The following is a 56,484-nucleotide window of genomic DNA, read 5'->3' as shown; positions in this document are numbered from 1 at the left end:
CCGACTTTGAGGTCTGCGAAATCCTCGACGTCAAAATCATCAAATTCCGGATAGTGCTGCACGGGCAGCAGCACGCCACTGCCATCAATGAAACTGACCGCCAGACAAGGCTCCACAAACCTCACCGAAGTCGCCTGCAATCCGCTCTTCTGGCGCACTTGCCCGCGCTGGATGGCTTCATCCAGCACGACCTCGGTGACAGGCCGATCGACCAGCATGCCTGCCTGTATCGTTTTCATAGTTGGATCTCCACACCCTCAGGAGCGCCGATCAGCGCCAACAGGGTCTTGTTCGTCTCGGGTTCATAGCAAGCCGAGCCAATCATCCAGGCCGTACTCGCAATCCTTTTTATCACCACGACTTCGCTGGCCTGCCAGTCCCAAATCTGATGATCAAGACAGACCGTGTGCAACTCGCCCCACCAGATGGCACGGGCGCGGCGCAAGTGGGCGGGTTGGCCGAGTGCGTGACGCAATCCTTCCAGCACGGCCACTGGCGGCCGATTTGAATGAGGAACCACATCCCACAGCTCGACGCTGTTGTGCCAAAAGCAGAATTTGAAGCGTGCGCTCCAGCTTCCGGCGTCCACATGTGCGTGAGGCGGACAGTGCTCATCACGCAAAATGATCACCATTGAAAACCCTTTGTAGCTGAATAACCGCATACCAACCCATCCGTTAGGTTAAGGAATCCGAAGACCCGACACTCCCTGGAAAACCGACGATTGGCGCGACGCCAAATCGCCTTTACGCCTCTGAGACTAGCGCCAAGCCTCGCCTTGGACCGGTGGATAACGGCGCAAAATAGTAAGCAATCCTTTCGCCGCGCCCACAAAAAAGCCGTCACGAGGACGGCTCTGCGGGCGTGTAACACCCTCATCCCGGCAGGTTTTTTCGATACTCGGTGGTGGTCATGCCGGCATAACCCCAGTTATCGGTGTCGACTTCTTCGATCACGATGTGGGTCAATTTCGGATCCTTGCCGAGGACTCGCTCCAAGGTGTCGGTAATCTCGGCGATGACTTGGGCTTTCTGCTCCCGGGTGACGCCGTCACGGGTAATACGCACGCTGACGAAAGGCATGATGCTGCTCCTGGCCGGTTATCAAAGAAGACGCCGGTCAAGTAAAGCACCGCCGGGCCGATTTCATCTACAGTGGCGAAATCCAGTCCCTCATTGACCCCCGGTGTCATCCATCATGCAGCGAGTATTCGACGATCTTCAGCTGGGCAGCATCGAACTGTTTTGCCTCGCCGCCGAGGCCGGCAGCTTTACGGCGGCCGCGTTGGTGGCGGGTGTCACACCGGCCGCCGTGAGTCGATCGGTGTCGCGCATGGAAGAACGTCTGGGCGTGCGGCTGTTTGCGCGTACCACCCGCAGCGTCAAGCTGACCGACAGCGGTCGGCGCTATTACGAAGAATGTCGTCAGGCCCTGGCGCAGTTGGTGGAGGCTCAGCGCGAGGTCATGGGCCAGCAACAGCAACCGTCCGGGACACTGCGCATCAGTATTCCCACGACGTATGCGCACCATCGGATCTTGCCGTTGTTGCCGGCATTCCGGGCGCGTTTTCCAGACGTGAAAGTCGAATCGCACATCAGCAATCGCAACATCGATTTTGTCGGCGAAGGCTATGACATGGCGATCCGCGTGCGGGCGATTCCGGATTCCGGCCTCATCGCCCGGCACCTTGAGGACGCCGCCCTGGTGATGATTGCCAGCCCCGATTACCTGAAGCGCGCGGGCACCCCGCAAAGCCTGGACGACCTTGCGCAGCACGAATGCATTCAATACGAATTGCCCAGCAGCGGTCGGCGCATTGCCTGGCTGTTCAACGACGACGGCGTCCCGCGGGAGATTCTTGCCGAGGGCAGCCTCAGTTGTTCTGACGACGTACTCGGCGGCGTGACCCTGGCCAAACACGGGGCGGGGCTTTTTCAAACCTACCGCTTCATCGTTGAAAACGAACTGGCCGATGGCTCATTGGTGGAAGTGCTCAAGCCGTATGGCGGACGCTCGCGCCCCTTCACCCTGCTCTATCCACAGACCCGTCACATGCCGCTTAGACTGCGGGCATTTATCGATTTCCTGGTCGAGCATCTGCCGCGATAAGTCGTGCGACTGTCCGATCACCGCACACAAAACCTCAATGAAACCGCTCTTCAATTGACCGAACTAACCAGCTAGTACAATTTATCTCCACAGGCTGATCACCCCAGCCCATTCCAAAAATAATATGTGGAGAGACTTCGATGTCCCCTATCGTTCTGGTGCTCAACGGCCCGAATCTGAACCTGCTTGGCACCCGCGAACCGGCGACTTATGGTCACGAAACCCTGGCCGATATCTCTGCCCTGTGCGGACGCGCCGCCGAAGAGTTCGGCCTGGCAGTGGAGTTTCGCCAAACCAACCATGAAGGCGAATTGCTCGACTGGATTCACGCGGCCCGTGGCCGTTGCGCCGGGATTGTCATCAACCCGGCGGCCTGGACGCACACGTCAGTCGCGATCCGCGATGCCTTGGTCGCCAGCGAATTGCCGGTGGTCGAAGTTCACCTGTCCAACGTTCACGCCCGCGAACCCTTCCGGCATCACTCCTTCGTTTCCGCCATTGCCACAGCGGTGATGGCCGGATTCGGCAGCCATGGTTATCGCCTGGCGCTGGATTACTTCAGCCAACGTTTGAAGGGGAAAGCGCCGTGACTCAGAACAACGCGGTACTGGCCGGGCTGATCGGCGCCGGCATCCAGGCTTCCCGTACTCCGGCACTGCACGAGCATGAAGGTGATGCCCAGGGTTTGCGTTATCTGTATCGCTTGATCGACCTCGATCAGTTGAAACTCGACAGCAGCGCCCTGCCCGATCTGTTGATGGCCGCCGAACGCATGAACTTCACCGGCCTGAATATCACCTTCCCGTGCAAGCAGGCGATCATCCCGTTGCTCGACGAATTGTCGCCGGAAGCTCGCGGCATCGGGGCGGTGAACACGGTCGTGCTGAAAGACGGCAAGCGCATCGGCCACAACACCGATTGCCTCGGTTTTGCCGAGGGTTTTCGCCGGGGCTTGAAGGACGTTGCCCGCGAGCGTGTGGTCCAGATGGGCGCTGGCGGGGCCGGGGCGGCAGTGGCCCATGCGCTGTTGAGCGAAGGCGTACAGCTGCTGAGTATTTTCGATGTGGAGATCAGCCGTGCGCAGTCCTTGGCGGACAATCTCAATCAACACTTCGGCGCTGGCCGGGCCGTGGCGGGGCATGATTTGCCGAGCACGTTGGGCCAGGCGAATGGGTTAGTGAACACCACGCCCATGGGCATGAAAAAACTGCCGGGCATGCCGGTTCCGGTGGAGTTGCTTCGGGCTGAGTTGTGGGTGGCGGAGATTGTTTATTTTCCGCTGGAAACCGAGTTGCTACGCAATGCCCGCGCCTTGGGTTGCCGAACGCTGGATGGCGGCAACATGGCGGTGTTTCAGGCGGTGAAGGCGTTTGAGTTGTTCAGTGGCGTGGTGCCGGATGCGCAGCGGATGTTGGCGCATTTTCAGAGCATGAATGGCTAAGGTTGAAAGTATGAGGGCTGCATCGCAGCCCAACGGGGCGATGCGGCGTGCCGACGCCCCCTCGCCACAGGTCAGGCCTGCAGGTATCGCAAAACCGACTCGCAAATCATTTCCCGATGACGCTGCTTGATGCTTTCGTCCGGCAAGTCGATCTGAAAAATCTCACCGAAGGTATGGCGGTTGGACACGCGATAAAAGCAAAACGAGCTGATCAGCAGATGCACATCCAGCGGCTCAAGCCCTGAACGGAACACGCCCTCTTCAGCCCCGCGACGCAAAATCACGCCCAGGGAATCGAGGATGGTGTTGTTCATCGCCTTGATCGCATCGGAACGCTTCACGTACTCCGCGTTGTGAATGTTCTCGATGCTGACGATGCGCACGAAATCGACGTTGCGGTCATGGTGGTCGAAGGTGAATTCCACCAGTCGCCGAATCGCCTCCACCGGCGCCAGTTCGGCCAGGTGCAGATGGTTTTCCGTGTTGCGGATGTCGCCGTAGAGTTTCTCCAGCACCTCGACGTACAGCTGTTCCTTACTGCCGAAGTAGTAATAAATCATGCGTTTGGAAGTGTGGATGCGCTCGGCGATGGCATCGACGCGAGCACCGGAAAGCCCTTGCTGGACGAATTCGACAATCGCCTCTTGAAGGATGTTCTCGCGGGTCTTTTCCGGGTTGTTCTTGCGACTCTTGCGCGGCCCGGCAATCGGTTCGGCGGGCACTACGGAGAGTTCTGAAGTTATCGTCATTGCGGGCTCACGGCCATCACTGCACAGGCTGGCGATTATGGGCCGCACCGCCCAGTGAAGGAAGCCGCGCGGCAGCGGTTTGTCGCCGTGTTTACGATTTTCCTACAACTTTGCCAGACGTACCGCACCACTTCGGGATTTGGCCATGGCCGCCAGGCGTACCGCCACATTGGCCGCACCGTAACCGGCGTAGTCATTTTTGCGCTGGATGATTTCAAAGAAGAACCGCCCTTCGAACGGCTCCGTGTACACATGGAACAGCTCGCCGCCCTGGGCATCGCGGTCATAAAGAACGTTGAAATACGCCAGTTCACTGAGGAATTCGTCGTCGAAATCGAACCGTGCAGCGAGGTCATCGTAATAGTTGAGCGGAATATCCAGCAGCGGCACGCCCGCCTCTTTGGCACGACTGACTTCGGCAAAGATGTCATCGCAATCAAACGCGATGTGATGCACGCCGGAGCCGCGATAACTCGACAGCGCGTGTGAGATCGCGGTGTTGCGGTTTTCGGAAATGTTCAGCGGCAGGCGAATCGAACTGTCACGACTGCGCAACGCTCGACTTTTCACCAAACCGTAAGGATCGGGCAGCACCACTTCGTCATCGGCTTCGAAATCCAGCAGGCTCTTATAGAACAGCACCCAACTGTCGAGGCTGTCGGCCGGCAATGCCATCGCCATGTGGTCGATGCGTTTGAGGCCACCACCGGCCACGGCAGCCGGTTGCAGATGGAAATCAGTGCCGTAGACATCGGCGTCCTGATCCACCAGATAAATCAGGCTGCCATCCGGTGCGCGCACGGCAGCGAGCTCAAGTTCATTGGGACCGACCAGTCCGCGATACGGTTGCCCCTTGTAGGCCACGGCCCGAGCGAGCGCACTGGCGCTGTCCTTGACCCGCACGGCGGTGGCGCACAGCGACGGACCGTGCGCTTCGAAAAAACTGTGGGCAAACGAGTAAGGCTCGGAATTGAGGATCAGGTTGATGTCACCTTGACGCAGCAGGCTCACGCTCTTGGAGCGATGTTGCCCGGCCTTGACGAAACCCAGTCGCTCCAGCCAATGGGAAAGCTTGGCGCCAAGGCTTTCGTCCACAGCGAATTCGAGAAACTCGATGCCGTTGTATTCGCTGGCCTTGGGCGTTTCGAACAGTATGTCGAGGCTGACCGCCGGTGTCGTTTCCTGTGCCAGACGCTGACGGGTTTTCTCCTCCAGATACAGCAACGAACGCAAACCGTCGGCGGCATTGGCCCGAGGCGGCGCGGCACGGAAACCGTCGTTGAAGATTTCCAGCGACAGCGGCCCGGTGTACCCACTCTTGATGATCGGAGCCAGGAAGCCCGGCAAATCGAATTCGCCCTGACCCGGGAAGCAGCGGAAATGCCGGCTCCACTCGAGCACGTCCATCGCCAGAATCGGTGCGTCGGCCATTTGTACGAAGAAGATTTTATCGCCAGGGATCTCGGCGATCGCACTCGGATCACCCTTGAGCGACAGCGTGTGAAAGCTGTCCAGCAGCACACCGAGGCTTGGGTGATCGGCCTGACGGACGATGTTCCACACCTGTTGCCAGGTGTTCACATGCCGGCCCCAGGCCAGCGCTTCGTAGCCGATCCGCAACCCGCGTGCGCCGGCGCGTTCGGCCAGCAGGCGCAAGTCGTCGATGAGGATATTTTCATCACCGATGGAATCGGCGGACGCGTTGCTGCACACCAGCACCAGGTCGGTGCCCAGTTCCTGCATCAGGTCGAACTTGCGCTCGGCCCGTTCCAGATTGCGATGCAAACGGTCGCGGCGGCAGCCTTCAAAGTCCCGAAAGGGTTGAAACAGTGTGATCGCGATCCCGAGATCGGCGCACATCTGCTTGATTTCCCGCGGGCTGCCGTCGTAATAGAGAAGGTCGTTTTCGAAGATCTCCACCCCGTCGAACCCGGCGGCGGCAATGGCTTCGAGTTTTTCCGGCAGGGTACCGCTCAAGGAAACGGTGGCAATGGAACGCTGCATATTTCGGCTCCCGGTGGTGGAGACAATCTTGTTAAAGGCGTCGCACCCTTTTTGCAGGAGCGAAGCTTGCTCGCGAAGGCGATCTTGAGGACGCCATCGCCGGCAAGCCTGGCTCCTGCAGGGATCGCGTTTCTCTCGGGGGAATTATTGGCTTGGCAGTCGAACACAGCAATTTAAAGTGTACTACCCAGTTAGTTTTGCGTGCGATTATCGAACACAATGGCCTTTGGCGAATTGACGATTTTTCGTCCACTGCCCAACATCGACGACACATTGAGCCCGGTCACACACATCGGTCTCGATGACCAAAGACTCAGAACACCACATAAAAATAATCGGTGGCCTACATGACTCCTTCTCAAAGCTCTCCCGTGGAGCGTTCCTCCATGACTCCTGCCAGCGGCGGTATCGGCGACAAGATTCGCGGCGCCATGGCGGTCGGCAAGACCCGTTGGGGCATGCTGGCACTGGTGTTTTTTGCCACCACGCTCAACTACATCGACCGCGCGGCACTGGGCGTCATGCAGCCTATCCTCGCCAAGGAAATGAGCTGGACGGCGATGGACTACGCCAACATCAACTTCTGGTTCCAGGTCGGCTACGCCATCGGTTTCGTGCTGCAAGGCCGGTTGATTGATCGGGTCGGCGTGAAGCGCGTGTTCTTCTGCGCAGTGTTGCTCTGGAGCCTGGCGACCGGCGCCCACGGCCTGGCCACGTCGGCGGTCGGCTTCATGGTCTGCCGGTTCATCCTCGGTTTGACCGAAGCCGCCAACTACCCGGCTTGCGTGAAAACCACGCGCTTGTGGTTCCCGGCCGGCGAGCGCGCCGTGGCCACCGGCATCTTCAACGCCGGCACCAATGTCGGCGCAATGTTCACGCCGATGCTGCTGCCGCTGATCCTGCACGTGTGGGGCTGGCAAGCCGCGTTCCTGTGCATGGCGTCACTGGGCGGGATCTGGTTGCTGTTCTGGGGTTTGAAGTACTTCAACCCGGAAGACCATCCGAGCGTCAAACAATCGGAACTGGACTACATCCAGAAGGAAGTCGAGCCGGAGCAGACCCGTGTACCGTTCTCGAAAATCCTGCGCATGCGTGGCACCTGGGCCTTCGCCCTCGCCTACTCCATCACCGCACCGGTGTTCTGGTTCTACCTGTACTGGCTGCCGCCGTTTCTCAATCAGCAATACAACCTGGGGATCAACGTGACCCAGATGGGTATCCCGCTGATCATCATCTACCTGACTGCAGACTTCGGCAGCGTCGGCGGCGGGATCCTGTCCTCGCTCCTGATCGGCCGCGGCATGAATCCGATCAAGGCGCGCCTGTTGTCCATGTTCCTGTTCGCCTGCTGCATCGTCGGCGTAATCATGGCGGCGGGTTCGAGCAGTCTGTGGGTCGCGGTGTTCGCCATCTCCCTGGCCATCGGTGCGCACCAGGCGTGGACCGCCAACATCTGGAGCCTGGTGATGGACTACACGCCTAAACACATGATGAGTACGGTATTTGGCTTCGGCGGCATGTGCGCAGCCATCGGCGGTATGTTCATGACTCAGTTGGTCGGCCACATCCTGACGGTCACCAACAACAACTACACCGTGCTGTTCACCCTGATTCCGGCGATGTACTTCATTGCCCTGACCTGGATGTACTTCATGGCACCGCGCAAGATTCCTACTGTCACCGAGTAAAGTCCCCTCCCTTGGCAGGCCTGGTTCCAGGCCTGCCTGTTTGATTTTCCTACCGACGACTCTGTTGCCACGCCGCCGCCAACCCGCTGCAGCAAATCACCGCGATCCCGATCACTGTGGTCAGGGTCGGTGTGTGGGAGAACAGCAGCCAGCCCAGCAAACCGGCAAAGACGATCTGGCAGTAACCGAACGGCGCCAACAACGCGGGCGCGGCGTGGCGGAAGGCCTGAGTCAGAAACAAATGCGCGGTCATCCCGCAGGTCCCCAGCGCCACCATCATGAAACCATGCCCCAGTGTCGGCACTTGCCAGAAGAACGGCACCAGCGCGCTCATCACCAGGGTGTTGCACAAGCCGGCGAAGAAGTTGCTGGTGGTCGGGCTGTCGATGTTGCTGAGCTTGCGAGTGAGCAACTGATAAAAGCAGAAAAACAGCGCTGAACAGAGCGGCAGCAACACCGCCGGCGTGAACAGATCGCCACCGGGGTGGACGATGATCAATACGCCGACAAACCCGCAAATCACCGCGATCCATTGGCCACGTGTCACGCGCTCCCCCAGCAGCGGCACCGAGAGCGCAGTCACCAGAACCGGCGCAAGAAAGTTGACCGCCGTCGCTTCAGCCAACGGGATGTACTGCAGGCCGGTGGTAAAAAACAAACTGGTGCCCAACAGGCACAACGCCCTCACCAACTGCAGCATCGGTCGTTTGGTCCGTAGGACGCGCAACCCGGACTGCGGCAGAAAAATCCCGGCCATCAACAAGGTGTGCACCACATAACGAGCCCAGACCACCATCACGATCGGATAGAAGCCCGAGAGGTATTTCGAAAAGGCGTCATGGCTGGAAAACAGGAAAGTGGCGACGACAATCAGCAAAATCCCTTTGAAGGGCTGGTTAACGCCGGAGAGCGGAGTGCTGGCGGTCATGGGTTTCCCTTGAGAAGTGAAACGTGTCTCGGGCGGCGAGTTCCAATAATTTAGAACCTGGTTCCAGATTCCAACACAAGCTTCAGCCGAAAGTGTTCGAATACCGCACAGTTTCACGATCAATAAAAATCAACCGTGGGAGTGAGCCTGCTCGCGATGGCGGACTGACATTCAACATTTGAGCTATTTGAAAGTTCACTTTCGCGAGCAGGCTCGCTCCCCGTAAATTAGCTGAACAACTCCGACGCCAGACTCGCCGCCGCCAATTCCTCGGTATACCTCAACAACAGCGGCGCCAATTCATGCAACCGCGCCCCCGGCATCCGCGCACTCGGTCCGGCGATGCTCAGCACACCGATCACACGACCCTCGCTCGGATGCCGCACCACCGCCGCGATCGCCGAGGTGCCCACCGCCGAGCTTTCCTCGACCCAGGCATAGCCCTGCTCCCGTGCCAAACGCAGACGTTCGAGCAGTTCAATGTTGGAACGCGGAGCATTCGGCCCGAGGTCTTTTGGCTGCTCGCCGCCCTGGCGCTCAACCAGCGATAACGCTTCGGCATCGCTCATGCACGCCAGCCACGCATGGCCCGATGCGGTATAGAACAACGGCGCATCGCGGCCCATTTCCGGGTCGTAGCGCAGGCCGGAACGGGCCCCCTGGGACTTGGCAATCCAGATCTGCCGCTCGCCTTCAATCACCCCCAGACGCACCAACTCCCCGGTGTCCTGGGCCAGGCGATCCAGCACTGGCTGAACGATATCGGCGCCGCTGCCCGACAAATAACGAAACCCCATCGCCACCAGTTTGGTGGACAAGTGATACCGCAGGTTCTCCGGATTCTGCCGCACATAACCCAACCTGATCAGCTCCGCGAGCAGGCGGTGAGTTGCGCTTTTCGGGATATCCAGTTGCTCCGCGAGCATCTGCATCGGCAAACCGCGAGGGTCACTGGTGAGGCTTTCGAGCACATTGAAGACACGTTCGATCTGACTGCCGGCCATGGGAGGTTCCACCTACAATTTGCCTGATTCTAGAAGATGAACCCTGTAATGCGAAATCTGGAACCCGATGCTCGACAGACCCGCGGGTCGCCCGTTCGATAAAAATCCGCGCCCTGACGGAATTCAATGGGTGATCCATGTTCCTACAGTCAGCGATTCTTCCGGCCAGTGAACGAAATGCCGGACAGCCGGACTGGCGCCGCCCCCCCACACCAGCAACACTCATCACCACGGACAATCAGAGGATTCCCACATGCTATGGAAAAAAGGCCGACGCAGCGACAACGTGGTCGACGCCCGTGGTGATGATGTCGGCAGCGGTGGCGGTGGGATGCGTTTTGGTGGCGGCAAAGGCCTGAGCCTGACCGCGATCATCCTGATTGTGGGGATCGGCTGGCTCACCGGCCAGGACCCGATGCAAATCCTCGGGCAACTGACCGGACAAATGACCGAGCAATCGGCACCGGCCACCAACCAGAGCCGCAAGGCGCCGCCGGCCAACGATGAAGGGGCCGAATTCGTGCGCTCGATCCTCGGCGATACCGAAGACACCTGGGGCCAGATTTTCCAGCAGGCCGGTCGGCAGTATAAAAACCCGACGCTGGTGCTGTTCAGCAACCGGGTTAATTCGGCCTGTGGTCTGGCGACATCGGCGACCGGACCGTTCTATTGCCCGGCCGACCAGAAGGTCTACCTGGACATGGCTTTTTTCCAGGAAATGTCGCAACGCTTTTCCGCGGCCGGTGACTTCGCCCAGGCCTACGTGATCGCTCATGAAGTCGGACACCACGTTCAGACATTGCTCGGCGTTTCCGCGAAAATTCAGACAGCTCGCCAGCAAGGCCGGCAGATGGAAGGTGATGGCGGCTTGTTGGTGCGTCAGGAGTTGCAGGCCGATTGCCTGGCCGGCGTCTGGGCCAACAATGCGCAGCAGCGTCTGAACTGGCTGGAACCGGGTGACATCGAAGAAGCCTTGAACGCGGCCAACGCCATCGGCGATGACCGTTTGCAACAACAAGGGCAGGGTCGGGTGGTACCTGACTCGTTTACCCATGGCACATCGGCGCAAAGGGTGCGCTGGTTCAAAACCGGATTTGCGCAAGGCCAGGTGGGCCAGTGCGATACCTTTGCGGCGAAAAACCTTTAAATGAATAAGTGGTTGTTGATGTTGTTGTTCACCTGCGCGAGCACCCAGGCTGCGGAGCATGGCGCCAAAGAGCTCAGCCCCGGGCGGTTGTTGTTGAAAGAAGGTGAGATGGCGGTGAGCCTCGGCCCGGCGCCCGCGAAAATCGAACGCGTGCTGATCATCATCCATGGTCGTCTGCGCAACGCTGAAACCTATCGCCAGAGCGCCGAGCGCGCAGCGGAACTGGCTGGGCAAAGTGCAAGCACCCTGGTGATCGCGCCGCAATTCCTCAACGAAACCGACATCGCACTTCATCCTGTGGCAGACACGGTGTTGCGCTGGCAGGGCAATGACTGGATGGCAGGAGGTTTATCCACCGCTCCTTTTGCGCTGAGTTCCTTTGCAGCCCTCGATCAAATCATCGAGCGAGTCGGCGACCATCGACAGTTTCCGGACGTGAAGGAAATCATCCTCGCAGGCCACTCCGGTGGCGCTCAGGTGGTGCAGCGATATGCGTTGCTGGCCCGCGAGCAACCGGCCTTGACGGCCGCCGGCGTGAAGCTTCGCTACGTGGTCGCCAACCCTTCGTCCTATGCGTATTTCAATGAGCAGCGGCCAGTGGCGTTCAACCATGCGGCGTGCCCCGGTTTCAATCGCTGGAAATACGGGCTGACGGATTTACCGGTGTATGCCAGTGGGCAAACGGCGCCACAGATTGAAGGAAATTACGTCAAACGGGACGTGACTTATCTGCTCGGGCAGCAAGACACCGACCCGCAGCATCCGGCGCTGGACAAAGGTTGCGAGGCCGAAGCCCAAGGAGCCTATCGTCTGGTTCGCGGGAAGAATTTTTTCAATTACCTGCTGCGTCGTAATCCGAAAGGGGTGAATCAGCGGCTGGTTGAAGTGCCGGGGGTCGGGCATAACGGGGATGGGATGCTGACGTCACCGGAGGGGCAGAAGGTATTGATTGGTCAGTGAGTTTGTATGGCCTGATCTGACATCTTCGCGGGCAAGCCTCGCTCCTACAAAGGCAGCGCGCCCCACTGTAGGAGCGAGGCTTGCCAGCGAAGGGGCCCTCAAGCCGAAAGCATCTCCCGCAACACCGCACAATCCGCCGCATGCCAATCCGTCAGCTCCGGCCAAGGGTTATCCGGCAGATTCACCAACACCGTCCGCGCCCCCGCCGCTCGGCCGCAATCCAGATCAAAGCGGTAATCACCGACCATCACCATCTCGCTCGCCGGCACGTGCCAGGCCTCGGCCAGTTTCAATAAACCGCCGGGATGCGGTTTAGGCGGTGCTTCATCACGCCCCAGCACATCCTCCACGGCAAAACAGTCAGCCAGGCCGATCGCTTCCAGGGTTACGTGCGCCAGCTCCCGGGCATTGCGCGTGAGAATGCCAAGACGATAACCGCGCCCGGCCAACTCTCGCACCAGCTCCACCGCACCCGGCGCCGGTTTCGAACCCAGCGCCAAGTCCCGTTCGTGCTCCAGCAGCCAAGCATGCTTGGCGGCCGCTTCATCGGCCGGCAGCGCCGCGAGGTGGGTCAGGATGTCGTCTTCAGCGGGAATCGCCAACGCCACGCGGATCGCCGCGAAGTCATGCACGGCCACCGTCAGGGTGCCGTCCATGTCGAACACCCAGTGCCGCACCTCGGCCAGGCTCATGCCCAATCCTTGCGATGACGGATCAAGCCTTCCTGAGTCACCGAAGCCACCAGTTGCCCGGCACGATTGAACACGCTGCCTCGGGTGAACCCGCGCGAGTTGCCGGCCCATGGGCTGTCCATTGCGTACAGCAACCAGTCATCGGCGCGCAGGTCCGCATGGAACCACAGCGCGTGATCGAGGCTGGCGACTTGCATGTCTTTCTGCCAGACCGATTTGCCATGGGGCTGCATCGAGGTGGTCAGCAGACCGAAGTCCGAGGCGTAGGCCAGCAGGTATTTGTGCAACGCCGGAGAGTCGGCCAAAGCACCGTCGGCGCGAAACCAGACGTACTTGACCGGATCGGACGGTTGCGGGTTGTAGGGATCTTTCTCGGTGATCGGTCGGAATTCGATCGGCTTGGGGCACAGAAATTTCTCGCGCATGTGCTCAGGGATCAGGTGCGCACGCTGCTGGGTGAGTTCCAGTTCCGAGGGCAGGTTTTCCGGGCCGACCACGGTCGGCATCTCGGCCTGATGCTCGAAGCCTTTTTCGTCGTACTGGAACGAGGCGCTGCAGGTAAAGATCGGGTTGCCTTTCTGGATCGCCGTCACCCGGCGGGTGCTGAAACTGCCGCCATCACGCACCCGGTCAACCTGATACACCACAGGCAACGCGGAATCGCCCGGGCGCAGGAAATAACCGTGCATCGAATGCACATGGCGCGCTTCTTCGACTGTCTGACTGGCCGCCGACAACGACTGACCGATCACCTGACCGCCGAACAACTGACGAAAACCCAGGTCCTGACTGCGGCCACGAAACAGGTTTTCTTCGATCGGTTCCAGGGTCAGCAAATCGACCAGATCATCCAACACTTGGCTCATTCAGACTCTCCTCACACAAAGCTTGCCGCGCAGTCTTGGCTGCGGCGGTCGATTCAGTTTATGGCCAGGGCCCATGGCAGCCATTGTAAACGTCCGTGACTGCTTATCCATGCAAGGTTTGCAGCCATTGTTCACGGGAGATGCGATACAGCACATGGTGACGCAGGGGATGATCAGCCGCGAGCTTGGGATGGTCAAAGTCATCGGCTGAATCATGGTGCATGCCGATCGCCTGCATGACTTTTTCCGAAGGCAGGTTGTCTTTGGCGGTAAACGACACGACTTCTTGCAGCGCCAACCGATCAAAGCCGCAGCGCAGAGCGGTCCACGCCGCCTCACTGGCATAACCCAAGCCCCAATGCTCGCGCGCCAGGCGCCAGCCGATTTCGGTCGCCGGGGTGAACGGCGCATCGAAACCAACCACACCGAGGCCGGTGAAACCGATGAATGCCCCGGTGTCCTTGCGCTCCAGCGCCCAGAGACCAAAGCCATGTTCGGCAAAATGCCCGCGAATCCGTCCGATCAGCGACGCACTTTCCAGACGACTTAAAGGCGCCGGAAAATATCGCATCACCTGTGGATCGGCGCACATCGCCGCAAACTCCGGCAAATCCTCATCGCGCCACTGCCGCAACAGCAGTCGTGCGCTCTCGAGTTCCAGTATCGGCTCCATCTTTCCTCCCCTTTCCATGCCGCAAGTCTACAACGCTGGTAGGATCCTTCACTCATTCCTACCTGAATTCGTTATGCCGCTGCCGCTGATCTACCACGAAGACTACAGCCCCGAATTCCCGGCGGATCACCGCTTCCCCATGGATAAATTTCGCCTGCTGCGCGATCACTTGGTGGACAGCGGCCTGACCCGGGACGCCGACCTGCTGCGCCCGGAGCTCTGCCCCCCGGAGATTCTCGCCCTCGCCCATGACGCTGCCTATATCGAACGCTACATGAGCGGCGAGTTGTCCCGCGAAGACCAGCGGCGCCTCGGCCTGCCCTGGAGCGAAGCGCTGGCCCGACGCACCGTGCGGGCGGTCGGCGGATCGTTGCTTGCGGCAGAACAGGCGCTGGAACATGGGCTGGCCTGTCATTTGGCCGGAGGCACCCATCACGCGCATTACGACTATCCGGCGGGTTTCTGCATCTTCAATGACCTGGCGGTGATCAGCCATTTCCTGCTGGAAAGCGGCCGTGTGAATCGGGTGCTGATCTTCGATTGCGACGTGCACCAGGGCGACGGGACTGCACGGATTCTGCACAACACCCCGGAGGCGGTGACTGTTTCCCTGCACTGCGAAAAGAATTTTCCTGCACGCAAGGCTGAAAGCGACTGGGACATCCCGCTGCCAAAAGGCATGGGCGATGCCGATTACCTGAAGGTGGTGGATGACGCGCTGAATTATTTGCTACCGCTCTACCAACCGGATCTGGTGTTGTATGACGCCGGCGTCGACGTGCACAAGGACGACGCCCTCGGTTACCTGAAGCTGACCGACGAAGGCGTGGCCGCTCGCGATGAAAGCGTGATGCGCCACTGCCTGGGTCGGGATATTCCTGTGGTAGGAGTGATTGGCGGCGGCTACAGCAAGGACCGCCAGGCCCTGGCGCGCCGCCACGGCATCCTGCATCACAGCGCGCAACGGGTCTGGCAGTCATCAGGGTGTCATTGAGGTGTGAGTCTTTACCCACAATGCCTGTGGAACTGCCTGTGGATAACCTGAGTGAAAGGGTCTGCAGGCCATGCTTCATATAGCATGCAGAGCACCGGTTGTTTTTTGATCACTATTTTATGAACACCCCGGAACCAATGTGGGAGCGAGCCTGCTCGCGATGAGTCCATCACATCCAACATCGATTTTGACTGACCCACGGCCATCGCGAGCAGGCTCACTCCCACAGGGATCTGTGCTGATAGAATGCCCGGCTTATTCCGCCGAACCGCAGCGCACTCCATGACCCAGCCCTCGACCTCCTCCCCTTCTCACGTCGCCATCATCGGCGGCGGCCCCGCCGGTCTGATGGCGGCCGAAGTGCTGAGCCAGGCCGGGATCAAGGTCGACCTGTACGACGGCATGCCGTCGGTGGGGCGAAAATTCCTGCTGGCCGGTGTCGGCGGCATGAACATCACCCATTCCGAAGCCTACCCGGCGTTTCTCTCGCGCTATGCCGAACGCGCGCCGCAGATTGCCCCGCTGCTTCGCTCATTCGGCGCTGATGCGTTGTGCCAGTGGATTCAAGACCTGGGCATCGAAACCTTCGTCGGCAGCTCCGGCCGGGTGTTTCCGACCGACATGAAAGCGGCCCCCCTGTTGCGCGCCTGGCTCAAGCGTCTGCGCGAGGCCGGCGTCGTTATCCACACCCGCCACCGCTGGCTCGGCTGGGATGACCACGGTGGGTTACGCATCGACAGCCCCGACGGCGAAACCATCATCAAGCCCGACGCCACCTTGCTGGCCCTCGGCGGAGGCAGCTGGTCACGCCTCGGTTCGGACGGCGCGTGGATGCTGCCATTGGAGCAGCGAAGCGTAGGACTGATGCCGTTGCAACCGAGCAATTGCGGCTTCGAGGTGCAGGCCTGGAGCGAGTTGATGGTCAGCAAATTTGCTGGCGCGCCGCTGAAGAACATCGCCATCGGTCTCAATGACGACGTGCCGCGCTTGGGCGAATGCGTGATCACCGCGACCGGGATCGAAGGCAGCTTGATCTACGCCCTCTCGGCACCGATTCGCGAGGCCATCAATCAGCACGGCTCCGCCACCGTTCATCTTGACCTGTTGCCGGGCCGGCCTGTGGATAAAGTTCAGGCGGCGCTGAGCAAACCCCGTGGCTCCCGCTCCATGTCCAAACACCTGCACAGCCAGCTCGGGATCGATGGGGTGAAAGCGGCGTTACTACGCGAACTCACACCGGCCGAAAGCTTTGCTGATCCGGCGTTGCTGGCCAGGGCGATCAAGGCGTTGCCCCTGATGCTGGTTAAAACCCGTCCACTGGACGAGGCCATCAGCAGCGCCGGAGGCGTGATGTTCGAGTCGATGGATGAACGGCTGATGCTCAAGCAATTGCCTGGGGTGTTCTGCGCGGGGGAAATGCTCGATTGGGAAGCGCCGACCGGTGGCTATCTGCTGACCGCGTGTTTCGCCAGTGGGCGTGCGGCGGGGTTGGGGATGGTGGAGTGGTTGAAGCGCAAGGCTTGAAGACCGAGTCGTGCCCATCGCGAGCAGGCTCACTCCCACACTGGATCTGTGTCGTTCACAAATCCCCTATGGGAGCGAGCCTGCTCGCGAAGGCGTCCTGACAGACGCCGAAGCTTTTTAAGGCTTACGCTTACGCGGCCCAGTGTTAAACACCGGCACTTTGCGCACAGGCTTGATCGAAGGCTCCGGCGCCGAAGCATCCCCACTCTCGACCCACTTACCCAGATTGCGTTTACCGCCACCGGAGGTCTTCGGTTTCTTCGGTTTTTTCGGCTTCTTGACGACCTGACCGCTGGCGTCGGTATCCGGCACCCGGTGCTCAGGTTCGAAGTCATGTTCCATCTGCCGTGGCAATGTCTGACGGGTCAACGTCTCGATGGCCGACAGCAGATTCACTTCATCGGCACACACCAGCGAAATGGCCTGCCCGCTTGCACCCGCGCGACCGGTACGACCGATCCGGTGAATGTAGTCCTCCGCCACGATCGGCAGGTCGAAGTTGACCACCAATGGCAAATCTTCGATATCCAGACCACGGGCCGCAACGTCGGTGGCCACAAGAATCTGCACTTCACTGGCCTTGAACCGGTCCAGCGCACGCTGACGGGTTGCCTGCGGTTTGTCGCCGTGGATGCCGTCGGCATTGATGCCCAGGCCCTGGAGTTTTTCCACCAGCGCGTCCACACCATTGCGGGTCTTGGCGAACACCAGCACCTGCTTCCACTTGCCCTTGCGCATCAAGTGAACGAACAGTTCAGGCTTGCGCTTCTTGTCCACCACCACGACCCACTGCTTGACGGTGCTGGCAGCGACGTTGCGCGGACTGACTTCGATGCTCAGCGGATCGTTGAGCATTTGTCCAGCCAGCAAGCGGATCGCGTCGGAGAACGTTGCGGAGAACAGCAGCGTCTGACGTTGCTTGGGCAGCACGCGGTAGATATTCCCCAGCTCCTCGGAGAAACCCAGATCAAGCATGCGATCGGCTTCATCCAGAATCAGGGTTTGCAGCTGATTGAACTTGAGGGCCTTCTGGCGATACAGATCGAGCAAACGACCCGGCGTCGCCACCAGCACGTCAACACCCTTGCGCAGCTTCATCATTTGCGGGTTGATGCTGACGCCGCCGTACACGGCATAAGTGCTCAACGGCAGGTTCTCGGCGTACTGGCGCACGGCTTCGTGAACCTGTTCGGCCAGTTCGCGGGTCGGCACCAGGATCAGTGCGCGCACCGAGTTAGACGCCACTTTCGGCCCTTCCATGGCCAACAATTGCAGGAGCGGCAGCGCGAAGCCGGCGGTCTTGCCAGTGCCGGTCTGGGCGGCGGCCATCAGGTCGCGACCGGCCAGCACCGCCGGAATGGCTTGCGCCTGAACCGGCGTCGGGGTCTGGTAGCCGAGCGTCTCGAGAGAGCGCAGCAAGGGTTCGATCAGGCCAAGGGTGGCGAAAGTCATGGGATTACCGTAGGAAAATTCAGCGCAGTTGTGCAAAACGAGTGTGCAATGGCGCGCAGTTTACCCTAATTCACACGGGATTCTGTCGGCACCGCTACGGCAGGTTGAACGGGAGTCCGACGCCACTGCGGCAATCCGATCAACACCACGGCACTGATAATCACCAACATGGCCAGCGCTTCTTCGATGCCAATGGTTTCGCCGGCAAATACGATCCCCAGCAACACCGCGACCGCAGGGTTGACGTAGGCATAACTGGTCGCCGCCGCCGGACGCACGTTTTTCAACAGGTACATGTAAGCGTTGAAGGCGATGATCGAACCGAAGAAGGTCAGGTAGGCCAGGGCTGCCCAGCCTTCGATCGGCGGCATCGCCTGCAGATGCTCGCCGCTCAGCGCGCTGCCGATCAGCAATGCCACGCCGCCCACCAGCATTTCCACGGCACTGGCCATGGCGCCCTGGGGCAATGGCAATTGTTTGCTCCAGACCGAGCCGAAGGCCCAGGACGCGGCCGCGAACACCAGCAACGCCGCACCCAGCGGGCTCGATTGCAGGTTTGAACCGAGGTTGAGCATGGCGATGCCGATCAGCCCGAGCACAATGCCGGCCCATTCGAGACGGGTATTGCGCGCGCCCCAGAAATAGCCGCAGAGCAAGGTAAACAGCGGCACTGTCGCCACCGCCAGTGCCGCAACACCGGAAGCGACACCTGTGTGTTCGGCCACACTGACCGCGCCGTTACCGCACGTCAGCAGCAAAATCCCGATGATCCCGGCGGCTTTCCACTGCGCCCAGGTCGGGGCCGGTGCCCCGCGCCAGCGCAGGAAGGCGTACATCAAACTCCCGGCGATCACGAAACGGATGCCGGCGAGCAGCAACGGCGGCCAGTACTCCACGCCGATGCGGATCACCAGGTAAGTCGAGCCCCAAATCACGTACAACGCGAAAAAAGCGGCGATCAACGGTAAGGGAAAACGACGTAAGCCAGGCATGGGCAGCTCGATGACAGGACAATGTGAACGGCTATTCTAGAAAGGCCAGCGGCTTAAAATAAGTTACAAAACCTGTTTATAGCGCCGGTACACTTTTCAAAACACGGAGATTGACGCTATAAGCCGTGTTTTCGAAAGTCAGTCATTTTTCAGGTATACGACAATGGATAAATACGACCGCATGCTGCTCAGCGCCCTGCTGGAAAACGGCCGTGCGTCCTACGCCGACCTGGCGCGCAAGGTCAACCTGTCCGCCCCGGCCGTGGCCGAGCGCGTGGCCAAACTCGAAGCCAGCGGGGTGATTACCGGTTACCAGGCGAAAGTCGACATGGCCAAGCTTGGGCTGCCGATCCAGTGCGTGATCGAGTTGCGTTTGAACCAGCATGGAAATCAAAAAGCCTACGACGACCTGATCAAAATCCCACAGCTAACTGAATGCCACCGGGTCACGGGTGATCCGTGCGTGATCATGCAGGCTGCGGTGGGTTCGATGCCGGAGCTGGAAGAGCTGATCAACCGGATCGCCAAGTTCGGGTTCAGCAAGACCTCGATTGTGCTGTCGAGCGCGATAGAGAAGCGCGTGCCGCTGGGGCAACTGGAAGGCAACAGCAAAGTCTGAAAACGGCGCAGTCCCTGTAGGACCGAGCCTGCTCGCGATAGCGGAGTATCAGTCGACATCAACGTTGAATGATAAATCGCTATCGCGAGCAGGCTCGCTCCCACAGGGGATTTGCGGTGTCTTCAGAACCCGCGATGGCGCTTGAGGTGTTCGTTGATCTTCGCCGCCGGCACTTTCTGCAAGCTGACCAGCAAATCATGGGACAACTCGCGCAACCCGTGCTTGTGCCGCAGCTCTTGCGCCAAGTGCGCCGTGAGGTTGGCTGCCATTTCGGCATCGGCCATGGCCCGGTGGGCCTTGCCGGTGTTGGGCAGGCTGGCGAAGGTGGTGAGGGTGCCGAGTTTGTGGTTGGGTGCGGCGGGCATCAGGCGGCGGGCCAGTAGCAGCGAGCAGGCGAAGTTCTGCAAGCGGGTGCGCTTGATGCGGCTGAGTTCGAAATCCCAGAACTTCTGGTCGAACGCGGCGTTGTGGGCCAGCAGCGGCGTGATCCCGACGAATTCGTTGACCTCGTTCATCACCTGCTCTGCCGAGGGCGCGGTGCGCAGCATGGCGTTGCTGATGCCGGTCAGTTGCTCGATGAACGCCGGCACGCGCACGCCGGCGTTCATCAGGCTCTGGTAACGCTCGACGATGCGCCCCTGTTCAAGGATCACCACGGCAATTTCCGTGGCCCGGCAGCTGCTGCTCGGGGAGATCCCGGTGGTTTCAAAGTCGATGACTGCTATGCGTTCCAAACCTGTTTCAACTCCGTAAAAATCAATTCTTGAGCAGCAACGCGCCTTCGATCGGCACGTAGCGGCTGGCGGCGCGGATCAGCGAGTTGGCCGTCAGGCCCGGCACGCCGTAAGCCACGGCTTGCACCCCGTGCTTGGTGATGATGCGTTCCAGCAGCATGTCGAAATCACCGTCGCCGGAAGCCAGCACCACTTCGTCGACATGATCGGCGGCGTCCATGATGTCGAGGGTGATGCCCACGTCCCAGTCGCCTTTGGCCGAGCCGTCGCTGCGCTGGATGTAGGGCTTGAGCTTCACGATGAAGCCGAGGTTGCGCAGGATCTGCTGGAATTGCTGCTGTTTGCTGTCGCCGCGATCGATCGCATAGGCATAGGCCTCGACGATCTCGCCCTGTTTGCTGATATCAGCCCACAGCGCGGCGTAGTTGAAGTGGCAACCATAGGCCTGACGCACGGTGTAATAGAGGTTTTGAACGTCGGCGAACACTGCGATTTTTTTCACCGTGCATCCTCTTTGGCGCAGTCGCGCGCAGGCTGGGTCAGGCACCAGGCCCGAAAAGTGGCCCAGTATGCCAGCCTGAAGGATTGTTCCGCGAATAATCGGCCCGAAGCCTCTTGGAGCCTCGGACGAATGGCAACCTGTGGCGAGGGCGCTTGCTCCCGCTGGGTCGCGCAGCGGCCCCAAAGAAGGACTGCTGCGCAGCCCAGCGGGAGCAAGCTCCCTCACCACGGGTTCAGTGTTACACCTGTAACGTTGAATCAGACGAAGGAATCGTCGTCGCCGCCAAAGAACGAAGAGCTGTCATCGCTGTAGTCGGCGTCGGTGAAGCCTCCCTGGTCGTTGGCGTTGTTGTCAGCCACGCGCTCGTCGTTGCCCCAGCCGTTGCCGCTGTCGCTCTGATCATTGACCTGAGCCGGTTCTTCCTTGATGACTTCGACGACTTCCTGCGGTTGCTGATTGCTGTGGAACAGGCTGCTGATGCCTTGCGCCAGCATCACGCCACCGGCCACACCGGCGGCGGTTTTCAGTGCGCCGCCAAGGAAACCACTGCTAATCCCGGGGGCTTGCTGCTGCGGCGCGTAATTCTGCTGTGGCGGTGCAGCACCGAAGTTCTGTTGCTGTGGCGGCTGCGAATTGAACGACGGCCGCCCCTGCTCACGCCATCCACCATTGGAGGACGGCGCGCTTTGCGTCGGTGCAGGCTGCGGATCACGGGAACCGCCACCGAAAATGCTCGACAGGAATCCACCGCTGGCAGGCGCCGACGGCTGCGCCTTGGCCGATTGCAGCTCGGCCTGCAATTGCTGAACTTGCTGAGCGAGTTGCTTGTTCTGCGCGTCGAGGCTTTTGATGGCCGCTTCCTGAACCAGAATCGCCTGGGTCATGAAATAACCTGCCGCCGGTTGGCGAGTCAGGTGCTCCTTGATCCGCGCTTCAGCCTGGGCGTCACGCGGGGCTGAGTCCGTTTCGGCTTGTTGCAACCGGGAAAACAGTCCATCGATCAGGGTTTGTTCTTCGCTGTTCATGGCGACCTCGTAGATTGCCGGAGAAATCGTTGACCTTTACCAAAGAGGATAAGGTGCTCGACCTTAATGGAGGCTGAAACAAGTTGTTTCAATGACCTTTACCGAACGTTTACGTTTGCGCCCCAAAGGGCTTCATCGGTTAAAGTGGGCCACTGCTTTCAACCTGCGATACCGACTGATGAATTCGTTCGATGTACTGCGTGACTCTCTGTATTTCTTCAAGCGCAATCTGGGCCAGATCGTGCGCCTGTGCCTGCCGCTGGTGATTTTCGAGGCGCTGCTGCAACAAGTGGTGGATCGCTCCACCGAGCCGGACAGTTTCCCCGGCATCAGCGTGATGGTCGGCTTGCTGGTCTATCCGCTGTACACCGCCGCACTGATCCTGTTTCTCGATGCCCGCAGCCGTGGCGAATCACCGAGCACCCGCGAGTTGCTGTCGAGGTCGGCCTATCTGTGGCCGCGCTTCGCCCTGCTCACCGCCCTCAACACCTTGCTGATCCTGATCGGCCTGTCGCTGTATTTCCTGCCGGGCATCTGGCTGATGGTGACCCTGGCGTTCGGCGAGTATCTGTTGGTGCTGCGCGGCCTGGCCCCGTTGGCGGCGATGAAGGAAAGCCTGCGTCTGACCCGCGGCCATTTCCTGCGCATCCTGGTGTGCATTCTGTGTGTGATGGGCCCGTTGTGGGTGCTCAAGGGCGCGACCCTTGCGATTTACCCGGATCCGCAGAACCCGGTGATTTCGCTGCTGATCGACAGCGCGCACAGCTTCCTGCAATTGTTCACCAGCGTGGTGCTGTTCCGCCTGTTCATGCTGATTGCCGATGCCCCCGAGAAAATTGACGGGCCGCTATGACCCATGGGCTTAAGCCCTACGCTCGGTTATGCTCGGGCTCATCTTTTGTAACGCTATAAGCCGAGCCATGACCCGTCTACTGCGCTACACCCTGCTGGGCCTGCTGATCACGGCGGGCCTGATTGCCTTGCTGATTTACAACCTGACCTGGCGTCCCGGTGCCAAAGAAGCAGCACCGGTCGGCTGCAACGCTCAGGCGCCCACGCTGGTCCCCGGCCAGGCCCTGAAAGTCATGACCTGGAACGTCCAGTACCTGGCGGGCAAGCGCTACGTGTTCTGGAATGACCTGGCCAAAGGCGACGACGAGAGCCCCACCGCCGAAGACATGGCCTTCAGCCTCGATGAGGTGGCACGGGTCATTCGTGACGAGCAACCGGACATTGTGCTGTTGCAGGAGCTGGATGACGGCGCCAAGGCCAGCGATTATCAAAACCAGTTCAAGTTGCTTCAGGAGCGGGTCGCCGACCTTTATCCGTGCAGCGCTCATGCCTTCGACTGGAAAGCTGACTTTGTGCCGCTGCCGCACATCTTCGGCAGTGTCGGCCGACAACTGGCAACCCTCAGCCGATACCAGATCGAACACGCCGAACGCCTGCAATTGCCGGTCGCGTCGGCCAACTTCATCAGCCGTCAGTTCACACCGAAAAACGCCTTGCTGGCGACTTACCTGCCATTGGGCGGCGGTGGGCAGATTGCGGTGCTCAATACCCATCTGGACCGCGTCATCCAGCCTGATGAAACCCTGCTGACCCAAGTGACCGCCGTGGCCAAGGTGCTCGACAAATATGAAAGCCATGGCACCCCGTGGTTGATCGGTGGCGACTTCAACCTGTTGCCGCTGGGCCAGTATCGACGCCTGCCCGACGAACAACGCACGCCCTACTCCGTCGACAGTGCCTTGCATGTGCTGTGGGACAAATACCCGATGATCCCGACCAACAACGAAGCCAGCGGGATCGACCGGGCGCGGTGGCTGACCCACTACCCGAATGATCCAGGCTTGAATGGCCCGGACCGGACGGTTGATTACCTGTTCTACAGCCCGCGGATCAAACGGGTCGAGGCGATGGTGAGGCAGGACGATACCTTGCGGATCTCCGATCATTTGCCGGTGATTGCGCGGTTCCTCCTGCCTGCGGCCCCATAGAGCCGGATCAACGCTCCCAGAGGGGATTTTGGCATGACGGTAAATCGGCTCAATGAACCTCTTCCAGATCGTCATGCAACAGCCCGAAGATCTTGCGTTTCATGTCGATGAACGAGCGCTCCATGACCATGTCCAGGTTACGCGGGCGTTCGATCGGCACGTCCAGGATCTGCTTGATCCGCCCTGGCCTGGCGCCCATCACGTACACCCGATCCCCCAACAGAATCGCCTCGTCGATGTCATGGGTCACGAACAGCACGGTCTTCTTGCTGTTGCCCCAGACCCGCAATAACAGCTGCTGCATTTGCAGGCGCGTCTGGCTGTCGAGCGCGCCGAAGGGTTCGTCCATCAAGAGGATTTGCGGGTCATTGGCCAAGGCCCGGGCAATCGCCACACGCTGCATCATGCCGCCGGACAACTGCTTGGCGTAGTTATCGGCGAACCCGGTCAGCCCCACTTCATTGACGTAGTAATCGACGATCTCCTTGCGCTGAGCGGCCGCCATGCCGCGCCGCTTGAGGCCGAACTCGACGTTCTGCCGCACGGTCAGCCACGGGAACAGCGTGTAGCTCTGGAACACCATACCCCGATCCGCACCCGGCCCCTGCACTTGCTGGCCGCCGACATAAATCTCGCCTTCCGTGGGCTCGTTCAGGCCGGCCGTGAGGTACAGCAGACTCGACTTGCCACAGCCCGACGGTCCGACCAGCACGGCGAATTGTTGATCCGGCACTTCGAACGACACCTGCTCCAGCGCGGTGAACATGCCGCCGCCAGGTTTCTGATAACGCAGACTGACCTTGTCCACCTGCAGCCGTGGCGCGGCTTGCACCGGGGCGGCCGTGGGTGTGATGAAACGCGGGTTGACGGCGCTTACTGAGCCCATGCGGCAATCCTCAGACGGAGAAAACGGAACAGTTGATCGGTGACCAGGCCCAGCAGGCCGATGATTGCGATGGCGAGGAAAATCACGTCCACTTGAAAACCGCGCATGGCTTTCAGGCTCAAGTAACCCAGGCCACTGGACGCGGCGACCAGCTCGGCGACCACCAGATAGGTCCAGGCCCAGCCCATGGTTACGCGCAACGTGTCGAGCACACCCGGCAACGACGCCGGGGCAATCACATGCAGCACCGCATCGCGGCGGGTCGAACCCAAGGTGTACGACGCGTTGATCAGGTCCTTGGAGATGCCCTTGGACACGTCGGCGATCATCACCAGTTGCTGGAAAAACACGCCAAAGATGATCACCGACACACGCTGTTCCAGACCGATGCCGATCCACAGAATGAACAGCGGCACGAACGAGGTCACCGGCAGGTAGCGGATGAAATTGACCATCGGTTCAAGGAACGCCTGGACGATGCGGAAGCTGCCCATCAGCAACCCCAACGGCACCGCCACCAGCGACGAGACAATGAAGCCGACCATCACCACTTCGAGGCTGGCCCACACATGCAGGCCAAGGGTGCCGTCGCGGCTCAGTCGCACGGCGGCTTCGGCCACCGCCCCCGGTGTCGGCAGGAACATGCCTGGCACCACGCCGCCATAGGACAACCCGGCCCACAGGCCGATCAACAACACCCAGGCCAGGCCGCTCGCGCTCCAGATCACCTGCACCGGCAGGCCGGTCTTGGGCGTGATGCAGCGGCTCAGCCATGAATTGCGCTTGAACATGCGGACCTCCTACAGCGGGCTGACGAAGCGGTTGTCGATCAGGTCGTCATTGCTGACGTTGTAGGGCTTGCCCTGCAATTCGCTGGCGGTTTCGTTGGCCAGTTTGATCAGTGGCTCGCTGTCGCCCGGCTTGCCCGGAGACCCCAAGAGTTTTTCGCTCATGGCCTGATCGTAGAAGCGCACGCCTTGCGCGGCGGCTTCCAGTTCCTTCGGATCGGCGAGGTAACCGCCGACGCCTTTGGCCATGATTTTGTAAGCTTCCTTCGGATGGTCCTTGGTGTACTGCACCGCTTTGTAGAGACCGGCGACCAAGGCCTTGACGTCTTCCGGTTGCTTCTCGATGACCGTGCAGTTGAGCGCGACCACGTCGACAATCACTCCCGGCGTGCTGCTGCTGTCGATCAGCACTTTGCCTTGTTGCTTGTTGCGGACCATCGACAGGTGCGGCTCCCAGGTCACGGCGGCCGGCACACGGCCGGCGATGAACGCGGTGGCAGCGTCATCGGCCGTCATGTTCTGCACGGTGATGTCGCTCATGCTCATGCCGTGTTTTTTCAGCAGGTACGACAGCCAGAACTGCGAGGTCGACCCTTCGTTCACCGCCACTGCCTTGCCTTTGAGCTCCTGCAAACTCTTGACGTCCTTGCCCACCAGAACACCGTCGCCACCATGGCTGTCATCGAGTGCGGCGACGGCCTTGAAGCAGAATTGCGGACGGTACTTGAGCACTTCGTCGATAGTCGACGCCGAGCCCGACAACTCGCCCGAAGCCTGGGCGGCCATGTACATCGAAGCTTCTTCAACGACGGGCAATTCGACGGTCAAACCGCCTTCCTTGAAGTAGCCCAGATCCTGGGCCAGGTAGAGCGTGCCGTAGCCGACCCACGTGGTGTGGCCGATGGACAGGGTGCCGGCCTGGGCGCTGGTGGCGACCGTGGCGGCGATGGCGGTGATGGCGGTGATCGCCAGTGGATGAGCGACGCGGTTAAGCAAGGACTTGATCATGGAGCACTCCCAAAGCTGTTGATTTAGTTTTGTCATGGGCAGTACGGCCAGTGGCCTTGGATCAGTTGCCACCGGTGGTCTCTGATGGACCTTTCGATGGTCAGCATTCGGCTGACTGGCGAAGTCGATGTTGGACCAGGGGCGGGATAAGGAAAATCAGGAAATATGTCGTTGGGAGTGATGAAAAAACTGGGTAGCGCGCGCCGTAAAAGGGCGGGGTTGGCGGGGATGCACGGGGGAGGTGCAAAACATGAAATGAGTGTTGAATCGACCACAGCATTCGCGGGCAAGCCTCGCTCCTGCAGGGTTTATGTCGGCCGCGGAATTGGGCACGACACATAACCTGCAGGAGCGAGGCTTGCCCGCGAAGAGGATCACAAGAGCGCTACAAGATCAAAGCCGGCCGTATTCCTGAGCAGTACGATCGACTGCTTTCAAGGTCTTGCCCACCAGCTCATCAATCTCCTCCCGGCTGGCAATCAACGCCGGCGCCATGATCATCCGCCCCAGCGTCGAACGAATAATCACCCCTTCCTCAAAGCCAATCGTGCGGCAACGCCAGGCAATGTCGTTCTCATTGGCAAAACGCTTGCGACTGCTTTTGTCCTCGGCCAATTGCAACGCCGCGACCATGCCGACACCCTGAATATCGCCCACCAACGGGTGATTGCCGAACACCTCGCGCAGGCACTGTTGCAGGTACGGTCCGATGTCATCCTTGACCCGCGTCACCACGCCCTCATCGCGCAACGCCGTGAGGTTGGCAATCGCCACCGCCGCCGCCACCGGGTGCCCGGAGTAAGTCAAACCGTGGGCAAATACCCCGCCCTGCTCCACCAACACCCGGGCCATTTTCTTCGACAGAATCAACCCGCCCATGGGGATGTAACCGGAGGTCAAACCCTTGGCGATCGACAGCGTGTCCGGCTCGAAACCGAAGTGCTCGTGAGCGAACCATTCGCCGGTACGACCGAAGCCGCCGATCACTTCGTCGGCGCACAACAGCACGTCATACTTGCGGCAGATCCGCTGAATTTCCGGCCAGTAACTCTCAGGCGGGAAGATCATCCCGCCGGCGCCCTGGAACGGTTCGGCGATAAACCCGGCGACCTTATCGGCGCCCAGTTCGAGAATCTTCGCTTCCAGTTGCTGCGCCGCCCGCACGCCGAATTCGGCCGGGGTCAGATTGCCCTCGTGGGCGAAAAAGTACGGCTCGTCGATGTGTTCGATATCGGGGATCATGCCGCCCATTTCATGCATGAACTTCATGCCGCCGAGCGCCGTCGCCGCCAGGGTCGAGCCGTGGTAACCGTTCCAGCGACCGATCATGATTTTCTTCTCGGGCTTGCCGAGGATCGTCCAGTAACGCCGCACAGTGCGGATCAGCACCTCGTTGGCTTCGGAACCGGAGTTGGTGTAGATCGCGTGGCTGTAGTGCCCCGGCAACAGGCTGAACAGCAGCTCCGAGAGTTCGATCACCTGCGGGTGAGTGGTGTGGAAAAACATGTTGTAGTACGGCAACTGCTCGAGCTGCCGGGTCGCCGCAGCCGCCAGATCCTTGCGGCCGTAACCGAGGTTGGTGCACCACAACCCGGACATGCCGTCGAGGTAACGCCGACCATCGTTGTCCCACAAGTGCAGGCGCTCGCCGCGGACCATCACCCGCGGCCCTTCGTCATTGAGCGCTTTTTGATCGACGAATGCGTGGATGTGGTGCGCAGCGTCGGCGGCCTGGTAGTCGCGGGTTTCACGTGGTGTGGTCATCGCCAGTTCTCCGTTTTGTTATGAGCGGCTGTTATGCGCGCAGCTGAAACCAGGTGGTCTTCAACTGGGTGTATTTATCGAATGAGTGCAGCGACAGGTCGCGACCGAATCCGGACTGTTTGCCGCCGCCAAAAGGCACGGTCACGTCCAGTGCATCGACGCTGTTGACCGACACCGTGCCCGCTCGCAATTGCCGCGCCACACGGTGGGCGCGGTTGAGGTCGTCGGTCCACAGCGAAGCCGCCAGGCCGTAGACGCTGTCGTTGGCCAGTTGCAAGGCGTGGGCCTCGTCGTCGAACGCCGTGACCGCCAGCACCGGGCCGAACACTTCCTCGCGAAACAGCGGCATGTCCGGGCTCACGCCGGTAAAAATCGTCGGCTGAATGAAGTTGTCGGAGCCGTTGAAGATCGACTGCCTGCCCCCGCACACCCTGGTCGCGCCCAGGCGTTCGGCCTGTTGGATGAACTTCATGATGCGCGCGGTCTGACGGCTGTCGACGATTGCCCCGGCGCTGCTCGACGGGTCCAGCGGATCACCCGGCTGCCAGCGCTCGGCCTGCACTTTCAGGCGCTCGACGAACTCATCATGAATCGAACGCTGCACCAGCAACCGTGAGTTGGCCGAGCAGACTTCACCCTGATTGAAGAAGATGCCGAACGCTGCTTTCTCGGCGGCCAGGTCCAGGTCCTGGCAATCGGCGAACACCAGATTGGCGCTCTTGCCGCCGCACTCCAGCCACACCTGTTTCAGGTTCGATTGCGCCGAATACTGCATGAAATACTTGCCGACTTCAGTGGAGCCGGTGAACACCAGGCAGTCGACATCCGGGTGCAGACCGAGGGCTTTGCCGGTCTGCTCGCCGAGGCCCGGCAGCACGTTGAGCACGCCCGGTGGTAGACCGGCTTCCAATGCAAGCTCAGCCAGACGCAGGGCGGAGAACGGTGATTGCTCGGCGGGCTTGAGGATCACCGAATTGCCTGCGGCCAAGGCTGGCGCGAGTTTCCACGCGGCCATGTCCAGCGGGAAATTCCACGGCACCACCGCAGCGACCACACCCAGTGCTTCGCGGGTGATGGTCGCCAGCACGTTTTGCGCACTGGGGGCGATCTGGTCGTAGAGTTTGTCGAGGCTTTCGGCGTACCAGCGAAACACCCCGGCGGCGCCCGGCACGTCGATGTTGTAGGCGTCCATCACCGGCTTGCCCATGTTCAGCGAGTCGAGCAGCGCCAGTTCTTCGCGGTGGGTCATGATCAGTTCCGCCAGACGCAGCAACACGTGCTTGCGCTCGCTCGGCGAACGCGCCGACCAGGTGCCGGCTTCGAATACCCGCCGCGCATTGAGTACCGCCGCGTCCACCTCTTCATCACCGCAAGCGGTCACGTTCGCCAGACGCTGGCCAGTGGCGGGGTCGATTGCTGTGAAGGTCTGACCCGACTGCGCCGAACGGGGTTTGCCGTCGATCAGGGCCTGGTCGGGAAACCGCAGCGCGGCGGCTTTGTTTTGCCAATATGCAAGCTCGAACACGTTCAGATGCTCCATGGGCTTTTCTTGTGTCTGAATGGTGGCCCAGGCCCGAGTCCAGTAAAAATAGTAAAAATGTCTTCGCAGACCATGAAAAAACTGGGCAGCCAATCTCCCCGGTGGCGCGGTATGTGGTTATTGTTCAGGCACAACAACACCGTCGTCAGAACGGATGCAGTCGGCGCGAAAATTGCCTGGATGTCGAGTCCATCCACCCCGAGGTTTGCCGTGGCTGCCTACAACCTGCGTCAATTGAAATACTTCATCACCACCGTCGAATGCGGCAGCGTCGCCGAGGCCTCGCGCAAGCTGTACATCGCCCAACCGGCGATCTCCACGGCGATCAAAGGCCTGGAAGACAGCTTCGGCGTGCAACTGCTGATCCGCCATCACGCTCAGGGCGTGTCCCTGACACCAAGCGGCGCACGCTTCTATCGCAAAGCCCAGGAACTGCTGCGCATGGCCAAGGAGTTCGAACAGAACGCCCTGGCCGACAACGACGTGGTGGCCGGGCAAATCGATATCGGCTGCTTCGAAACGGTCGCACCGCTGTACCTGCCGCAACTGATTGCCGGGTTTTCGGCGCTGTATCCGGGGGTGAAAATCCGCATCCGCGACGGCGAGCAGCAAGAGCTGGTGCAAGGCCTGACGTCGGGCACCTTCGACCTGGCGATCCTGTATGAGCACGAGCTCGATGCCACCATTCAGACCGAACCGCTGATGCCGGCGCAACGGCCATATGCGTTGCTGCCGGCGGACCATCGCTTCGCCCAGCTCAAGCAAGTGTCGCTACGTGATCTGTGCCTGGAACCGATGATTCTGCTGGACGTGCAACCGAGCCGGACCTACTTCGTCAGCCTGTTCGAAGAACTGAACCTGTCACCGAACATCGCCTTCAGCTCACCGTCGATCGAGATGGTGCGGGGGATGGTCGGGCAAGGGTTCGGCTTCTCGATCCTGGTGACGCGGCCGCATTCGGAATGCACTTACGACGGGAAGAAAGTGGTGTGCGTGGATATCGTCGAAGAGGTCACTGGTTCGGGATTGGTGGCGGCATGGTTGAAGCGCGGGCAACTGACCAAACCGGCGCAGTTGTTTGCCGATTATTGCCGGGAGCAACTCACTGCCAAGGCCGGGGCAAGCACATGAGCCAAGTGAAATCCTGTGGCGAGGGCGCTTGCTCCCGTTCGACTGCGCAGCAGTCGCATCTCCATTGCATGCGGTGTATCTGACACATTCAGGCGGCCGATTATGGGGCCGCTTCGTGGACCGACGGGAGCAAGCTCCCTCGCCACAGTTTTTGTGTTCTACCCCAAGAGTTACTTGCGGGGTTTGATCCGAGCGGTGGCTTCGGCCACCAACGGATCATCCGGCCAATAATGCTTCGGATACCGTCCCTTCAAATCCTTCTTCACCTCGGCGTAGGTACTGCGCCAGAAGTTCGCCAAGTCCTGAGTCACCTGCACCGGCCGCCGCGCCGGGGACAGCAGATGCAGCTTCACCACTTGCCGGCCCCCGGCAATGCGCGGGGTATCGGACAGGCCGAACAGCTCCTGTAAACGCACCGCCAGAATCGGCGGCTGTTCGCTGTAGTCCAGACGAATCGAAGAACCCGACGGCACACTCAGGTGATGCGGCGCCTGTTCATCCAGCCGTTGCGGCAGCGGCCAGGGCAGCAAGTTATGGACGATGCTCGACAGGTCCAGATTGGCGAAATGACTGAGGCGCGAGACTTTGCCCAGGTACGGCATCAGCCAGTGCTCAAGGTTTTTGAGCAGTGCGGCATCGCTGACATCCGGCCATTCACTTTCACCCTTACTGCCGAGGTCCAGCTGTCGCAGCAATGCCACGCGCGCCTGCCACTGACGCAGCTCCGGGGTCCACGGCAACAACTCCAGCCCCTTGCGGCGTACCAGATTGACCAGCGCCTGGCTGCGCGCTGTTTCGTCGAGGCCGGTCAGCGGTTCGCGGCTGAGGATCAATTCACCAACCTTGCGCTGACGCTCGGCGCGCAACACACCTTCGCGCTCATCCCAATCCAGTTGATCGACCACGCGCACTTGCTCGGCCAGTACGGAATCGAACAGCGCCGGATCAAAATCCGCCGCCAGATAAATCCGTTCCTCGCGCTGCCCCTGACGACTGCCCAGATCCGCAATCACCAACCACGCTTGCTTCATCAGACTGTCTGCTTCAGCGAACAACGCCGCACGGCCGTTGGCCAGGCGATATTCAGCGCCACCGGCGCGGCGTTGCTGGGCAACGCGGTCTGGATAGGCCAACGCCAACAGGGCGCCGAGCCAGCGTGGATGATCCGGATCGCTGACCGGCTCCGTCGCTTTGCCACGCAGGTAACCGCGATACTGCCGCGCCAGTTGCCGGGCACGTTGCACGCCACCCTGAGCACCGCGAGCCGCACGCTCTTCGCCGGACAACAGCACCAATCGGCTGTGCAGATCCGCTCCGGCGCCACGCAAGATGTCCCGCTCACCGAGCAATGCCGCGACATCGCAGGCCATGTCGGCCAAACCGAGCGCCTGACCGCGCAACAACAAATGGGCGATGCGCGGATGCGCCGGCAATTCGGCCATGGCCTGACCGTGACGGGTCAGCGCGTCGCCGTCCAATGCGCCCAGACGATCAAGCAGATCCTGAGCCTGTGCATAAGCGGCGGCGGGCGGCACGTCGAGCCACACCAATTGCGTCGGTGTCACGCCCCAGCGCCCGAGCTGCAAGGCCAGACCGGCAAGGTCGGCCGAGAGAATCTCCGCGCTGGCATAGGCTGCCAATTGCTCGTGCTGATCCTGCGACCACAACCGATAACACACGCCCGGCTCCAGGCGCCCTGCCCGGCCGGCACGTTGAGTGGCACTGGCTTTTGAAATTCGTTGGGTATCGAGCCTGGTCATGCCGCTGCCGGGATCGAAACGCGGCACCCGCGCCAGCCCGGCATCAATCACCACACGCACGCCGTCGATGGTCAGGCTGGTCTCGGCGATGTTGGTCGCCAGCACCACTTTGCGCTTGCCCGCCGGTGCCGGATCGATTGCCGCTCGTTGGGCGGCGAGGTCCAGCTCACCGTGCAACGGGCAGAGCAACACCTGTGTGCTCTCGCCCAACGCATCCGCCAATTGTTGATGCACGCGACGGATTTCCGCCTGCCCCGGCAGGAACACCAGCACGCTGCCGGTCTCATCATTCAAGGCTTCGAGAATCGTCTGCACCAGGCGCGGCTCGATGAATTCGCCGGGCTGGAACGGCCGACCCCAGCGCATCGCCACCGGGTACATACGGCCTTCACTGCGCAGGATCGGCGCGTCATCGAGCAACCCGGCCAGGCGTTCGCCTTCAAGCGTTGCAGACATCAAAAGGATTTTCAGCGGCTGGTCGTCGCGAAACAGCTCCCGGCCATTCAGGCTCAGGGCCAATGCCAGGTCCGCGTCGAGGCTGCGCTCGTGGAATTCGTCGAAAATCAGCAGGCCAACGCCGTCGAGTGCCGGGTCATCCTGCAAACGTCGGGTGAGAATGCCTTCAGTGACCACTTCAATACGGGTCTTGGGGCCGACTTTGCTGTCCAGCCGGATCCGGTAGCCAACGGTTTCACCGACCTTCTCGCCCAGCTCACTGGCCAAGCGCTCCGCCGCCGCCCGCGCCGCCAAACGGCGCGGCTCAAGCATCAGAATGGTCTGCCCGGCCAGCCACGGCTCGTTGAGCAAGGCCAGCGGAACACGGGTGGTTTTACCGGCGCCGGGCGGTGCTTCGAGCACGGCTTCGTGACGTGTAGCCAAGGCTTCACGCAGGGCGGGTAAAACTTCATCAATCGGCAAAGAAATCATGCTGGCTCCAAAACAGAGCGGCGAGTATAACGGCGAACTGCTCGGCGTTAATGACGGTCCTAATTCATACAGGCGTCCTTTCGTTTTGAAATTACCCAGGAGATTTCATATGCGTGTTCCCTTTCGCTTGATTGGCGGTGTATTGGTCGCGACGTTGCTGACCCAGGTGACGGCTTGCGGATCGATTTTCTACCCTGACCGTCGTGGTCAGATTGACGGCAAGATCGACCCGGCCATCGCCGCGCTCGATGCCGTGGGCCTGCTGTTCTACATCATCCCCGGCCTGATCGCGTTCGCCGTGGACTTCGCCACTGGCGCGATTTACTACGCGCCCGGTGAGACCGCACAGGTGGCCCCGGAAAAACTCAAGGAAGCGATCGGCGCCGACGGCAAAGTTGATAACCATAAGTTGCAGACTATTCTCGAAACCGAGTTGGGCCGCAGCTTCCCGCTGGATGACCCACGCCTGATTCAACACAAAGGCAGCACCCAGCAACTGGCCCTGTTCGGCCTGCAACCCGCCGCGTAATCCGTGCACGTAAAGGAATAGCCGCCCCTATGATTTCCAGCTCCGAACACGCCCGCCTGCTGCGGCTGGCGACTCGTGCCTCGGTGGCGGTGGCGTGTACGCTGATCGTCGCCAAAGCCATCGCCTGGTGGTTGAGCGGTTCGGTGAGCATGCTCGCCGGGTTGACCGACTCAGCGCTCGACGGCGTCACCTCCTTGCTCAATCTGCTGGCGGTGCATTACGCGTTGCGCCCGGCCGATGACGATCACCGTTACGGGCACGGCAAGGCCGAGTCGCTGGCGGGCATGGCTCAAGCGTTGTTCATTGGCGGCAGTGCGGTGCTGATTTCTTTGCAGGCGATCGAGCGGCTGAAACATCCGGAACCGGTGGGCGCGCCATGGATCAGCATCGGCGTGATTGTGTTCTCCCTGGCGCTGACCGTGGCGTTGCTGATGTTGCAACATCGGGTGGTCAAGGCCACCGGCTCCAACGCGGTGCGCGCCGACTCCCTGCACTACCGCTCGGACTTGCTGCTCAATGGCAGCATTCTGCTGGCGCTGGTGTTGGCCGGGTTTGGCTGGCATCAGGTCGACCCCTGGTTCGGCCTGGCAATCGCTGCGTACATCTTCTGGAGCGCGATTCAGATCGCCAAGGAAAGTTTTACGGTGCTGATGGATGAGGAACTGCCGCCGGAGGTGAGCCAGCACATGCTTGAGCTGGCCTGCGGCGTTCCGGGGGTGCTGGGCGCGCATGACCTGCGCACGCGGATTTCCGGCAACCAGTGGTTCGTGCAGTTGCACCTGGAATTGCCGGGGGACCTGACCCTGTCAGTCGCCCACGGCATCAGCGATCAGGCCGCCGATGCGATTCACGCCGCTTACCCGCGAGCCGAAGTGCTGGTGCACGCCGACCCGCAGGAAGTGGTACTGGCGGCAAAGACTCAGAAAGAAACCTGATAGCCGCGACTGCTCAGGCAGTTACCTTGAGCCTGGCGGTAGGCTTGCACCACTGACGGGTCTGGCTGGTAGGTGGCCGTCCGCGGATTGAAGCCACTTTGCTGCACCGCGTATTGATAACACTCGTAACCGTCCTGGTTGACCTGCTCCGGCGACTGGCCGTTGGCCGGATAGGCCTCCACGTCGTAGCTGTTGCTGACCGGCTGCGGCTGCATTTGCACCGGCGGCTCGACCACCACGTAGTCCTGAGTGTTTTCCTGATAGGCGTAATACGAACCGGCCGCCAGGAACAGCAGCGCCCCGCCGATCCACACCTCACGCGCGTAATCGGGCAAGTAGCTGACTCGAATCCCGCGAGGCGGTTGAACCACCACATAACGCGGGCCTTGTGGGCGATACCAGTAGCCGCCGGAATAGAAATAATCCCGACCACCGTAAGGCACGCGGTAGTCACGGTCCGGGAAGCGGTCGATCACATGACCCGGGCGATATTGCGGGCCGGGGCCCCAGCCATTACCGTGCCCATCCGGACGACCCGCCCAACGACGATCATCGGGACGCGGACCGTTGTTCTGCCATTGCTGGTTGTAATTGTTGCGCTGTGGATTGTCCTGATAGTAACCACGCTGTGGCTGCTGGGTCTGGCGCACCGCGTCGGGGCGACCCTGGATCGGCAGGTCATTGGCCGGGAGCTGCGGGGGTGGCGGCGGTGAGCGAACAGGATTGTTGTAGTCGGGCTGCGGACGGTTCTGCCACTGGCCGTTGTTCTGAGTCTGGCCGTTGTGCTCGAACTGGCGGCTGTTGTCGCCACGAATGATGTCGTTGTCCTGCGGGCGCGGCTGATTATTGCCGCCATGCCCCTGATTGTTGCCCTGATGGCCGTCCGTTCCACGTTGCCCGCCATCGGGGCCACGGTTTTGCTGATCATCGGCCAGCGATTGCGCAGTGACACTCACACACAGCAAACCAACACCGGCCAAACGCCAGATGCGCGACTTCATGCTTTTCCTCACTGCGGGTTAGAGCCTGTACGTAAGACTGGGAAAGTACAGGGCGGTTCTGCAACAGGTTATCAGTCGCGCAACTTATTTATTGAGGGCCGCTCTCAAATTCCAGGCAAAAGAAAAGGGAGACCCGTCGGCCTCCCTTAGAGAACTTCGTCCGTGCTCGACGCTTATTACGTCGGCTCACCTCACGCCGTCTTCTGGACAGTGTGTAGCTCGGAGGCCGGCACATCCCCTGTGGGGGTGGCGGCCGCCGCCGGCCTGATTCGGCGAGCGGCTATGGACTGTTTGTCCGAGCAGTGATTCTGGTGATAAGAATAGGCCGCGGGTGCCGGCAGAGGATTGCGAAGATTGCTCAATTAAACATCACTTGCGCAATTTTTAACCCTGGATAGATAATCTGCCGCAATAGTTATGACAAAGGCCTGATTGATGAGCAAACTCGACCGATACGACTTGAGCATTTTGGCGGAATTGCAGCGTGACGCGCGCATCTCCAACCAGGAGCTGGCCGAACGCATCGGCCTGTCGCCTTCGCCTTGCTCGCGCCGGGTCAAGCAACTGGAAGACGACGGCTACATCACCCGCCAGGTGGCGCTGCTGGACCGCAAGATGCTCGGCTTGAGCCTCACGGCTTACGTGCTGATCGGCATGGACCGCCATACGCCGGAGCGTTTCGAGAACTTTGAAGCCGCGATTCGAACGTTGCCCCAGGTGCTGGAATGCAGCTTGGTGACGGGGATGGATGCGGATTATCAACTCAAGGTTGTGGTGCCGGATATGGATCACTACCAGAAACTGCTGCTGGGGCATTTGACCCGGATTGAAGGGGTGACCAGCGTTCGTTCGAGTTTTGTGTTGAATCAGGTGCTCAATAGTACCGAGCTGCCGTTAACTCATCTGCGCAGCTGATGTCCCCATCGCGAGCAGGCTCACTCCTACAGTGGATCTCCTGAACACCGAAGATCCCTTGTAGGAGCCTGCTCGCGATAAGGCCGGCACAGGCGACGAATGACTGCGACACACTGCCGCAGGTCAATCCTCCAGCCCGTCCCCATGCCGTATACTCCAGCGCCTTTTAGCCCCGCCCGCGCTGGAGATATTCAATGGATCCTGCCGTACTCGAAGAGTGGATGATGACCGGACTGGTCAGCGTCCTGATCATTTTCATGGGTTTCATCGTCTGGGATCTGGCGAAAAAATCCAAGGCAGGACGTTTTGGCTCGTTCATTCTGTTCTTCGTACTGGGTCTGGGCGTGGCTGCGTTCGTGATCAAAAGCGTGGTCATCGGCCTGATCGAAACCGGCACGTTATAAGCGCGCCGGCACTTCCTTCCACTGGCCCTGATCGAGTCCTTCGATTGTCCAGTCGCCGATTCTGACCCGTACCAGGCGCAACGTCGGCAAGCCGACGGCCGCTGTCATGCGCCGCACCTGACGATTGCGCCCCTCGCGAATCACCAACTCCAGCCAACTGGTCGGCACGCTTTTGCGAAAGCGCACCGGCGGGTTGCGTGGCCACAGCTCGGGCTCCTCCAATTGCCGTGCCTCGGCCGGCAAGGTCATGCCGTCATTCAGTTCGACGCCGTCACGCAAACGCTGCAACTGCTCAGCGCTCGGCTCACCCTCCACCTGCACCCAATAGGTCTTGGCCAATTTGTGTTTCGGGTCGGCGATTCGCGCTTGCAGCTGGCCATCGTTGGTCAGCAGCAGTAATCCTTCGCTGTCGCGGTCCAGCCGTCCTGCCGGATAGATCCCCGGAATATCGATGTAATCCTTGAGCGTCGCCCGCCCTCCTTCGTCACTGAACTGGGTCAGCACATCGAAGGGTTTGTTGAACAGGATCAGCTTCGGCTCGGCCGGCGGCGCTTTGGCGACACGGCGCGGGGCTGGGGAGGATGGCGCAGGCTTCGCGCCAGGGCGGCGAGAAACGGGACGTTGTGGACGGGACATGGGAAAGAGGAGCATCTAACGGTCAGGGCTGCCAATGCTAGTGCCCTGACCGTCAAATGACCATCACGAATCAGCGGAACGGCGGCTCGTCGAAGCTGCGCAGTTTGCGCGAGTGCAACGAGTTGAGTTCGGTGCGCAACAGATCCACCGCCTCGATGCCGATCTTCAAGTGCTGGCTGACAGCGCGCTCATAGAAGGCGTTGGCCGAACCCGGCAGCTTGATTTCGCTGTGCAGCGGTTTGTCCGACACACAGAGCAACGTGCCATAGGGCACCCGCAGGCGATAGCCTTGGGCCGCGATGGTGCCGCTTTCCATGTCCACCGCCACGGCGCGGGACAAGTTGATCAGCGGACGCTCCTGGGCCCAGCGCAATTCCCAGTTACGGTCGTCGTAGGTCAGCACGGTGCCGGTGCGCAGGCGTTTTTTCAGCTCGTCGCCCTTTTCGCCGGTAATGTTGGCGGCCGCTTGCTGCAAGGCCATCTGCACTTCGGCCAGGGCCGGGATCGGAATGTTCGGCGGCACCACCCGGTCGAGAATCCCGTCACGACGCATGTAAGCGTGCGCCAGTACGTAGTCGCCAATGGTCTGCGACTGACGCAAGCCGCCGCAGTGACCGATCATCAACCAGCAATGTGGACGCAGCACCGCCAAATGGTCGGTGATGTTCTTGGCGTTGGACGGGCCGACGCCGATGTTCACCAGGGTCACGCCATGGCCATCGCTGGCAATCAGGTGATAGGCCGGCATCTGATAGCGGTGCCACACCACGCCCGCAGCAATCGCCGAGGCTTCGCCGTGGTCCATGCTCTTTTCGATGATCACGTTGCCGGGCAATACCATGCGCACGAAACGCGGGTCACTGCGCAACTGCTCCAAACCATGGACGATGAATTGGTCAACGTACCGGTGGTAGTTGGTCAGCAGAATCCACGGCTGCACATGACGCCAGTCGCTGCCGGTGTAATGCACCAGTCGACGCAGGGAGAAATCCACCCGCGCAGCATCGAACAGGGCCAGTGGCAGCGGATCGGTGTTCTCCCAGTCGTACAAGCCATCGGCAATGCCGTCGGTCGCGGCGGACAAGTCGGTGCTCGGGAACACCCGCGCCAGTACGGCAGCGGTGACGCCGGAGCCGGCCAGTTCATCGCCCTGCTCGACCACGTAAGGATAAGGAATATTTTGCTGGCTGATGCCGACTTCGACGGTCACGGTGAAGTCGTGCATCAACGGCACGAGTTGTTCCAGCAGGTATTTACGGAACGCCGCCGGATGGGTGACGGTGACACTGTAGGTCCCAGGCAGCTGAACCTTGGCGTAAGCGCGGGTGGTCTGTGGGACTTCGCCCTGGCAGTGGTAGGTCAGACGCAGTTCGGGATAACGAAACATCGCACGCTGTTCAGCGTCCGGCTCGACTCGGTCCTTGAGATAACGCTTGAGCGCCTGGTTCAGCGCGGTGGTTGCACGATTGTGCAAGAGCGCAAGCCGGTCCACGGCTTGCTCGGCGGTTTGAACGACAATAAAAGCTTCGGTCACGATCAGCATCCTGTGTTCTGACTTGCAGAGCTTCATCTTGCCTGCATCGTCGCTTCACGGGAACAGTGGCGTGTTGGCTATATGTCACTGATAGCCCCTGTAGGAGTGAGCCTGCTCGCGATAACGGCTTGTCAGTCACATAGATGTTGGATGTGCCAACGCTATCGCGAGCAGGCTCACTCCTACAGGGGTTTTGTGTGGTTCATGCCATCGTGGTCAAAAACCCTGCGGAGTCGAGCGGGCGACGATCGCCTCAACATCCAAACCACGCGGCAACGCGCCATAAACCCGACCGGCCGAGCCGAGGCGACTGGCGATGAACGCATCGCTGACTGCCGAGTTGCCGGCTTCCAGCAACAGTTTGGCCTGAAGCCCCAGCGCAATGTCTTCAGTGAGCTGCCGCGCACGGTATTGAATGTCGCTGGTGTCCTTGAACGCCGTCTGCAACTGGCTGATGTGCGCAGCCAGGCGCTTATCGCCCTGACCATCACCCAACTCGCTGAACAACACATCAAGCACACCTGGCTCCTTCGATAGCGCCCGCAGCACGTCCAGGCACTGCACGTTACCGGAACCTTCCCACGTCGAATTGACCGGCGCCTCACGGTACAGGCGCGGGAGGATGCTTTCCTCGACATAGCCCGCACCGCCCATGCATTCGGCGGCTTCGTTGATCATTGCCGGGGCGCGCTTGCAGATCCAGTACTTGCCCACCGCCGTTACCAACCGGGCGAATTTGGCTTCGTGGCTGTCATCCAGATGATCCAGCGCCTTGCCCATGCGCAGGCTCAAGGCCAGGGCCGCTTCGCTTTCCAGCGCCAGATCAGCGAGTACGTTTTGCATCAACGGCTGTTCGCTGAGCAACTTGCCGCCGACCATGCGATGTGCGCAGTGATGGCTGGCCTGGGTCAGCGCCTGACGCATCAGCGAGCTGGAACCGACCATGCAATCGAAGCGAGTCATCGCGACCATCTCAATGATGGTCGGAACCCCGCGCCCTTCTTCACCGACCATCCACGCCAGCGCGCCACGGAACTCCACTTCGCTGGAGGCATTGGAGCAATTGCCGAGTTTGTTCTTCAGGCGCTGGATGTAGAACTGATTGCGCGTGTCGTCCGGGCGATGGCGTGGCAGCAAGAAACAGGTCAAGCCCTTGTCCGTCTGCGCCAACGTCAGGAAGGCATCGCACATCGGCGCGGAACAGAACCACTTGTGTCCGACCAATTCATAAGCCTGGCCCGGGCCACTGGCGCCGACCGGGTAGGCCTTGGTGGTGTTGGCCCGCACGTCGGTGCCGCCCTGTTTCTCGGTCATCGCCATGCCGATGGTGACACCGGCCTTGTGGGCCATGCCGACATTGCGCGGGTCGTATTCGGTCGAGAGGATTTTCGGCAGCCACTGCTCGGCCAGGTCCGGTTGCAGGCGCATCGCCGGGACGCTTGCGAAGGTCATGGTCAACGGGCAACCGCTGCCGGCTTCGGCCTGGCTGTGCAGGTACGTCATCGACGCGCGAGCCACATGGGCGCCAGGTTGCGGATGTGCCCAGGGTAATGAGGTCAAGCCGTGCTCGACCGCCGTGCGCATCAACTGGTGATACGCCGGGTGAAATTCCACCAGGTCGATGCGATGCCCGTATCGGTCATGGCTGACGAACACCGGTTTGTTCTGATTGGCCAGGAACCCTGCTTCCATCAGCGGCCCGCCGGCCAATGCACCATAAGCGTCGATCCGCGACTCGGCCCAACCCGCCCCGAAACGCCGAGACCATTCTTGCAAAGGCAGGTCGATGCGATAGAGGTTGGCGCCGTCCAGCGACGGGGGCTGATTGGTGACTTCGTGGGTTTCGGCGAACTGATGCAGGTTCATGACGGGGCTCCTTTGGTCAGCCAAGGGATTCAGTTAAGCACCGCCTCTTGGCCGAACAAAGTGTCATACCCGCCTAAATGTCGGCGCTTTCGCCTTGCCCCGAACAGAGTACCCGGCGATAGAGCGCCGCTTGCAGATCCTCGAATTTCACCGGTTTGCTCAGGTGATCGATCAAGGCTCCCGTCGGGCAGCGCTCCCGGTCGGCGCTCACGGCAATCACGAACACCGGCAAGTCGGCACAGCCCGGCAAGCCGCGGATCTGGCAGCAAAAGGCGGTGCCATCCAGCGTCGGCAACTGACCATCGAGCAGGACCGCATCGAAGCTTTCACGCTGCAAGAGGTCGAGCGCGGCAGCGCCGCTGTCGGTGGCGCGCACCCGGAACCCGAGCTTGAGCAACATGCCACGCATCACCAATTGATTGATGCTGTTGTCATCCACCAGCAGCACCGTGCAGTCCTGTGGCAGTCGAAGACGCGGAAACTCGCGGGTCATCAGGGGCACTGCCGGCCGCTCGACCACAGGCAGTTCGAACTCGACGTCCAACTGGAAACGGCTGCCGCTGCCGGGCTCGGATCGATGGGTCAGGCGTCCGCCGAGCAATTCGACCAGTTGCCGACAGATCGCCAGGCCTACGCCCAGGCCGCCGTATTCACGGGTCATCGAGCCGTCGAGCTGGAAGAAGCGCTGATACAGCGTCGCCTCTCCCAGATCGGTGAAACCGATACCGGTGTCGATCACCGCAAACGACAGCGACACCCGGCCGTTTTCCACCGGTTTGCCCGTCACGCGCAGGGCCAGCCCGCCGACCCGGGTGAACTTGATGGCGTTATCCAGCAGGCATTCCAGGCATTGCGCCAACTTGGCGCTGTCACCGTTCAAGCGATCCGGCAGGCCCGGCATCACTTCGACTTTGAAGTCCAGGGACTTGCCTGAAGCATTGCCCTCGAATTGGGTGCGCAAGGTGTCGACCACGCCACGCAGACTGAACGTTGCCGGGATGACTTTAAGCTTGCCGGCCTGCAACTCGGTGAGGGTCAGGATGCCGTTGACCATGCGCATCATGTCCCGTGCGGAGCCGGCGGCGGTTTGCTGGTATTGCTCCAGTTCCGGGTCCATCTCGACGGTTTGCATCAACTCCAGCGAACCGATCACACCGTTCATGGGCGTGCGCAATTCGTGGGTCAGGGTGGCGAGGAATTCATCCTTGAGCTTGTTACTGTGGGCCAGTTGCTGGTTCAGCACCTCGAGTTTCTGACCGGCATCGAACAGCGTCTGCGCTTGCTGCTCGCGCATGGCGTTGATGCGGTCGGCCAAGGCGAGGGACAGCAGCGCCACTTCGATGGCCGAACCGATCTGGCTGGAATACATGGTCAGGAACACGTTCGGCAGGTATCCCAACACCATGAGGGTGTTGACGATGCCGCCGAGCAGGAAGGCCGACCAGGCAATGATGAAATATCGGGCCACCCGCAAGCCACCCAGCCAGGCGCATAGCCCGGCGATGAAAATCGCCACGGTGAAAACCAACGCCAAGGCTGTTGCCAGGCGCAAGGCCAAGGCGTAGCTGGTCATCAACGACAACCCGACCACGAGCGCACTGAACGCCACCAGCGCCAACAGTAAACGGTCGAGCCAGCGACTGTGGTTGGCCGTCTGCAAGAAGCTGCGGGCGAACTGGCTGCCGAACAGTCCAGCACAACCGATGAAGAATGGCGTCGCGGCGTTGGCCCACCACGGATTGTCCGGCCAGAAATACTCCACGGCTGCGCCGTTCACTGACAGTTGATACAGGCCGAAGGAAGCGATGTAGAAGATGTAATAGAGATAGCTGGTGTCGCGCACGCTGAGGTAGATGAACAGGTTGTAGACCAGCATCCCCAACAACACGCCATAAATCAGCCCCAGCACATAAAGGCGGACCGGCTGTTCTTCGAGGTAAGCGGTGCTCGACCACAAGGTGACGGGCGCCTGGATCGACCCTTCGCTTTGCAGGCGCAAGTACACGGTTTGCGCCTGGTCAGGCAGGAAATTGAGATCGAACAGGTAGTTGTTCTGGCGGAACTCGCGACTGGCAAACGGCAACGCATCGCCTGTTTGCCGGGCCAATCGAAAGTCACCGCCAGCATCGGGCAAGTAGAGATCGAGGTGATCGAGGGGCGGATAGGCCAGTTCCAGCAGCCAGGTCCGTTGCGCCGCCGGGTTCGACGGACGGTAATGCAGATCGATTTTCAGCCAGAACACCGAACGCGAGTAACCGGCGTTGAGGGTGGCTTTATCGTGGGGCTTGAAGTTACCGGCCGCGGCTTGCGCACGGACATCGGCGATGGTCGCCTGACCGCCCGCGTCTTCGTAGACCTGCAGGGTTCGGCCCAGGGGAAGGCTCTGGGTGAATTCATCGAATTCGACGGCGCTCGCCATGAGGGGCAAGCACAACAGCAACATCAGCAAATAGCGCATTTAAGCCCCAGCGTGGCCTGTCCGGTTATCTCAGGAAGCCCCTCATTCCCTTTGAGTAGACGTAAAACCGGTATTACCTGTTATTGGTTTGGATCCACTCTAGCATAGCCGCTGATGGCCATTGAGCACCATTGAAATTTTTCCTGCAATGGCTCTAGTACGGGCGTTCCAGCGGCACACTTCAGGAAAATCTGTTTATACGGTCAGCTTATGGCTATATGCAACACCTGAGGCGAGGGAGCTTGCTCACATGGAGGTGCGCAGCGCCCCACCCTTTGCATTCGGTCGGTAACATTGCGTCGCCAGATTCACCACGGCTTCGCAGCGGAACGGGGCAAGCCCCCTCACCACAATGTATCGGCAGACCTGGCGACCACTGCACCCGAAAATCGATGTTTGGTGGTAAGCTCGCGCACCATGAATATCTACAGCTCTCGCCCCGTTGTCCTCTGTCTCTCCGGCCACGACCCCAGTGGTGGCGCCGGCTTGCAGGCAGATATCGAAGCCCTGCTCGCCCAGGGTTGTCATGCGGCCCCGGCCGTCACCGCCCTGACCGTGCAAGACACGGTCAACGTCACTGACTTTCGCGTGCTCGACCGCGAGTGGGTGCTGGCCCAGGCCAACGCCGTGCTCAACGACTCCGAAGTCGCTGCCGTGAAACTGGGCATGCTCGGTTCCCTGGAGATGGTCGACACCGTGGTCGAACTGCTCTCGGCACACCCGCACTTGCCGGTGGTCTGCGACCCGGTGCTGCGCGCCGGTGGCGGCGGACGCCTGGGCAAGGATGAAGTCGGCTACGCCATGCGCGAACGCCTGCTGCCCCTGTCCATCATCGCCACCCCTAACCTGCCCGAAGCCCGGATCCTCGCCGAACTGCCCGAAGGCACCGCGGACGAGTGCGCTGAAAAACTCCTGCCGTTCGTCAAGCACCTGCTGATCACCGGCGGCCATGGCGACGAACACGAAATCCACAATCGCCTGTACAGCCGCGATGGTCACCGCGAAACCTTTACTTGCCAACGCTTGCCCGGCAGTTATCACGGCTCCGGTTGCACCTTGGCCAGTGCCCTGGCCGGTCGTCTGGCCCAGGGTGAAAATCTCGTCAGTGCCGTGCAGACCGCGCTTAACTACACGTGGCGTACCCTGCGGGATGCCGAGCAGTTGGGCAAAGGCCAGTTCGTGCCGCGTCGCCTGCCGCTGGATTTCTGTTCGTAACTTTCTATTCGCACTGCGGTGAGGCTTGTCCGATGAAACTACGTGGCCTGTACGCCATTACCGACAGCCAGTTGCTGGCCGGTAAATTTCTTTCGTACGTGGAGGCGGCGCTGGAAGGCGGCGTCACCCTGCTGCAATACCGCGACAAAAGCAGCGACGAGGCCCGACGTTTGCGTGAGGCCGAAGCCCTGCGCAATCTGTGCGACCGCTACAAGACTCAGCTGATTATCAATGACGACGCCGAACTGGCCGCTCGCCTGAATGTCGGCGTACACCTGGGCCAGACTGACGGCCCCTTGTCGCCGACCCGCGCCTTGCTCGGTCGCCAGGCAATCATCGGTTCGACCTGTCACGCGCAACTCGAACTCGCCGAGCAAGCAGCCAAGGAAGGCGCCAGTTACGTCGCCTTCGGCCGCTTCTTCAATTCCAATACCAAACCCGGCGCACCGACCTGCAGCCTCGAACTGCTGGACCAGGCCCGCAGCAAACTGCACCTGCCGATCTGCGCGATCGGCGGCATCACCCTCGACAACGCCGCCCCGCTGGTGGCCCACGGGGTCGACTTGCTGGCGGTGGTGCATGGCCTGTTTGGCGCCGAGAGCACGGCTGAAGTGACACGCCGTGCCCGCGCCTTTAACGAATTACTGAAAATCTGATTTGAGAGCCCGATCATGTCTCGTTCCGAAACCCTGTTTGCCAACGCCCAGAAACACATCCCCGGTGGCGTGAACTCGCCTGTTCGCGCGTTCAAAAGTGTGGGCGGCACGCCGCTGTTCTTCAAACACGCCGAAGGCGCCTACGTCACCGACGAAGACGACAAGCGTTACGTTGACTACGTCGGTTCCTGGGGCCCGATGATTCTCGGTCACAGCCACCCGGACGTACTGGATGCTGTGCGTAAACAACTGGAGCACGGCTTGTCCTACGGCGCCCCGACCGCGATGGAAACCGAGATGGCCGACCTGGTCTGCTCGATCGTGCCGTCGATGGAAATGGTGCGCATGGTCAGCTCCGGCACCGAAGCGACCATGAGTGCCATCCGTCTGGCCCGTGGTTTCACCGGTCGCGACAACATCATCAAGTTCGAAGGCTGCTATCACGGTCACTCCGACAGCCTGCTGGTCAAGGCCGGCTCCGGCGCGCTGACCCAAGGCGTGCCGAGCTCGGCCGGTGTGCCGGCGGATTTCGCCAAGCACACCCTGACTCTGCCGTTCAATGACATCGACGCGGTCGAAGCCATGCTCGCTGACGTCGGCCAGGACGTGGCCTGCATCATCGTCGAGCCGGTGGCCGGCAACATGAACTGCGTTCCGCCGGCGCCAGGTTTCCTCGAAGGCCTGCGGACCCTGTGCGACAAACACGGCGTAGTGCTGATTTTCGACGAAGTGATGACCGGTTTCCGAGTTGCCCTCGGCGGTGCACAAGCGCACTTCGGCGTGACGCCGGACCTGAGCACCTTTGGCAAGATCATCGGTGGCGGCATGCCGGTCGGCTGCTTCGGCGGCAAGCGCGAAATCATGTCGCACATCGCGCCACTGGGTCCGGTGTATCAGGCAGGCACCTTGTCGGGCAACCCATTGGCAATGGCGGCGGGCCTGACGACGTTGCGCCTGATCAGCCGTCCCGGTTTCCACGACGAGCTGACCGACTACACCAGCCGCTTGCTCGATGGCCTGCAACAGCGCGCCGATGCTGCTGGCATTCCGTTCGTGACCACGCAGGCTGGCGGTATGTTTGGCCTGTACTTCAGCGGTGCCGACGACATCGTGACTTTCGATGACGTGATGGCCAGCGACGCCAAGCTGTTCGGTCGTTTCTTCCACTTGATGCTCGAGGGCGGCGTGTACCTGGCGCCGAGCGCTTTCGAAGCCGGCTTCACCTCGATCGCTCATGGCGAAGCCGAGTTGAAACTGACGCTGGATGCCGCCGAGCGTGCCTTCGCCGCATTGAAATAACGCTGTGCCCGCTGACGCTGGCGATTGCCAGCGTCAGCTTTCACCTGGATTTACACCTTTATTCCTACGCTTCTGCTAATAATCCCCCGTCAATCGGGCGATATATTCCCCGTGCAGCAGAAAAACGAGTAAAGACTTTGTAAGGTTGGCCCTGCTTATTTCATAATGCGCGCTTATTGGATCCCCTCGATGGGTCCGCGCGCCCTTCAGAGGTAAGTCGATTCCCATGAACCGCACCGGCCGCGCCCTTGCACTGGGCTGCCTGTTGCTCCTTCAGCCCCTGCTCGCGCTCGCACAAGCAGGCGGCAACTCGTTGTTAATCCCAGCGATGGGTCGCTGCACCCTCAATACTCAGCCGCAAGACCTGACGCAAGCGCTCGCTGCCTGCCAGAAAGCGTCGGATGAAGGGGATGCACAAGCGCAATACGAGTTAGGTGAGTTCTACTACGACGGCAAAAACACCCCGCGCGACCTCAATAAGGCCCTGGGCTATTTTGAAAAAGCTTCGTTGCAAGGCCACGCCCAGGCGCAATTCAAACTCGGCACCATGTTCTTTCACGGCGAAGGCGTACCGGCCAATAACGTTCAGGCGTATATCGTGCTGAAAATGGCCGCGGTCAACGGTGCTGAAGAGGCACTGGATACGGCCGACGAAGTGGCCGAGAAGATGCCCCGCGAAGACCTTGAGATGGCGACTCAGGTGCTCGGGCAAATCTTCCGTAAATACCTGATGGAATTGCAGAGCGCCGATGGGCGTACGCCGTTTTCGCCGCTGCCCTGATTGACGCAGGCCCCTGTGGCGAGGGAGCTTGCTCCCGCTCGGCTGCGCAGCCGTCGTAACGTCAAACAATGCGGTGAATCAGAAAAACGGTGTTTGCAGAGTTTAGGGCCGCTTCGCGCCCCAGCGGGAGCAAGCTCCCTCGCCACAAACAACCCAGTTCATTTCAAAAGCTTTCCTGCTTACTTCTCAGGCATCGGCATCGGAAACGGCATGACATTGCCGACCGCGCCGCGGGCTTCGCTGATTTTCGGTGTGCCGAGGCGTTCCACTTCGTCGATGCGCACAATCGAATGCATCGGCACAAAACTGCGCACCACGCCTTCGAACTGAGCTTTCAACTTCTCTTCGCTCGGGTCGACGACCACTTGCGTGCGCTCGCCAAAGACGAACTCTTCCACTTCCAGGAAGCCCCACAGATCACTTTGATAGATCTGCTTGGCATACATTTCGTACACCTGGCCCTGGTTGAGGAAAATCACCTTGTAGATTGGGGCTTCACGTTTGGTCATGGTGGGCGGGCAACACATAGGGGATAAAAATGAGGGCGCGAACTATAGCATAGCCGCCGGACGCACAGCGGTAGGAACCTTGGGACATGTTCCCTATAATGCGCGGTTCTTTGAATCACGTGATGACACTGTCCATGGCCAAGAAGCTTTACATCGAAACCCACGGTTGCCAAATGAACGAGTACGACAGCTCGCGCATGGTCGATCTGCTGGGTGAACATCAGGCCCTGGAAGTGACCGCTCGCGCTGAAGACGCCGACGTGATCCTGCTCAACACCTGCTCCATTCGTGAACGCGCCCAGGACCGGGTGTACTCCCAGCTCGGCCGCTGGCGCGAACTGAAACTGGCCAACCCGGACATGGTGATCGCCGTCGGCGGCTGCGTGGCCAGCCAGGAAGGCGCGGCCATTCGCGATCGCGCGCCGTATGTGGACGTGGTGTTCGGCCCGCAAACCCTGCACCGCCTGCCGGAAATGATCGACGCCGCGCGCGCCACCAAGCTGCCGCAAGTCGACGTCTCGTTCCCGGAAATTGAAAAATTCGACCATCTGCCCGAGCCGCGCATCGATGGCCCGAGCGCTTATGTGTCGGTCATGGAAGGCTGCAGCAAATACTGCACCTTCTGCGTGGTGCCTTATACCCGCGGTGAAGAAGTCAGTCGGCCGTTTGATGACGTGATTGCCGAGATCATGCACCTGGCCGAAAACGGCGTGCGCGAAGTGACGCTGCTGGGCCAGAACGTCAACGGCTATCGCGGGACCACGCACGACGGACGTTTGGCCGATCTGGCCGAGCTGATTCGTGTGGTGGCCGCCGTCGATGGCATCGACCGGATTCGCTACACCACCTCGCACCCGCTGGAGTTCTCCGACAGCCTGATCCAGGCCCACGCCGACGTGCCGGAACTGGTAAAACACCTGCACTTGCCGGTGCAATCGGGCTCGGACCGCATTCTCTCGGCGATGAAACGCAATCACACCGCGCTGGAATACAAATCCAAACTGCGCAAGCTGCGGGCAGCTGTCCCAGGGATCTGCATCAGTTCGGACTTCATCGTCGGCTTCCCGGGCGAGACCGAGAAAGACTTCGAACAGACCATGAAGCTGATCGAAGACGTCGGTTTCGACTTCTCCTACTCGTTCGTCTACAGCCAGCGCCCTGGCACCCCGGCTGCGGATCTGGCCGACGAGACGCCGGAAGAACTGAAGAAAGAACGGTTGAACGCGCTGCAACATCGCTTGAACCAGCAAGGTTTCGAGATCAGCCGACAAATGGTCGGCTCGATCCAGCGGATTCTGGTCACGGATTATTCGAAAAAAGACCCCGGCGAACTGCAAGGCCGGACCGAGAATAACCGGATCGTCAACTTCCGCTGCGACAATCCGACCTTGATCGGCCAGTTCGCCGACGTGCACATCGACGCCGCACAGCCGCACTCGCTGCGGGGCTCGCTGATTTCGTAACACCGTAAAACCTGTAGGAACGAGGCTTGCCCGCGAAGGCGGACTGACACTCACCACATGAGTCGTCTGAAATACCGCCTTCGCGGGCAAGCTTCGCTCCTACCGGGCCGGTGTTTGGCGCTGGATTATTTAAGAGCTTTCGCACCCAGCCCACTGGCGTTATCCTTGATTTCATCTTAATTGCCCCAGGGCGGCTAAATACGACCTTGAACGCACCCATAGAACCACATCGTTTTATCCTCGAGCCCTTTGAGGCCCGTCGCTTCGCCAATCTGTGCGGGCAATTCGACGAGCATCTGCGCTTGATCGAACAGCGCCTGACCATCGAGATCCGCAACCGCGGAAACCAGTTCGAGCTGATCGGCGAGCCCAAACACACCACCTCCGCGGAAAATCTGATTCGTCGTCTGTATCGGGAAACCAAAGGTACAGAGCTGTCGCCGGACACGGTTCACCTGTTCCTGCAGGAATCGGCCGTCGAAGAGCTGGACAACGTCTCCCCGTCCGAACCCTCCGTCGCTCTGCGCACCAAAAAAGGCATGATTCGCCCTCGCGGCTTGAATCAGCTGCGCTACGTGAAGGAAATCCTCGGTAACGACATCAATTTCGGCATCGGCCCGGCCGGTACCGGCAAGACCTATCTGGCCGTTGCCTGCGCGGTAGACGCGCTGGAACGCGAGCAGATTCGCCGCATCCTGCTGGTGCGTCCGGCGGTTGAAGCGGGCGAGAAGCTTGGCTTCCTGCCCGGCGACCTGTCGCAAAAGATCGACCCATACCTGCGCCCGCTCTACGACGCACTCTACGAGATGCTCGGCTTCGAACACGTCGCCAAGCTCATCGAACGCCAGGTGATCGAAGTTGCGCCACTGGCCTACATGCGCGGTCGCACGCTCAACAACAGTTTCATCATCCTCGACGAAAGCCAAAACACCACCGTCGAGCAGATGAAGATGTTCCTGACCCGGATCGGCTTCGGCTCCACGGCCGTCATCACCGGTGACATCACCCAGGTCGACCTGCCGAAAGGCACCAAGTCCGGGCTGCACCATGTGATTGAAGTACTCAAAGACGTGCCGGGTATCAGCTTCACCCATTTCATGCCCAAGGACGTTGTGCGCCATCCATTGGTGCAACGCATCGTCGAAGCCTACGAGCGCTTCGAGAATCGCGCGGCAGACGAAACTCCAAAGGACAGTCGCCGCGATGCTTGAGCTTGATCTGCAACTGGCTACCGAGGCGCCTGCACCCAGCGAAGCCGAGTTCCGCCAATGGTGCGAACTGGCCCTGCGCCAGCGCACTGCCGACTCTGAAATGACCATTCGCCTGGTCGATGACGAAGAGGCCCGCGAGCTGAACCACACCTGGCGGCAAAAGAATTACGCCACCAACGTCCTGTCGTTTCCGGCCGATGTGCCTGACGAGTTTCTCGACATCCCGCTGCTGGGCGATCTGGTGATCTGCGTGGCCGTGGTCGAGCGCGAAGCCGCCGAACAGGGCAAGGAACTAAAGGCCCATTGGGCGCATCTGGTGATTCATGGCTGCTTGCATCTGCTGGGTTACGACCATATAGATGATGACGAAGCCGAAGAAATGGAAGCACTGGAACGAACGTTGCTTGCCGAGTTGGGCTTTCCCGACCCTTATGCGGACGACGAAACAGACACAACCCCTATCGTTACAACAAAGGATTCAGAGTAATCGCTATGAGCGAAGATCGATCGAGCAACGGGCAAAAGTCTTGGCTGGGTAAGCTCACCCAGGCTTTTGCCCACGAGCCGAAGAACCGCCAGGAGCTGCTGGAGCTGCTGCGCGACGCACACCAGAACAAACTGTTGGACAGCGAAGCGCTGGCCATCGTCGAAGGCGCCATCCAGGTCGCTGACCTGCAAGTACGGGACATCATGGTCCCGCGCTCGCAGATGATCAGCATCAAGGCGACCCAGACACCTCGCGAGTTCCTGCCTGCCGTGGTCGACTCGGCCCACTCCCGCTACCCGGTCATCGGCGAAAGCCACGATGATGTGATGGGCGTGTTGCTGGCCAAGGACTTGCTGCCGCTGATCCTCAAGGAGAACGGTGACAGCTTCAACATCAGGGACCTGCTGCGTCCGGCGACCTTCGTGCCCGAGTCCAAGCGCCTGAATGTGCTGCTGCGCGAGTTCCGCGCCAACCACAATCACATGGCCATCGTCATTGACGAATACGGCGGTGTGGCAGGCCTGGTGACCATTGAAGATGTGCTGGAACAGATCGTCGGCGACATCGAAGACGAGCACGACGTCGAAGAAGACAGCTACATCAAGCCGCTGCCCAGCGGTGACTTCCTGATCAAGGCCCTGACGCCGATCGAGAACTTCAACGAGTTCTTCGACAGCGAATTCTCCGACGACGAATTCGACACCGTTGGCGGCCTGGTGATGAGCGCGTTCGGGCACTTGCCAAAACGCAACGAAATCACTGAAATCGGCCCTTATCGCTTCCGCATCCTGAACGCCGACAGCCGTCGGATTCACTTGCTGCGCCTGACCCCTATCGCCCGATAAATCCAAGGATTGAAATGCATCGTATGACCCGCCCCGGCTGGCCCGGTAACCTGCTGGCCGTGGCGGCCGGTGCACTCACCACCCTGGCCCTGGCGCCGTTCGATATCTGGCCGTTGGCGTTGCTGGCGGTCGGGTTCTTCTATGCCGGTTTGCGCGAACTGAGTCCCCGCCAGGCCCTGGGCCGTGGCTGGTGTTTCGGTTTTGGCTTGTTTGGCGCGGGTACCAGCTGGATCTATTACAGCATTCACCACTTCGGCGGCGCGTCAGTGCTGCTGGCCGGTTTCCTGATGCTGATCTTCACGGCCGCGATTGCCTGGTTCTTCGCCCTGCCCGCCTGGATCTGGGCGCGCTGGCTGCGTCGCAACGAAGCGCCGCTGGCCGATGCCTTGGCGTTTGCCGCGCTGTGGGTTGGCCAGGAAGCTTTTCGTGGCTGGTTTCTCACCGGTTTCCCATGGCTCTATTCCGGTTACAGCCAGCTCGACGGCCCATTGGCCGGGCTCGCACCCGTCGGCGGAATGTGGCTGATTTCCTTCACCCTGGCCCTGACGGCGGCGCTGATCTATAACGCCATGCGCCTGGTGCGCACGGGCCGTAAAGGTTTCATCGCCGCTGGCGTATTGCTGCTGGTCGGCCCCTGGGTGGCCGGCATGGCGCTGAAGGAACACGCCTGGACCAGCCCGGCGGGCCCGGCGCTGAGCGTTGCCGCCCTTCAGGGCAATATCGAACAAAGCATGAAGTGGGACCCGGCGCAGCTCAACGCGCAGCTGGCGCTGTACCGCGACATGAGTTTCAGCTCCAAACGGGTCGACCTGCTGATCTGGCCGGAAACAGCCGTCCCGGTGCTCAAGGAGTCCGCCGAGGGCTACCTGAACATGATGGGGAATTTCGCCGCCGAGCGTAAATCTGCGCTGATTACCGGCGTACCGATCCGTCAGGAAGTCCGACACGAGAAGCGTTTCTTCAACGGCATCACCGTCCTCGGTGAAGGCGACGGCACTTATCTCAAGCAGAAGCTGGTGCCGTTTGGCGAATATGTTCCGTTGCAGGAAGTACTGCGTGGGCTGATCGCGTTCTTCGACCTGCCGATGTCCGACTTTGCCCGTGGCCCGGCTGACCAGCCGATGCTGCAAGCCAAGGGTTATCAGATCGCGCCGTTCATCTGCTACGAAGTGGTCTACCCGGAATTCGCCGCCAGCCTGGCGGCCCGCAGTGAATTGCTGCTGACCATCAGCAACGACACCTGGTTCGGCACCTCCATCGGCCCGCTGCAACATTTGCAGATGGCGCAGATGCGCGCACTGGAAGCGGGCCGCTGGATGATCCGCGCCACCAACAACGGCGTCACCGGCCTGATCAACCCGTTCGGGCAGATCACGGTGCAGATCCCGCAGTTCGAACGCGGCATCCTGTACGGCGAAGTCGTGCCGATGCACAACCTGACGCCTTACCTGCAATGGCGCTCGTGGCCGCTGATCATCGTTTGTGTGTTGTTGTTTGGCTGGGCACTGGTGGCGAACCGGATGGCCAAGACCGTCTGACTGTGGCGAGGGAGCTTGCTCCCGCTCGGCTGCATAGCAGCCGCAATACCGGTTAATGCGCTTTTTCAGCCAGAAATGGATTAGCCGGACTCAGGGCTGCTTCGCAGCCCGGCGGGAGCAAGCTCCCTCGCCACAGGTCATCAGTAAAACATTGAATACCCGATCTGCCCCACCGCCTCATTCAGCAACTGCCCGCTCTGCCAGATCGACTTGAATTCCGGCATCCAGCCGCCCAGTGGCCGGGCGTTGTCCACGCCTAAAAAGCCCACCGGTGCTGGCACCACTTCAAATCCCGCCTGCTGAAAGCTCCAGACTGATCGCGGCATGTGCCAGGCCTGCGTCACCACCACCACCCGTTTGATTCCCTGCGGCAGCAACACCTCGGCGCTGAACTGCGCGTTCTCCCACGTCGTGCGGCTGCGCCCTTCCTGCCAGCGCACGGTGACGCCAAAATCATCAAGCAATGAATCCGCCATCAACTTCGCTTCGGTCGGCGGCGTACCGTAATGCAGGCCGCCGCTGGTAAGAATGGGCAACCCGGAGGCCTTGGCCAGGCGTGCCGCATACCGTTCGCGCTCAAGACCTACGCCCGTCGGCTGATCAGCCCCCCAGGCAATATCGCCCCGCTCACGCCCCGAACCCAACACCACAATCGCATCCGCACGCTGACTCAGGGTGGCCCATTCCTCGCGTGCCAGTGGCGGCTCACTTTCCAGGGCCTTGGCGCCCCACTGCACCACCACCGGCAAACTCATTAACAGGAAGCCGCCGAACCCCAAGGCAAAGCACACACCCGCAAGCCGCGGCCTTGAGCGGCGCAACCACCACGCGAGCATCAACAGCAGCAAAAGAATGCCGGGAGGCAACAGAAGTTGTTTCACGAAATAACGAAAAGGCATCGAGCATCTCCATAAGATGCCCGAAGCCTAAGTGGGTTGACGCAATGCGACAACAAATGCGGAAGGACTATGCTTTAAAAAACATGGGTAATGGCTTGCAGCCGTTATTTGAATTGCAGAGACCGGACCTTTTCCGCGTCCCTGCCAGGTGCCTTGTCCTTGAGCCAGATGATCTTGGCCGAACGTGGTGCGTCGAGTTGCTTCACTGCTGCAGACAAGCATCCGTGCGTCTCACGTTCACTGCGATCCAGATAGGCTTTGACCAGTGCAAACTCTGCGGGGCTCAAACCACGCAGTTCCAGCTCCAGGGGACGCTCATCGCGTAGCCGGTCAGCGGTTTTTGCAGCGTCCAGGGCCATCCCCAGACGATCGATCAGTCTTTCGTACAGCTGCGGTTTCGTGACTTTTTGCTGTGACTCAACCATCCCTCACCTCATTGAAGATAAGACTCGCTCCCCATTTAGAGCTTAGCTTCCATGAACAAACCGGCTGGATGCCGCGACCAACGGCCCTCGCGGCAGTTTTCGCAAGACGCGCGGCAGTAATCAGGGTTTCCCTCGGTAGAGTGCGGTCATGTATGCTACGGCGCTTCCTGTAACTCCACTTCCAGCTCGTTCGGGCACTGAAACGTCGATTTGGCGTCGTCACCGTCCAGCGTTGCATTGAAGAGGATTAGGCCACCCCTATTCAGTTCAAAAGTAGCCATGCACGAACAATATCAGCCCCGTGAAATCGAAGCCGCCGCCCAATCGTTCTGGGACGAGCAAAAGTCCTTTGAAGTCAGTGAACAGCCAGGCAAGGAGACGTTCTACTGCCTGTCGATGTTCCCTTACCCCAGCGGCAAGCTACACATGGGGCACGTGCGCAACTACACCATCGGCGACGTGATCTCCCGCTACCAGCGCATGCAAGGCAAGAATGTCCTGCAACCCATGGGTTGGGACGCCTTCGGCATGCCGGCGGAAAACGCCGCGATGAAGAACAACGTAGCGCCCGCCAAGTGGACCTACGAAAACATCGCCTACATGAAAACCCAGCTGCGCAGCCTGGGTCTCGCGGTGGACTGGTCCCGCGAAGTGACCACCTGCAAGCCTGATTACTACCGCTGGGAACAATGGCTGTTCACTCGCCTGTTCGAAAAAGGCGTGATCTACAAGAAAAGCGGCACCGTGAACTGGGACCCGGTCGACCAGACCGTCCTGGCCAACGAACAGGTGATCGACGGTCGCGGCTGGCGTTCCGGCGCGCTGATCGAAAAGCGCGAAATCCCGATGTACTACTTCAAGATCACCGCCTACGCGGATGAGCTGCTGGAGAGCCTCGACGAACTGACGGGCTGGCCTGAACAGGTCAAGACCATGCAGCGCAACTGGATCGGCAAATCCCGCGGCATGGA

General features: G+C 60.5%; 55 protein-coding genes (2 of these 55 only partly in view). 26 read left to right on the top strand and 29 right to left on the bottom strand.

Annotation, left to right across the window (positions count from 1 at the left end; translation table 11 throughout):
• The 3 genes from AB4N91_RS00825 to AB4N91_RS00815 all read right to left on the bottom strand — a co-directional run.
• Positions 1-239, bottom strand: partial view of a DUF2442 domain-containing protein gene (locus AB4N91_RS00825; RefSeq protein WP_010467455.1) — the 5' portion only. Its footprint begins 208 nt before the window's first position; only the first 239 of its 447 coding nucleotides appear in the window; its start codon is at positions 237-239; its stop codon lies off the left edge, out of view.
• Complete coding sequence (locus AB4N91_RS00820; protein ID WP_010467453.1) at positions 236-664, bottom strand: hypothetical protein; 429 nt, start codon at positions 662-664, stop codon at positions 236-238. The genes AB4N91_RS00825 and AB4N91_RS00820 overlap by 4 nt, the downstream gene beginning before the upstream one ends.
• Before the next feature lie 211 nt (positions 665-875).
• Positions 876-1,082 carry a tautomerase family protein gene (locus AB4N91_RS00815; protein WP_010467451.1) on the bottom strand — a complete coding sequence of 69 codons (207 nt, stop codon included), beginning with the start codon at positions 1,080-1,082 and terminating at the stop codon, positions 876-878.
• A gap of 115 nt (positions 1,083-1,197) precedes the next feature.
• Between AB4N91_RS00815 and AB4N91_RS00810 the strand changes: the two genes are divergently transcribed.
• From AB4N91_RS00810 to AB4N91_RS00800, 3 genes are all read left to right on the top strand, one after another.
• Positions 1,198-2,109, top strand: a complete 912-nt coding sequence (locus AB4N91_RS00810; protein WP_010467449.1) for a LysR family transcriptional regulator — start codon at positions 1,198-1,200, stop codon at positions 2,107-2,109.
• Between the two features lie 140 nt (positions 2,110-2,249).
• Positions 2,250-2,699, top strand: a complete 450-nt coding sequence (gene aroQ, locus AB4N91_RS00805; RefSeq protein ID WP_010467447.1) for a type II 3-dehydroquinate dehydratase — start codon at positions 2,250-2,252, stop codon at positions 2,697-2,699.
• Positions 2,696-3,550 (top strand): shikimate dehydrogenase, encoded by an 855-nt coding sequence (locus AB4N91_RS00800; RefSeq protein WP_010467445.1) that lies wholly within the window; start codon positions 2,696-2,698, stop codon positions 3,548-3,550. The genes aroQ and AB4N91_RS00800 overlap by 4 nt, the downstream gene beginning before the upstream one ends.
• Positions 3,551-3,621: 71 nt before the next feature.
• Here the strand turns inward: AB4N91_RS00800 and AB4N91_RS00795 are convergent, their stop codons facing one another.
• The gene (locus AB4N91_RS00795) at positions 3,622-4,299 is read right to left on the bottom strand and encodes a TetR/AcrR family transcriptional regulator (RefSeq protein WP_427700681.1); all 678 of its coding nucleotides are present in this window, start codon (positions 4,297-4,299) and stop codon (positions 3,622-3,624) included.
• A gap of 102 nt (positions 4,300-4,401) precedes the next feature.
• Positions 4,402-6,303 carry a 3-dehydroshikimate dehydratase QuiC gene (gene quiC, locus AB4N91_RS00790; protein ID WP_460112025.1) on the bottom strand — a complete coding sequence of 634 codons (1,902 nt, stop codon included), beginning with the start codon at positions 6,301-6,303 and terminating at the stop codon, positions 4,402-4,404.
• Positions 6,304-6,689: 386 nt separating this feature from the next.
• On the opposite strand from quiC, the gene AB4N91_RS00785 reads away from it, so the two are divergent.
• On the top strand, positions 6,690-7,991 hold the full coding sequence (locus tag AB4N91_RS00785; RefSeq protein ID WP_010467439.1) for an MFS transporter: 1,302 nt from the start codon (positions 6,690-6,692) through the stop codon (positions 7,989-7,991).
• A 49-nt stretch (positions 7,992-8,040) separates the two neighbouring features.
• Here AB4N91_RS00785 and AB4N91_RS00780 read toward each other — a convergent pair whose 3' ends face one another.
• Together AB4N91_RS00780 and AB4N91_RS00775 are read right to left on the bottom strand one after the other, a co-directional pair.
• Positions 8,041-8,919, bottom strand: coding sequence for a DMT family transporter (locus AB4N91_RS00780; RefSeq protein WP_010467437.1), 879 nt, complete (start codon positions 8,917-8,919; stop codon positions 8,041-8,043).
• Positions 8,920-9,146: 227 nt separating this feature from the next.
• The gene (locus AB4N91_RS00775) at positions 9,147-9,923 is read right to left on the bottom strand and encodes an IclR family transcriptional regulator (RefSeq protein ID WP_010467435.1); all 777 of its coding nucleotides are present in this window, start codon (positions 9,921-9,923) and stop codon (positions 9,147-9,149) included.
• Between the two features lie 253 nt (positions 9,924-10,176).
• On the opposite strand from AB4N91_RS00775, the gene ypfJ reads away from it, so the two are divergent.
• Positions 10,177-11,070 (top strand): KPN_02809 family neutral zinc metallopeptidase, encoded by an 894-nt coding sequence (gene ypfJ / locus AB4N91_RS00770; RefSeq protein WP_010467434.1) that lies wholly within the window; start codon positions 10,177-10,179, stop codon positions 11,068-11,070.
• Positions 11,071-12,030, top strand: coding sequence for an alpha/beta fold hydrolase (locus AB4N91_RS00765; RefSeq protein ID WP_460112024.1), 960 nt, complete (start codon positions 11,071-11,073; stop codon positions 12,028-12,030).
• Between the two features lie 98 nt (positions 12,031-12,128).
• Here AB4N91_RS00765 and AB4N91_RS00760 read toward each other — a convergent pair whose 3' ends face one another.
• The 3 genes from AB4N91_RS00760 to AB4N91_RS00750 form a co-directional block, all read right to left on the bottom strand.
• Positions 12,129-12,722, bottom strand: a complete 594-nt coding sequence (locus tag AB4N91_RS00760) for an HAD family hydrolase (protein WP_010467429.1) — start codon at positions 12,720-12,722, stop codon at positions 12,129-12,131.
• Complete coding sequence (gene tesB, locus AB4N91_RS00755; protein ID WP_010467428.1) at positions 12,719-13,588, bottom strand: acyl-CoA thioesterase II; 870 nt, start codon at positions 13,586-13,588, stop codon at positions 12,719-12,721. The genes AB4N91_RS00760 and tesB overlap by 4 nt, the downstream gene beginning before the upstream one ends.
• Positions 13,589-13,691: 103 nt before the next feature.
• On the bottom strand, positions 13,692-14,261 hold the full coding sequence (locus AB4N91_RS00750) for a GNAT family N-acetyltransferase (RefSeq protein WP_010467427.1): 570 nt from the start codon (positions 14,259-14,261) through the stop codon (positions 13,692-13,694).
• Positions 14,262-14,334: 73 nt separating this feature from the next.
• Here AB4N91_RS00750 and AB4N91_RS00745 point away from each other — a divergent pair, with 73 nt between their 5' ends.
• Positions 14,335-15,255, top strand: a complete 921-nt coding sequence (locus AB4N91_RS00745) for a histone deacetylase family protein (RefSeq protein WP_010467425.1) — start codon at positions 14,335-14,337, stop codon at positions 15,253-15,255.
• 282 nt (positions 15,256-15,537) lie between these two features.
• Positions 15,538-16,779 (top strand): TIGR03862 family flavoprotein, encoded by a 1,242-nt coding sequence (locus tag AB4N91_RS00740; protein WP_178113264.1) that lies wholly within the window; start codon positions 15,538-15,540, stop codon positions 16,777-16,779.
• A gap of 117 nt (positions 16,780-16,896) precedes the next feature.
• On the opposite strand, the gene AB4N91_RS00735 is transcribed toward AB4N91_RS00740, so the two are convergent.
• A complete protein-coding gene (locus tag AB4N91_RS00735; protein ID WP_010467419.1) occupies positions 16,897-18,231 on the bottom strand; it encodes a DEAD/DEAH box helicase in 1,335 nt (444 codons plus the stop codon).
• 65 nt (positions 18,232-18,296) lie between these two features.
• Positions 18,297-19,223, bottom strand: a complete 927-nt coding sequence (yedA, locus tag AB4N91_RS00730) for a drug/metabolite exporter YedA (RefSeq protein WP_077749916.1) — start codon at positions 19,221-19,223, stop codon at positions 18,297-18,299.
• Between the two features lie 163 nt (positions 19,224-19,386).
• On the opposite strand from yedA, the gene AB4N91_RS00725 reads away from it, so the two are divergent.
• Complete coding sequence (locus AB4N91_RS00725) at positions 19,387-19,842, top strand: Lrp/AsnC family transcriptional regulator (RefSeq protein ID WP_010467415.1); 456 nt, start codon at positions 19,387-19,389, stop codon at positions 19,840-19,842.
• A gap of 122 nt (positions 19,843-19,964) precedes the next feature.
• On the opposite strand, the gene AB4N91_RS00720 is transcribed toward AB4N91_RS00725, so the two are convergent.
• From AB4N91_RS00720 to AB4N91_RS00710, 3 genes are all read right to left on the bottom strand, one after another.
• Positions 19,965-20,576, bottom strand: a complete 612-nt coding sequence (locus tag AB4N91_RS00720; RefSeq protein ID WP_077749914.1) for a 3'-5' exonuclease — start codon at positions 20,574-20,576, stop codon at positions 19,965-19,967.
• A gap of 22 nt (positions 20,577-20,598) precedes the next feature.
• Positions 20,599-21,078, bottom strand: a complete 480-nt coding sequence (locus AB4N91_RS00715) for a LabA-like NYN domain-containing protein (RefSeq protein WP_010467410.1) — start codon at positions 21,076-21,078, stop codon at positions 20,599-20,601.
• Between the two features lie 257 nt (positions 21,079-21,335).
• Positions 21,336-22,103, bottom strand: a complete 768-nt coding sequence (locus tag AB4N91_RS00710) for a DUF2076 domain-containing protein (RefSeq protein WP_460112023.1) — start codon at positions 22,101-22,103, stop codon at positions 21,336-21,338.
• A gap of 178 nt (positions 22,104-22,281) precedes the next feature.
• Here AB4N91_RS00710 and AB4N91_RS00705 point away from each other — a divergent pair, with 178 nt between their 5' ends.
• The gene (locus tag AB4N91_RS00705; protein ID WP_077749934.1) at positions 22,282-22,956 is read left to right on the top strand and encodes a YciC family protein; all 675 of its coding nucleotides are present in this window, start codon (positions 22,282-22,284) and stop codon (positions 22,954-22,956) included.
• Between the two features lie 67 nt (positions 22,957-23,023).
• Complete coding sequence (locus AB4N91_RS00700) at positions 23,024-24,103, top strand: endonuclease/exonuclease/phosphatase family protein (protein ID WP_102594326.1); 1,080 nt, start codon at positions 23,024-23,026, stop codon at positions 24,101-24,103.
• Between the two features lie 49 nt (positions 24,104-24,152).
• Here the strand turns inward: AB4N91_RS00700 and AB4N91_RS00695 are convergent, their stop codons facing one another.
• From AB4N91_RS00695 to AB4N91_RS00675, 5 genes are all read right to left on the bottom strand, one after another.
• Positions 24,153-24,989 carry an ABC transporter ATP-binding protein gene (locus AB4N91_RS00695; protein WP_077749911.1) on the bottom strand — a complete coding sequence of 279 codons (837 nt, stop codon included), beginning with the start codon at positions 24,987-24,989 and terminating at the stop codon, positions 24,153-24,155.
• Positions 24,977-25,780 (bottom strand): ABC transporter permease, encoded by an 804-nt coding sequence (locus AB4N91_RS00690; protein ID WP_010467403.1) that lies wholly within the window; start codon positions 25,778-25,780, stop codon positions 24,977-24,979. Before AB4N91_RS00690 ends, AB4N91_RS00695 begins: the two co-directional genes overlap by 13 nt.
• Before the next feature lie 9 nt (positions 25,781-25,789).
• Positions 25,790-26,785 carry an ABC transporter substrate-binding protein gene (locus AB4N91_RS00685; protein ID WP_154913077.1) on the bottom strand — a complete coding sequence of 332 codons (996 nt, stop codon included), beginning with the start codon at positions 26,783-26,785 and terminating at the stop codon, positions 25,790-25,792.
• Between the two features lie 393 nt (positions 26,786-27,178).
• Positions 27,179-28,549: an aspartate aminotransferase family protein gene (locus AB4N91_RS00680; protein WP_010467400.1), complete on the bottom strand. Its 1,371-nt coding sequence runs from the start codon at positions 28,547-28,549 to the stop codon at positions 27,179-27,181.
• A 31-nt stretch (positions 28,550-28,580) separates the two neighbouring features.
• Positions 28,581-30,074, bottom strand: a complete 1,494-nt coding sequence (locus AB4N91_RS00675; protein ID WP_102594343.1) for an aldehyde dehydrogenase — start codon at positions 30,072-30,074, stop codon at positions 28,581-28,583.
• Positions 30,075-30,299: 225 nt separating this feature from the next.
• On the opposite strand from AB4N91_RS00675, the gene AB4N91_RS00670 reads away from it, so the two are divergent.
• Complete coding sequence (locus AB4N91_RS00670; RefSeq protein ID WP_083377264.1) at positions 30,300-31,220, top strand: LysR substrate-binding domain-containing protein; 921 nt, start codon at positions 30,300-30,302, stop codon at positions 31,218-31,220.
• 170 nt (positions 31,221-31,390) lie between these two features.
• Here the strand turns inward: AB4N91_RS00670 and hrpB are convergent, their stop codons facing one another.
• Positions 31,391-33,907, bottom strand: a complete 2,517-nt coding sequence (hrpB, locus tag AB4N91_RS00665; protein WP_460112022.1) for an ATP-dependent helicase HrpB — start codon at positions 33,905-33,907, stop codon at positions 31,391-31,393.
• Positions 33,908-34,016: 109 nt separating this feature from the next.
• Between hrpB and AB4N91_RS00660 the strand changes: the two genes are divergently transcribed.
• Together AB4N91_RS00660 and AB4N91_RS00655 are read left to right on the top strand one after the other, a co-directional pair.
• Complete coding sequence (locus tag AB4N91_RS00660; protein WP_083375694.1) at positions 34,017-34,436, top strand: polyribonucleotide nucleotidyltransferase; 420 nt, start codon at positions 34,017-34,019, stop codon at positions 34,434-34,436.
• 29 nt (positions 34,437-34,465) lie between these two features.
• A complete protein-coding gene (locus AB4N91_RS00655; protein ID WP_010467394.1) occupies positions 34,466-35,371 on the top strand; it encodes a cation diffusion facilitator family transporter in 906 nt (301 codons plus the stop codon).
• Here the strand turns inward: AB4N91_RS00655 and AB4N91_RS00650 are convergent.
• On the bottom strand, positions 35,356-36,372 hold the full coding sequence (locus AB4N91_RS00650; protein ID WP_460112021.1) for a DUF6515 family protein: 1,017 nt from the start codon (positions 36,370-36,372) through the stop codon (positions 35,356-35,358). The two genes, AB4N91_RS00655 and AB4N91_RS00650, sit on opposite strands and share 16 nt — an antisense overlap.
• Positions 36,373-36,807: 435 nt before the next feature.
• Between AB4N91_RS00650 and AB4N91_RS00645 the strand changes: the two genes are divergently transcribed.
• Complete coding sequence (locus AB4N91_RS00645) at positions 36,808-37,287, top strand: Lrp/AsnC family transcriptional regulator (RefSeq protein ID WP_007894448.1); 480 nt, start codon at positions 36,808-36,810, stop codon at positions 37,285-37,287.
• A 194-nt stretch (positions 37,288-37,481) separates the two neighbouring features.
• The gene (locus tag AB4N91_RS00640; protein ID WP_010467392.1) at positions 37,482-37,691 is read left to right on the top strand and encodes a DUF2788 domain-containing protein; all 210 of its coding nucleotides are present in this window, start codon (positions 37,482-37,484) and stop codon (positions 37,689-37,691) included.
• On the opposite strand, the gene AB4N91_RS00635 is transcribed toward AB4N91_RS00640, so the two are convergent.
• From AB4N91_RS00635 to AB4N91_RS00620, 4 genes are all read right to left on the bottom strand, one after another.
• Positions 37,686-38,327: a pseudouridine synthase gene (locus tag AB4N91_RS00635; RefSeq protein ID WP_154913083.1), complete on the bottom strand. Its 642-nt coding sequence runs from the start codon at positions 38,325-38,327 to the stop codon at positions 37,686-37,688. The two genes, AB4N91_RS00640 and AB4N91_RS00635, sit on opposite strands and share 6 nt — an antisense overlap.
• A 70-nt stretch (positions 38,328-38,397) precedes the next feature.
• Entirely contained in the window at positions 38,398-39,897 is a 1,500-nt protein-coding gene (amn, locus tag AB4N91_RS00630; protein WP_169858286.1) for an AMP nucleosidase, read from the bottom strand.
• A gap of 180 nt (positions 39,898-40,077) precedes the next feature.
• Entirely contained in the window at positions 40,078-41,727 is a 1,650-nt protein-coding gene (locus tag AB4N91_RS00625) for an acyl-CoA dehydrogenase family protein (RefSeq protein ID WP_169858287.1), read from the bottom strand.
• A gap of 73 nt (positions 41,728-41,800) precedes the next feature.
• The gene (locus AB4N91_RS00620; RefSeq protein ID WP_169858288.1) at positions 41,801-44,185 is read right to left on the bottom strand and encodes a hybrid sensor histidine kinase/response regulator; all 2,385 of its coding nucleotides are present in this window, start codon (positions 44,183-44,185) and stop codon (positions 41,801-41,803) included.
• Between the two features lie 417 nt (positions 44,186-44,602).
• Here AB4N91_RS00620 and AB4N91_RS00615 point away from each other — a divergent pair, with 417 nt between their 5' ends.
• The 4 genes from AB4N91_RS00615 to AB4N91_RS00600 all read left to right on the top strand — a co-directional run bounded on the left by AB4N91_RS00615 (position 44,603) and on the right by AB4N91_RS00600 (position 48,136).
• Positions 44,603-45,400 (top strand): hydroxymethylpyrimidine/phosphomethylpyrimidine kinase, encoded by a 798-nt coding sequence (locus AB4N91_RS00615; protein ID WP_010467387.1) that lies wholly within the window; start codon positions 44,603-44,605, stop codon positions 45,398-45,400.
• A gap of 32 nt (positions 45,401-45,432) precedes the next feature.
• The gene (thiE, locus tag AB4N91_RS00610; RefSeq protein WP_010467386.1) at positions 45,433-46,056 is read left to right on the top strand and encodes a thiamine phosphate synthase; all 624 of its coding nucleotides are present in this window, start codon (positions 45,433-45,435) and stop codon (positions 46,054-46,056) included.
• Between the two features lie 15 nt (positions 46,057-46,071).
• Positions 46,072-47,355, top strand: a complete 1,284-nt coding sequence (gene hemL, locus AB4N91_RS00605) for a glutamate-1-semialdehyde 2,1-aminomutase (protein WP_010467385.1) — start codon at positions 46,072-46,074, stop codon at positions 47,353-47,355.
• Between the two features lie 226 nt (positions 47,356-47,581).
• On the top strand, positions 47,582-48,136 hold the full coding sequence (locus AB4N91_RS00600; RefSeq protein ID WP_010467384.1) for a tetratricopeptide repeat protein: 555 nt from the start codon (positions 47,582-47,584) through the stop codon (positions 48,134-48,136).
• 179 nt (positions 48,137-48,315) lie between these two features.
• Here AB4N91_RS00600 and AB4N91_RS00595 read toward each other — a convergent pair whose 3' ends face one another.
• Positions 48,316-48,645, bottom strand: coding sequence for a DUF1820 family protein (locus AB4N91_RS00595; protein WP_007894425.1), 330 nt, complete (start codon positions 48,643-48,645; stop codon positions 48,316-48,318).
• Between the two features lie 134 nt (positions 48,646-48,779).
• Here AB4N91_RS00595 and miaB point away from each other — a divergent pair, with 134 nt between their 5' ends.
• The 5 genes from miaB (at position 48,780) to lnt (ending at position 54,189) form a co-directional block, all read left to right on the top strand.
• Positions 48,780-50,108: a tRNA (N6-isopentenyl adenosine(37)-C2)-methylthiotransferase MiaB gene (miaB, locus tag AB4N91_RS00590; RefSeq protein ID WP_010467383.1), complete on the top strand. Its 1,329-nt coding sequence runs from the start codon at positions 48,780-48,782 to the stop codon at positions 50,106-50,108.
• 206 nt (positions 50,109-50,314) lie between these two features.
• Complete coding sequence (locus AB4N91_RS00585) at positions 50,315-51,319, top strand: PhoH family protein (protein WP_010467382.1); 1,005 nt, start codon at positions 50,315-50,317, stop codon at positions 51,317-51,319.
• Positions 51,312-51,806 carry an rRNA maturation RNase YbeY gene (gene ybeY, locus AB4N91_RS00580; protein ID WP_010467381.1) on the top strand — a complete coding sequence of 165 codons (495 nt, stop codon included), beginning with the start codon at positions 51,312-51,314 and terminating at the stop codon, positions 51,804-51,806. The genes AB4N91_RS00585 and ybeY overlap by 8 nt, the downstream gene beginning before the upstream one ends.
• 5 nt (positions 51,807-51,811) lie before the next feature.
• On the top strand, positions 51,812-52,651 hold the full coding sequence (locus tag AB4N91_RS00575; protein WP_010467380.1) for an HlyC/CorC family transporter: 840 nt from the start codon (positions 51,812-51,814) through the stop codon (positions 52,649-52,651).
• A gap of 14 nt (positions 52,652-52,665) precedes the next feature.
• Positions 52,666-54,189, top strand: a complete 1,524-nt coding sequence (gene lnt, locus AB4N91_RS00570; protein WP_077749950.1) for an apolipoprotein N-acyltransferase — start codon at positions 52,666-52,668, stop codon at positions 54,187-54,189.
• Between the two features lie 140 nt (positions 54,190-54,329).
• Here lnt and AB4N91_RS00565 read toward each other — a convergent pair whose 3' ends face one another.
• Positions 54,330-55,088, bottom strand: coding sequence for a YdcF family protein (locus AB4N91_RS00565; protein ID WP_010467378.1), 759 nt, complete (start codon positions 55,086-55,088; stop codon positions 54,330-54,332).
• Between the two features lie 104 nt (positions 55,089-55,192).
• On the bottom strand, positions 55,193-55,513 hold the full coding sequence (locus AB4N91_RS00560) for a hypothetical protein (RefSeq protein ID WP_010467377.1): 321 nt from the start codon (positions 55,511-55,513) through the stop codon (positions 55,193-55,195).
• Between the two features lie 279 nt (positions 55,514-55,792).
• Here AB4N91_RS00560 and leuS point away from each other — a divergent pair, with 279 nt between their 5' ends.
• On the top strand, positions 55,793-56,484 hold the 5' portion of the coding sequence (gene leuS, locus AB4N91_RS00555) for a leucine--tRNA ligase (protein WP_010467376.1). The gene runs 1,915 nt beyond the window's last position; the window shows 692 of its 2,607 coding nt (coding positions 1-692); the start codon lies at positions 55,793-55,795; its stop codon lies beyond the right edge, outside the window.

It is taken from the genome of Pseudomonas sp. H3_D04, from assembly GCF_054669175.1.
Note: the sequence above shows the minus strand (reverse complement) of the source record. Positions and strands in the feature narration are given on the sequence as shown.

Coding starts and splice junctions, on each gene's coding strand:
- AB4N91_RS00595 (WP_007894425.1), bottom strand. CDS start 48,645: ATGACCAAACGTGAAGCCCCAATCTACAAGGTGATTTTCCTCAACCAG.
- AB4N91_RS00645 (WP_007894448.1), top strand. CDS start 36,808: ATGAGCAAACTCGACCGATACGACTTGAGCATTTTGGCGGAATTGCAG.
- AB4N91_RS00710 (WP_460112023.1), bottom strand. CDS start 22,103: ATGAACAGCGAAGAACAAACCCTGATCGATGGACTGTTTTCCCGGTTG.
- amn (WP_169858286.1), bottom strand. CDS start 39,897: ATGAAGCTCTGCAAGTCAGAACACAGGATGCTGATCGTGACCGAAGCT.
- quiC (WP_460112025.1), bottom strand. CDS start 6,303: ATGCAGCGTTCCATTGCCACCGTTTCCTTGAGCGGTACCCTGCCGGAA.
- AB4N91_RS00560 (WP_010467377.1), bottom strand. CDS start 55,513: ATGGTTGAGTCACAGCAAAAAGTCACGAAACCGCAGCTGTACGAAAGA.
- AB4N91_RS00575 (WP_010467380.1), top strand. CDS start 51,812: ATGAGCGAAGATCGATCGAGCAACGGGCAAAAGTCTTGGCTGGGTAAG.
- ypfJ (WP_010467434.1), top strand. CDS start 10,177: ATGCTATGGAAAAAAGGCCGACGCAGCGACAACGTGGTCGACGCCCGT.
- AB4N91_RS00625 (WP_169858287.1), bottom strand. CDS start 41,727: ATGAACCTGCATCAGTTCGCCGAAACCCACGAAGTCACCAATCAGCCC.
- AB4N91_RS00640 (WP_010467392.1), top strand. CDS start 37,482: ATGGATCCTGCCGTACTCGAAGAGTGGATGATGACCGGACTGGTCAGC.
- AB4N91_RS00600 (WP_010467384.1), top strand. CDS start 47,582: ATGAACCGCACCGGCCGCGCCCTTGCACTGGGCTGCCTGTTGCTCCTT.
- aroQ (WP_010467447.1), top strand. CDS start 2,250: ATGTCCCCTATCGTTCTGGTGCTCAACGGCCCGAATCTGAACCTGCTT.
- AB4N91_RS00745 (WP_010467425.1), top strand. CDS start 14,335: ATGCCGCTGCCGCTGATCTACCACGAAGACTACAGCCCCGAATTCCCG.
- AB4N91_RS00655 (WP_010467394.1), top strand. CDS start 34,466: ATGATTTCCAGCTCCGAACACGCCCGCCTGCTGCGGCTGGCGACTCGT.
- thiE (WP_010467386.1), top strand. CDS start 45,433: ATGAAACTACGTGGCCTGTACGCCATTACCGACAGCCAGTTGCTGGCC.
- AB4N91_RS00660 (WP_083375694.1), top strand. CDS start 34,017: ATGCGTGTTCCCTTTCGCTTGATTGGCGGTGTATTGGTCGCGACGTTG.
- AB4N91_RS00775 (WP_010467435.1), bottom strand. CDS start 9,923: ATGGCCGGCAGTCAGATCGAACGTGTCTTCAATGTGCTCGAAAGCCTC.
- AB4N91_RS00740 (WP_178113264.1), top strand. CDS start 15,538: ATGACCCAGCCCTCGACCTCCTCCCCTTCTCACGTCGCCATCATCGGC.
- AB4N91_RS00760 (WP_010467429.1), bottom strand. CDS start 12,722: ATGAGCCTGGCCGAGGTGCGGCACTGGGTGTTCGACATGGACGGCACC.
- miaB (WP_010467383.1), top strand. CDS start 48,780: ATGGCCAAGAAGCTTTACATCGAAACCCACGGTTGCCAAATGAACGAG.
- AB4N91_RS00680 (WP_010467400.1), bottom strand. CDS start 28,549: ATGACCACACCACGTGAAACCCGCGACTACCAGGCCGCCGACGCTGCG.
- AB4N91_RS00780 (WP_010467437.1), bottom strand. CDS start 8,919: ATGACCGCCAGCACTCCGCTCTCCGGCGTTAACCAGCCCTTCAAAGGG.
- AB4N91_RS00725 (WP_010467415.1), top strand. CDS start 19,387: ATGGATAAATACGACCGCATGCTGCTCAGCGCCCTGCTGGAAAACGGC.
- AB4N91_RS00820 (WP_010467453.1), bottom strand. CDS start 664: ATGCGGTTATTCAGCTACAAAGGGTTTTCAATGGTGATCATTTTGCGT.
- AB4N91_RS00635 (WP_154913083.1), bottom strand. CDS start 38,327: ATGTCCCGTCCACAACGTCCCGTTTCTCGCCGCCCTGGCGCGAAGCCT.
- AB4N91_RS00765 (WP_460112024.1), top strand. CDS start 11,071: ATGAATAAGTGGTTGTTGATGTTGTTGTTCACCTGCGCGAGCACCCAG.
- AB4N91_RS00615 (WP_010467387.1), top strand. CDS start 44,603: ATGAATATCTACAGCTCTCGCCCCGTTGTCCTCTGTCTCTCCGGCCAC.
- hemL (WP_010467385.1), top strand. CDS start 46,072: ATGTCTCGTTCCGAAACCCTGTTTGCCAACGCCCAGAAACACATCCCC.
- AB4N91_RS00735 (WP_010467419.1), bottom strand. CDS start 18,231: ATGACTTTCGCCACCCTTGGCCTGATCGAACCCTTGCTGCGCTCTCTC.
- AB4N91_RS00620 (WP_169858288.1), bottom strand. CDS start 44,185: ATGCGCTATTTGCTGATGTTGCTGTTGTGCTTGCCCCTCATGGCGAGC.
- lnt (WP_077749950.1), top strand. CDS start 52,666: ATGCATCGTATGACCCGCCCCGGCTGGCCCGGTAACCTGCTGGCCGTG.
- AB4N91_RS00785 (WP_010467439.1), top strand. CDS start 6,690: ATGACTCCTGCCAGCGGCGGTATCGGCGACAAGATTCGCGGCGCCATG.
- AB4N91_RS00690 (WP_010467403.1), bottom strand. CDS start 25,780: ATGTTCAAGCGCAATTCATGGCTGAGCCGCTGCATCACGCCCAAGACC.
- yedA (WP_077749916.1), bottom strand. CDS start 19,223: ATGCCTGGCTTACGTCGTTTTCCCTTACCGTTGATCGCCGCTTTTTTC.
- AB4N91_RS00565 (WP_010467378.1), bottom strand. CDS start 55,088: ATGCCTTTTCGTTATTTCGTGAAACAACTTCTGTTGCCTCCCGGCATT.
- ybeY (WP_010467381.1), top strand. CDS start 51,312: ATGCTTGAGCTTGATCTGCAACTGGCTACCGAGGCGCCTGCACCCAGC.
- AB4N91_RS00795 (WP_427700681.1), bottom strand. CDS start 4,299: ATGACGATAACTTCAGAACTCTCCGTAGTGCCCGCCGAACCGATTGCC.
- AB4N91_RS00650 (WP_460112021.1), bottom strand. CDS start 36,372: ATGAAGTCGCGCATCTGGCGTTTGGCCGGTGTTGGTTTGCTGTGTGTG.
- hrpB (WP_460112022.1), bottom strand. CDS start 33,907: ATGATTTCTTTGCCGATTGATGAAGTTTTACCCGCCCTGCGTGAAGCC.
- AB4N91_RS00815 (WP_010467451.1), bottom strand. CDS start 1,082: ATGCCTTTCGTCAGCGTGCGTATTACCCGTGACGGCGTCACCCGGGAG.
- AB4N91_RS00685 (WP_154913077.1), bottom strand. CDS start 26,785: ATGATCAAGTCCTTGCTTAACCGCGTCGCTCATCCACTGGCGATCACC.
- AB4N91_RS00750 (WP_010467427.1), bottom strand. CDS start 14,261: ATGGAGCCGATACTGGAACTCGAGAGCGCACGACTGCTGTTGCGGCAG.
- AB4N91_RS00705 (WP_077749934.1), top strand. CDS start 22,282: ATGAATTCGTTCGATGTACTGCGTGACTCTCTGTATTTCTTCAAGCGC.
- AB4N91_RS00695 (WP_077749911.1), bottom strand. CDS start 24,989: ATGGGCTCAGTAAGCGCCGTCAACCCGCGTTTCATCACACCCACGGCC.
- AB4N91_RS00700 (WP_102594326.1), top strand. CDS start 23,024: ATGACCCGTCTACTGCGCTACACCCTGCTGGGCCTGCTGATCACGGCG.
- AB4N91_RS00810 (WP_010467449.1), top strand. CDS start 1,198: ATGCAGCGAGTATTCGACGATCTTCAGCTGGGCAGCATCGAACTGTTT.
- tesB (WP_010467428.1), bottom strand. CDS start 13,588: ATGAGCCAAGTGTTGGATGATCTGGTCGATTTGCTGACCCTGGAACCG.